This window comes from Anaerotruncus sp., assembly GCF_057433415.1.
Genome location: NZ_DBMDHH010000022.1, coordinates 1 through 46,035 on the forward strand (window position 1 = coordinate 1; position 46,035 = coordinate 46,035).

Annotated in this window: 53 protein-coding genes, 1 tRNA gene and 1 pseudogene; 46 read left to right on the forward strand and 9 right to left on the reverse strand. The window is 63.5% G+C overall.

What is annotated here, in order from left to right:
• Positions 1-124: 124 nt before the first annotated feature.
• Positions 125-430 (reverse strand): helix-turn-helix domain-containing protein, encoded by a 306-nt coding sequence (locus tag ACZO3G_RS07740; RefSeq protein ID WP_256152545.1) that lies wholly within the window; start codon positions 428-430, stop codon positions 125-127.
• A gap of 119 nt (positions 431-549) precedes the next feature.
• Here ACZO3G_RS07740 and ACZO3G_RS07745 point away from each other — a divergent pair, with 119 nt between their 5' ends.
• Entirely contained in the window at positions 550-708 is a 159-nt protein-coding gene (locus tag ACZO3G_RS07745; RefSeq protein WP_158595580.1) for a hypothetical protein, read from the forward strand.
• Between the two features lie 42 nt (positions 709-750).
• Here the strand turns inward: ACZO3G_RS07745 and ACZO3G_RS07750 are convergent, their stop codons facing one another.
• Entirely contained in the window at positions 751-1,506 is a 756-nt protein-coding gene (locus tag ACZO3G_RS07750) for an exodeoxyribonuclease III (RefSeq protein WP_276873486.1), read from the reverse strand.
• A 196-nt stretch (positions 1,507-1,702) separates the two neighbouring features.
• On the opposite strand from ACZO3G_RS07750, the pseudogene ACZO3G_RS07755 reads away from it, so the two are divergent.
• The 13 genes and pseudogenes from ACZO3G_RS07755 to ACZO3G_RS07815 form a co-directional block, all read left to right on the forward strand.
• Positions 1,703-1,951 (forward strand): annotated as a pseudogene (locus ACZO3G_RS07755) (GNAT family N-acetyltransferase); the annotation flags it as partial.
• Positions 1,952-2,035: 84 nt separating this feature from the next.
• Positions 2,036-2,581, forward strand: coding sequence for a GNAT family N-acetyltransferase (locus tag ACZO3G_RS07760; RefSeq protein WP_353939252.1), 546 nt, complete (start codon positions 2,036-2,038; stop codon positions 2,579-2,581).
• A gap of 182 nt (positions 2,582-2,763) precedes the next feature.
• Entirely contained in the window at positions 2,764-3,639 is an 876-nt protein-coding gene (locus ACZO3G_RS07765; RefSeq protein ID WP_101553012.1) for a patatin-like phospholipase family protein, read from the forward strand.
• Complete coding sequence (locus ACZO3G_RS07770) at positions 3,623-3,889, forward strand: TfoX/Sxy family protein (RefSeq protein WP_276873495.1); 267 nt, start codon at positions 3,623-3,625, stop codon at positions 3,887-3,889. Before ACZO3G_RS07765 ends, ACZO3G_RS07770 begins: the two co-directional genes overlap by 17 nt.
• Positions 3,886-4,848, forward strand: a complete 963-nt coding sequence (locus ACZO3G_RS07775) for a ketopantoate reductase family protein (RefSeq protein ID WP_276873498.1) — start codon at positions 3,886-3,888, stop codon at positions 4,846-4,848. Before ACZO3G_RS07770 ends, ACZO3G_RS07775 begins: the two co-directional genes overlap by 4 nt.
• Before the next feature lie 141 nt (positions 4,849-4,989).
• The gene (locus ACZO3G_RS07780; RefSeq protein ID WP_353939251.1) at positions 4,990-5,547 is read left to right on the forward strand and encodes a hydrolase; all 558 of its coding nucleotides are present in this window, start codon (positions 4,990-4,992) and stop codon (positions 5,545-5,547) included.
• Between the two features lie 308 nt (positions 5,548-5,855).
• Entirely contained in the window at positions 5,856-7,031 is a 1,176-nt protein-coding gene (locus ACZO3G_RS07785) for a phosphopentomutase (RefSeq protein ID WP_121586349.1), read from the forward strand.
• Between the two features lie 84 nt (positions 7,032-7,115).
• A complete protein-coding gene (locus ACZO3G_RS07790; RefSeq protein ID WP_256152538.1) occupies positions 7,116-8,438 on the forward strand; it encodes a pyrimidine-nucleoside phosphorylase in 1,323 nt (440 codons plus the stop codon).
• Positions 8,439-8,576: 138 nt separating this feature from the next.
• Positions 8,577-9,722, forward strand: coding sequence for a DUF6070 family protein (locus ACZO3G_RS07795; protein WP_276873506.1), 1,146 nt, complete (start codon positions 8,577-8,579; stop codon positions 9,720-9,722).
• Positions 9,723-10,013: 291 nt separating this feature from the next.
• Positions 10,014-10,958, forward strand: a complete 945-nt coding sequence (locus ACZO3G_RS07800; protein WP_101553026.1) for an L-lactate dehydrogenase — start codon at positions 10,014-10,016, stop codon at positions 10,956-10,958.
• 216 nt (positions 10,959-11,174) lie between these two features.
• On the forward strand, positions 11,175-11,600 hold the full coding sequence (locus tag ACZO3G_RS07805; protein WP_256152343.1) for an Hsp20/alpha crystallin family protein: 426 nt from the start codon (positions 11,175-11,177) through the stop codon (positions 11,598-11,600).
• A 194-nt stretch (positions 11,601-11,794) separates the two neighbouring features.
• Positions 11,795-12,637: an NYN domain-containing protein gene (locus ACZO3G_RS07810; protein ID WP_256152342.1), complete on the forward strand. Its 843-nt coding sequence runs from the start codon at positions 11,795-11,797 to the stop codon at positions 12,635-12,637.
• 252 nt (positions 12,638-12,889) lie between these two features.
• A complete protein-coding gene (locus tag ACZO3G_RS07815) occupies positions 12,890-14,056 on the forward strand; it encodes a CCA tRNA nucleotidyltransferase (protein ID WP_276872599.1) in 1,167 nt (388 codons plus the stop codon).
• Positions 14,057-14,260: 204 nt separating this feature from the next.
• Here the strand turns inward: ACZO3G_RS07815 and ACZO3G_RS07820 are convergent, their stop codons facing one another.
• Positions 14,261-15,565 (reverse strand): redoxin domain-containing protein, encoded by a 1,305-nt coding sequence (locus tag ACZO3G_RS07820; RefSeq protein WP_276872598.1) that lies wholly within the window; start codon positions 15,563-15,565, stop codon positions 14,261-14,263.
• Positions 15,566-15,873: 308 nt separating this feature from the next.
• Between ACZO3G_RS07820 and ACZO3G_RS07825 the strand changes: the two genes are divergently transcribed.
• On the forward strand, positions 15,874-16,866 hold the full coding sequence (locus ACZO3G_RS07825) for a CPBP family intramembrane glutamic endopeptidase (RefSeq protein WP_172439299.1): 993 nt from the start codon (positions 15,874-15,876) through the stop codon (positions 16,864-16,866).
• A 5-nt stretch (positions 16,867-16,871) separates the two neighbouring features.
• Positions 16,872-17,327, forward strand: a complete 456-nt coding sequence (tadA, locus tag ACZO3G_RS07830; RefSeq protein ID WP_276872597.1) for a tRNA adenosine(34) deaminase TadA — start codon at positions 16,872-16,874, stop codon at positions 17,325-17,327.
• A gap of 244 nt (positions 17,328-17,571) precedes the next feature.
• Here tadA and ACZO3G_RS07835 read toward each other — a convergent pair whose 3' ends face one another.
• The 4 genes from ACZO3G_RS07835 to ACZO3G_RS07850 all read right to left on the reverse strand — a co-directional run bounded on the left by ACZO3G_RS07835 (position 17,572) and on the right by ACZO3G_RS07850 (position 21,359).
• Positions 17,572-18,615 carry a nitrilase-related carbon-nitrogen hydrolase gene (locus ACZO3G_RS07835; RefSeq protein WP_276872596.1) on the reverse strand — a complete coding sequence of 348 codons (1,044 nt, stop codon included), beginning with the start codon at positions 18,613-18,615 and terminating at the stop codon, positions 17,572-17,574.
• Positions 18,616-18,619: 4 nt separating this feature from the next.
• On the reverse strand, positions 18,620-19,324 hold the full coding sequence (locus ACZO3G_RS07840; RefSeq protein WP_276872595.1) for a carbon-nitrogen hydrolase family protein: 705 nt from the start codon (positions 19,322-19,324) through the stop codon (positions 18,620-18,622).
• A 171-nt stretch (positions 19,325-19,495) separates the two neighbouring features.
• A complete protein-coding gene (locus tag ACZO3G_RS07845) occupies positions 19,496-20,170 on the reverse strand; it encodes a YesL family protein (protein ID WP_276872594.1) in 675 nt (224 codons plus the stop codon).
• A 76-nt stretch (positions 20,171-20,246) separates the two neighbouring features.
• On the reverse strand, positions 20,247-21,359 hold the full coding sequence (locus tag ACZO3G_RS07850; RefSeq protein WP_101553043.1) for an ABC transporter ATP-binding protein: 1,113 nt from the start codon (positions 21,357-21,359) through the stop codon (positions 20,247-20,249).
• A 136-nt stretch (positions 21,360-21,495) separates the two neighbouring features.
• Between ACZO3G_RS07850 and ACZO3G_RS07855 the strand changes: the two genes are divergently transcribed.
• The 10 genes from ACZO3G_RS07855 to ACZO3G_RS07900 all read left to right on the forward strand — a co-directional run bounded on the left by ACZO3G_RS07855 (position 21,496) and on the right by ACZO3G_RS07900 (position 30,519).
• Positions 21,496-22,365: a helix-turn-helix transcriptional regulator gene (locus tag ACZO3G_RS07855; RefSeq protein ID WP_276872593.1), complete on the forward strand. Its 870-nt coding sequence runs from the start codon at positions 21,496-21,498 to the stop codon at positions 22,363-22,365.
• A 369-nt stretch (positions 22,366-22,734) separates the two neighbouring features.
• Positions 22,735-23,751 carry a LacI family DNA-binding transcriptional regulator gene (locus ACZO3G_RS07860; protein WP_276872592.1) on the forward strand — a complete coding sequence of 339 codons (1,017 nt, stop codon included), beginning with the start codon at positions 22,735-22,737 and terminating at the stop codon, positions 23,749-23,751.
• Positions 23,752-23,798: 47 nt separating this feature from the next.
• Positions 23,799-24,800: a ribokinase gene (gene rbsK / locus ACZO3G_RS07865; protein ID WP_276872591.1), complete on the forward strand. Its 1,002-nt coding sequence runs from the start codon at positions 23,799-23,801 to the stop codon at positions 24,798-24,800.
• A 62-nt stretch (positions 24,801-24,862) separates the two neighbouring features.
• On the forward strand, positions 24,863-25,450 hold the full coding sequence (locus ACZO3G_RS07870; RefSeq protein WP_276872600.1) for an SIS domain-containing protein: 588 nt from the start codon (positions 24,863-24,865) through the stop codon (positions 25,448-25,450).
• 19 nt (positions 25,451-25,469) lie between these two features.
• Positions 25,470-25,877: an RbsD/FucU domain-containing protein gene (locus tag ACZO3G_RS07875; protein WP_121586334.1), complete on the forward strand. Its 408-nt coding sequence runs from the start codon at positions 25,470-25,472 to the stop codon at positions 25,875-25,877.
• A 136-nt stretch (positions 25,878-26,013) separates the two neighbouring features.
• On the forward strand, positions 26,014-26,775 hold the full coding sequence (locus ACZO3G_RS07880) for an AzlC family ABC transporter permease (protein WP_276872590.1): 762 nt from the start codon (positions 26,014-26,016) through the stop codon (positions 26,773-26,775).
• Positions 26,766-27,101, forward strand: a complete 336-nt coding sequence (locus ACZO3G_RS07885; protein ID WP_276872589.1) for a branched-chain amino acid transporter permease — start codon at positions 26,766-26,768, stop codon at positions 27,099-27,101. Before ACZO3G_RS07880 ends, ACZO3G_RS07885 begins: the two co-directional genes overlap by 10 nt.
• Before the next feature lie 506 nt (positions 27,102-27,607).
• Positions 27,608-29,101: a threonine synthase gene (gene thrC / locus ACZO3G_RS07890; protein WP_276873661.1), complete on the forward strand. Its 1,494-nt coding sequence runs from the start codon at positions 27,608-27,610 to the stop codon at positions 29,099-29,101.
• Positions 29,102-29,131: 30 nt separating this feature from the next.
• Positions 29,132-30,352: a cofactor-independent phosphoglycerate mutase gene (locus ACZO3G_RS07895; RefSeq protein WP_101553051.1), complete on the forward strand. Its 1,221-nt coding sequence runs from the start codon at positions 29,132-29,134 to the stop codon at positions 30,350-30,352.
• An 80-nt stretch (positions 30,353-30,432) separates the two neighbouring features.
• A tRNA-Leu gene (locus tag ACZO3G_RS07900) sits at positions 30,433-30,519 on the forward strand.
• Between the two features lie 76 nt (positions 30,520-30,595).
• Here the strand turns inward: ACZO3G_RS07900 and ACZO3G_RS07905 are convergent.
• Positions 30,596-31,531 carry a site-specific integrase gene (locus ACZO3G_RS07905; protein WP_276873664.1) on the reverse strand — a complete coding sequence of 312 codons (936 nt, stop codon included), beginning with the start codon at positions 31,529-31,531 and terminating at the stop codon, positions 30,596-30,598.
• Between the two features lie 278 nt (positions 31,532-31,809).
• On the opposite strand from ACZO3G_RS07905, the gene ACZO3G_RS07910 reads away from it, so the two are divergent.
• From ACZO3G_RS07910 to ACZO3G_RS07945, 8 genes are read left to right on the forward strand one after another with little or no spacing between them, the layout of a single operon-like run.
• Positions 31,810-32,058, forward strand: coding sequence for a phage major capsid protein (locus tag ACZO3G_RS07910; RefSeq protein WP_276873666.1), 249 nt, complete (start codon positions 31,810-31,812; stop codon positions 32,056-32,058).
• A gap of 44 nt (positions 32,059-32,102) precedes the next feature.
• Positions 32,103-32,366, forward strand: a complete 264-nt coding sequence (locus ACZO3G_RS07915) for a phage head-tail connector protein (protein ID WP_276873669.1) — start codon at positions 32,103-32,105, stop codon at positions 32,364-32,366.
• Positions 32,363-33,094 (forward strand): head-tail adaptor protein, encoded by a 732-nt coding sequence (locus ACZO3G_RS07920; RefSeq protein WP_276873678.1) that lies wholly within the window; start codon positions 32,363-32,365, stop codon positions 33,092-33,094. Before ACZO3G_RS07915 ends, ACZO3G_RS07920 begins: the two co-directional genes overlap by 4 nt.
• The gene (locus tag ACZO3G_RS07925) at positions 33,082-33,558 is read left to right on the forward strand and encodes a hypothetical protein (protein WP_276873680.1); all 477 of its coding nucleotides are present in this window, start codon (positions 33,082-33,084) and stop codon (positions 33,556-33,558) included. Before ACZO3G_RS07920 ends, ACZO3G_RS07925 begins: the two co-directional genes overlap by 13 nt.
• Complete coding sequence (locus ACZO3G_RS07930) at positions 33,555-34,010, forward strand: DUF6838 family protein (RefSeq protein ID WP_276873682.1); 456 nt, start codon at positions 33,555-33,557, stop codon at positions 34,008-34,010. Before ACZO3G_RS07925 ends, ACZO3G_RS07930 begins: the two co-directional genes overlap by 4 nt.
• 4 nt (positions 34,011-34,014) lie before the next feature.
• Positions 34,015-35,079 (forward strand): phage tail sheath subtilisin-like domain-containing protein, encoded by a 1,065-nt coding sequence (locus ACZO3G_RS07935; protein ID WP_276873685.1) that lies wholly within the window; start codon positions 34,015-34,017, stop codon positions 35,077-35,079.
• 20 nt (positions 35,080-35,099) lie between these two features.
• On the forward strand, positions 35,100-35,534 hold the full coding sequence (locus ACZO3G_RS07940) for a phage tail tube protein (RefSeq protein WP_418452339.1): 435 nt from the start codon (positions 35,100-35,102) through the stop codon (positions 35,532-35,534).
• Positions 35,531-35,902 (forward strand): phage tail assembly chaperone, encoded by a 372-nt coding sequence (locus ACZO3G_RS07945; protein ID WP_276873689.1) that lies wholly within the window; start codon positions 35,531-35,533, stop codon positions 35,900-35,902. Before ACZO3G_RS07940 ends, ACZO3G_RS07945 begins: the two co-directional genes overlap by 4 nt.
• A 148-nt stretch (positions 35,903-36,050) precedes the next feature.
• Here ACZO3G_RS07945 and ACZO3G_RS07950 read toward each other — a convergent pair whose 3' ends face one another.
• On the reverse strand, positions 36,051-36,326 hold the full coding sequence (locus ACZO3G_RS07950) for a hypothetical protein (protein ID WP_276873692.1): 276 nt from the start codon (positions 36,324-36,326) through the stop codon (positions 36,051-36,053).
• Positions 36,327-36,494: 168 nt separating this feature from the next.
• Between ACZO3G_RS07950 and ACZO3G_RS07955 the strand changes: the two genes are divergently transcribed.
• Genes ACZO3G_RS07955 through ACZO3G_RS08010 form a run of 12 tightly spaced genes read left to right on the forward strand, consistent with a single transcriptional unit; the run spans position 36,495 to position 45,859 of the window.
• Positions 36,495-38,462: a tape measure protein gene (locus ACZO3G_RS07955; protein ID WP_276873600.1), complete on the forward strand. Its 1,968-nt coding sequence runs from the start codon at positions 36,495-36,497 to the stop codon at positions 38,460-38,462.
• An 11-nt stretch (positions 38,463-38,473) separates the two neighbouring features.
• The gene (locus tag ACZO3G_RS07960; RefSeq protein WP_276873603.1) at positions 38,474-39,106 is read left to right on the forward strand and encodes a LysM peptidoglycan-binding domain-containing protein; all 633 of its coding nucleotides are present in this window, start codon (positions 38,474-38,476) and stop codon (positions 39,104-39,106) included.
• A gap of 12 nt (positions 39,107-39,118) precedes the next feature.
• Positions 39,119-40,153 (forward strand): XkdQ/YqbQ family protein, encoded by a 1,035-nt coding sequence (locus tag ACZO3G_RS07965; RefSeq protein ID WP_276873606.1) that lies wholly within the window; start codon positions 39,119-39,121, stop codon positions 40,151-40,153.
• Positions 40,153-40,518 (forward strand): DUF2577 domain-containing protein, encoded by a 366-nt coding sequence (locus ACZO3G_RS07970; protein WP_276873611.1) that lies wholly within the window; start codon positions 40,153-40,155, stop codon positions 40,516-40,518. The genes ACZO3G_RS07965 and ACZO3G_RS07970 overlap by 1 nt, the downstream gene beginning before the upstream one ends.
• Entirely contained in the window at positions 40,515-40,934 is a 420-nt protein-coding gene (locus tag ACZO3G_RS07975; protein ID WP_276873613.1) for a DUF2634 domain-containing protein, read from the forward strand. Before ACZO3G_RS07970 ends, ACZO3G_RS07975 begins: the two co-directional genes overlap by 4 nt.
• Positions 40,927-41,976 (forward strand): baseplate J/gp47 family protein, encoded by a 1,050-nt coding sequence (locus tag ACZO3G_RS07980; RefSeq protein WP_276873616.1) that lies wholly within the window; start codon positions 40,927-40,929, stop codon positions 41,974-41,976. The genes ACZO3G_RS07975 and ACZO3G_RS07980 overlap by 8 nt, the downstream gene beginning before the upstream one ends.
• Positions 41,973-42,533, forward strand: coding sequence for a putative phage tail protein (locus ACZO3G_RS07985; protein ID WP_276873618.1), 561 nt, complete (start codon positions 41,973-41,975; stop codon positions 42,531-42,533). Before ACZO3G_RS07980 ends, ACZO3G_RS07985 begins: the two co-directional genes overlap by 4 nt.
• Positions 42,523-43,215 carry a hypothetical protein gene (locus ACZO3G_RS07990; RefSeq protein ID WP_276873621.1) on the forward strand — a complete coding sequence of 231 codons (693 nt, stop codon included), beginning with the start codon at positions 42,523-42,525 and terminating at the stop codon, positions 43,213-43,215. The genes ACZO3G_RS07985 and ACZO3G_RS07990 overlap by 11 nt, the downstream gene beginning before the upstream one ends.
• Positions 43,215-44,099 (forward strand): glycine-rich domain-containing protein, encoded by an 885-nt coding sequence (locus ACZO3G_RS07995; protein WP_276873624.1) that lies wholly within the window; start codon positions 43,215-43,217, stop codon positions 44,097-44,099. The genes ACZO3G_RS07990 and ACZO3G_RS07995 overlap by 1 nt, the downstream gene beginning before the upstream one ends.
• Positions 44,096-45,148: a glycine-rich domain-containing protein gene (locus tag ACZO3G_RS08000; protein WP_276873627.1), complete on the forward strand. Its 1,053-nt coding sequence runs from the start codon at positions 44,096-44,098 to the stop codon at positions 45,146-45,148. Before ACZO3G_RS07995 ends, ACZO3G_RS08000 begins: the two co-directional genes overlap by 4 nt.
• The gene (locus ACZO3G_RS08005; protein ID WP_276873630.1) at positions 45,145-45,393 is read left to right on the forward strand and encodes a hypothetical protein; all 249 of its coding nucleotides are present in this window, start codon (positions 45,145-45,147) and stop codon (positions 45,391-45,393) included. The genes ACZO3G_RS08000 and ACZO3G_RS08005 overlap by 4 nt, the downstream gene beginning before the upstream one ends.
• A complete protein-coding gene (locus tag ACZO3G_RS08010) occupies positions 45,386-45,859 on the forward strand; it encodes a hypothetical protein (RefSeq protein WP_276873633.1) in 474 nt (157 codons plus the stop codon). The genes ACZO3G_RS08005 and ACZO3G_RS08010 overlap by 8 nt, the downstream gene beginning before the upstream one ends.
• Positions 45,860-46,035: the final 176 nt, after the last annotated feature.

The window sequence follows — 46,035 nt, forward strand, 5'->3', positions numbered from 1 at the left end:
GAGTCGATCAAGGACGTCGGCGAGGAGGCCACCGCCCTCTTCAACGACATCTGGACGGAATTCAAGCAGAGCTGAGCCCCATAAAAAAGCGGCCGCCCGGAGGGGCGGCCGCTTTTTCTTTCATTCAGCAGAGGACCTTGATTAAGGCAAGCAGGACTTTTCGCTTTTCCGGGGCGAGGGCGTCCCAGCAGGACAGCAGCTCACGCTGCTCCCCGGTGAGGTCGGACGGCAGGCTGTCCTCCGCGAGGAACTGGGAGACCGTCATCCCAAAGGCCCGGCAGATCGCTTCGAGCGTCGGGATGGTGGGGACGTTTCCCTTCCGGTAGAGCGAATTGATGGTGGACTGGCTGAGATGCGCCTGCTCCGCGAGATGGTTTTCGCTCCAGCCGCGTTCCTCCTGCAGCCGGCGGATCTTCCCGAGGATGTCCATCCAACCCCTCCTTCTGTGCTTATGCGTTAATATTATTACGATTAGGCGTTGAAATCTTTAATAATTAGACGTATAATATTAACGATCAGTCGTTAATGTGCACAGAGGGAGCGAACTTTATGCCTGACTATAAGGAGTTGTATTTTTCCCTCGTTCGGAAAACGGCTGCCGCCGCCGACGCGCTGGAAATCCTGAGCCTGCTGGTCGGCGAACAGGCGGAGCACCTGAAAAAGGAACTGGAACGAATCGAAGAGCTCTTTCCGCCCGACGAAATGTAAAGCGGCCGCCAGATGGCGGCCGCTTTGTCGTTCCCTCGAAGATTATTGGAAGAGGTCGAGCTCCACGGGGCAGTGGTCGCTGCCGAATATTTCCGCGCGGATCCTGCTGTCGCGGATTTCTCCGCGCAGGCGTTCGGAGACGAGGAAATAGTCGATGCGCCAGCCCGCGTTGTTGGCGCGCGCGTGGTACATGTAGGACCACCAGGAATAGGCGCCCACCGCGTCGGGGTAGAGGGCGCGGAAGCTGTCGACAAAGCCGCTGGCGAGCAGCTCGGTGAGCTTTTGGCGTTCCTCGTCGGTAAAGCCCGCGTTGCCCCGGTTGGGCTTGGGATTCTTCAGGTCGATCTCCTCGTGCGCCACGTTGAGATCGCCGCAGATGACGACCGGTTTTTTCGCGTCGAGCGCCGTCACATAGGCGCGGAAGGCATCCTCCCACTCCATGCGGTAGTCGAGCCGGGTCAGCTCCCGCTGGGCGTTGGGGGTGTAGACGGTGACGAGGTAGAAGTCCTCGAATTCGAGGGTGATGGCGCGGCCCTCGCTGTCCTGCTCGGGGAGCCCGATGCCGTAGACCGCCGAGAGGGGCGGGATCCGGGTGAACACCGCCGTGCCGGAATAGCCCTTGCGCACCGCGCTGTTCCAGTACTGCTCGTAGCCGGGCAGATCGAGGTCGGCCTGGCCGGGCTGCATCTTCGTCTCCTGCAGGCAGAAGACGTCCGCGTTTTCCGCGTTGAAAAAGTCGAGGAAGCCCTTGCCCAGGCAGGCGCGCAGGCCGTTGACGTTCCAGGAGATCAGTTTCATATGGCAAAGTCCTTTCGGGGAATTTCTTTCCCCCAGCATAACAGAATCCGCGGTAAAACGCAATTTACTTTGGCTGGAAAATCTGTTATGATAGTCTACCGAAAGAGGTGTCGCAATGGAGATTTTTGAAGTGCGCGGGGAACGGGAACGCTACCGGGACCTGCTGCTGTTCGCGGACCCCTCGTGGGAGATGGTCATGCGCTATCTGCCGCACGGGTTCATGCTCGCGGCGCGGGAGGGGGACGCCGTCCTCGGCGAGATCGTGACGGTGCCGGCCGCGGGCGGCTGGGAGATCAAAAACCTCGCCGTCGCCGAGCCCTTCCACCGCCGGGGGATCGGCGGCGCGCTGGTGCGCGCGGCGATCGCGCGGCTGCCGGACGGCGCCGCGGTGTGGGTCGGCACGGGCGACTTCCCCTCCTCGGTCGGGTTTTACGAGTCCTGCGGATTTAAACGCAGCCATGTCGTCAAGAATTTCTTTACCGACCACTACCCCGAGCCGATTTATGAAGGGGACTGTCAACTCGTCGACATGCTTTACCTCACGCAGGTGAAGGGGGAACGCGCCGCAGAAGGCTATGAGACGGGGATTGCGGGCTGCCGCATCCGCTTCGCCGGCATCGGCGACCTGCCGCTCATCCTCGACTTTATCAAAAAGCTCGCGGAATACGAGGGGATGCTCGGCGAGGTGGTCGCCACGGAGGACCTGCTGCGCGAATGGATTTTTGAAAAGCAAAAGGCGGAGGTGCTGATCGCGGAAAAGGACGGGGCTCCCGCCGGGTTCGCACTCTTCTTCCACAACTTCTCCACCTTCCTCGGGCGCGCGGGGCTCTACCTGGAGGACCTCTTCGTACTGCCCGCGCTGCGCGGCGCCGGCATCGGGAAGGCCCTGCTCGCGCGGCTGGCGGCGCTCGCCGTCGAACGCGGCTGCGGCAGGGTCGAATGGTGGTGCCTCGACTGGAACAAGCCCTCGATCGGGTTTTACCGTTCGCTCGGCGCGCAGGCGATGGACGACTGGACCGTCTACCGCCTGACGGGGGACGCGATGAAGGCGCTCGCGGAGACGGCGGACGGCTGACGCGGGGCGCGTGCATAACACAGGGAGGCGGAAAACCGTGCGGCAAAGCCGCACGCGCGCGAAAGCGCCGCTTTCGCGCGGGCGCCCCATCGGGGCGCCGTTTTCCGCCCGGGGCGGTCCCGGCGCGGCGGACGGCGGCGCGGGGCGGAGAATCAGTTCCACATGCGGGGAGGCAGAGTGTGATGAAGATCGGACTGGTCCTGGAGGGCGGCGGCATGCGCGGGCTCTATACGAACGGCGTGCTCGACTGCCTGATGGACAACCATTTTGAGGCGGACTACGTGATCGGCGTGTCCGCGGGCGCGTGCAGCGGGGTCAGCTACGTGTCGGGACAGCGCGGGCGCAGCTACCGGGTCAATACCGGCTACGTGGACGACAAGCGGTATGTGGGCTTTGAGAGCCTTGTTAAAACCAAATCGATGTTCGGAATGGATTTCATCTTCGACGAGATCCCGAATCATCTCGACCCCTTCGACTACGAGGCGTTTCTCGCTTCGCCGATGGAATTTGTCACCGGTGTGACCGACGCGGATACCGGCAGGCCGGTCTACTTCACCAAGGAGGCCGTCCGGCCGGGGGACAGCACCCTGCTGCGCGCCTCCTCGTCGATTCCGGTGTTTTCGCCCGTTGTGGAATTCATGGGGGGACGCTACCTCGACGGCGGCACCTCCGACCCGATCCCGGTGCAGAAGGCGCTGGACGACGGCTGCGACCGGGTGGTCGTGGTGCTGACCCGCGACCGCTCCTACGAGAAATCGCCCGAGGGCATCCGCCCCGTCTACCGGCATATCTTCCACGACTCGCCGGGCATGGTGCGCACCCTCGACACCCGCCACGAGGTCTATAACCGGGAGCTCGACAAGGTGCGGCGGCTCGAGCGGGAGGGCAGGGCGATCGTGATCGCGCCCGACCGGCCCGTGACGATCGGGCGGTTTGAGAAGGATATGAAAAAGCTGGAGGACCTCTACAAGACGGGGATGCTCGACGCACAGCTCGCGATGCCCCGCCTGCAAAAGTGGGTTCAGGAAAGGAGCGCGGAAGATGGCAAAGCTGAGTGATCTGCAAAATATCGGGAAGGTGCTGGAGGCGCGGCTTGTCGAAGCGGGGGTGGACACGCCCGAAACGCTGCGGGAGCTGGGCAGCCGCGAGGCGCTCGTCCGCCTGCGCGAAGCTGACCCGGGCGCGTGCGTCCAGGAGCTCTACGCGCTCGAGGGCGCGATCCGCGGCGTCAAGGACACCGCCCTGCCCGAAGAGGTGAAGGCGGAGCTGAGGGCCTTTCACAAATCGCTCGGGAGGGCGGGGAAATGAAGTATCTGGTGATCGGCGCGGGCGGTACGGGCGGCTGCATCGGCGGGTACCTGGCCGACGCGGGCCGCGACGTGACGCTGATCGCGCGCGGCAAGCACCTGGAGGCGATCCGAAGGGACGGGCTGGTCCTGCATGGCGCCCGGCGCGGGGAGCTGCGGGTGCGGGTCCCCGCCTGCACCGCCGGGGAATTTACCGGACGCGCGGACGTGATCTTTGTCTGCGTCAAGGGCTACTCGGTGGAGGAGATCCTGCCGCTTGTCGAACGCGCGTCGGATGAGCGGACCGTCGTGATCCCCATCCTGAACGTCCTGGGCACCGGGGAGCGGATAGCCGCCCGGCTGCCCGGCCGCACGGTGACGGACGGCTGCATCTACATTGTGGGCTACATCTCTTCGCCCGGGGAGATCACCCAGTCGGGGGAGGTCTTCCGGATCGTCTACGGCGAGCGGGAGGGGAACGCCCGCGCGGTGCGCCTCCAGGAGATCGCCGAGGAGCTGCGCGGCGCGGACATCGACGCGGTGGTGTCGGACGACATCCGCCGCGACGCCTTCCGTAAATTCATGCTCGTCTCCCCGATGGCGGCTGCGGGCGCTTATTTCGACCTGCCGATGGGCGGCCTGCAGGCGCCGGGGGAACCGCGTGAATTCTTCAAGTCGCTCGTGCGGGAGCTCGCGGCCATCGCGGACGCCAAGGGCTACCGCTATCCCGTGGATATGCTCGCCGACGGCCTGCGCCGCATCGACGGCATGAGCCCCGACACGACCGCCTCCATGCAGAAGGATCTCAAAAAGGGCGGCGCGAGCGAGCTCGACGGGCTCGTCTTCGAGCCGGTGCGCATGGCCCGCGCGCTCGGGCTTTCCGCCCCGGGCTACGAGCGGGCGGCGGACCGCCTGGGGGAACTTTCGAGCCGGGGGGAACTTTCGAGAAAGTTCCCCCCGGACCCCCTTCAAAGCTTTTGATTCAGGCCGGCCGCACCCGCGCCGTCATGGGCGCGTCCCGCGAGGAGGGCGGGGAGGATTTCGCCGCGTGAGAAAGCGGCTTGCCGTTTTTTTCCGTGCGGAGTATAATGGGGAAAAAACGGAAAGGAAGTCTGTGTTATGATCCCGACGATGGAAGAGGCGCAGGCCCTGCTCGAAAAGTACAACAAAGAGGCGTTCCACCTGCGTCACGCGGCGATCGTCAGCGGCGTGATGGGGTATTTCGCCAAGGAGTACGACCCCGACCGCGTGGAGTACTGGAAGGTGGTCGGCCTGCTGCACGACCTCGACTTTGAAGCGTACCCGGAGCAGCACTGCGTCAAATCGCAGGAGCTGATGCGCGAAGAGGGCCTCGACGAGGGGATCATCCGCTCCACGGCGAGCCACGGCTACGGGCTCTGCTGCGACATCAAGCCGGAGCACGTCATGGAGAAGATCCTCTTCGCCACCGACGAGCTCACCGGACTGATCGGCGCGGCGGCGATCATGCGCCCCTCCAAAAGCGTCGTCGACCTCGAGACCAAATCGGTGAAAAAGAAGTTTAAGGACAAGAAATTCGCGGCGGGCTGCTCACGCGAGGTCATCTCGCAGGGCGCGGAGATGCTCGGCTGGGAGCTCGACGAGCTCATCGAGCGGACGATCCTCGCCATGCGCGGCCTGATGGACACGATGGATATCTGAACCGCCCGGGCGATGGGAGACAGCCTCGGGCCCGCGGAAACCGCCCTTGAAGATGGCCGGAGACGGGAGACCGTTTTCGGCCATCTTTCCTTGTGCGGCGGGCCGCGGTGTGGTAAAATGGGGACAGGAATCAGGCGGCCCGGCGCGGCCCTCCATCCCCGGTATCCGCCGGCGGGAGGGCGCGGAGGGCGGAAAACCCAAATCCGCGCAGGCGGGATTTGTCCCGCGCTCCGCGCGGGCGGCGCGCGGGGCGCGCCGGTTTTCCGCCCGGCAAGCGCGGCGGCCGCCTTGGAAAGGTGGGAAAAACAATGGCAAAACGGGTGTTTTTGATCGTGCTGGACAGCGTGGGCATCGGCGAGGAACCGGACGCGGCCGCCTACGGCGACGAGGGCAGCAACACGCTGCGCGCCTGCTGGCAGTCGGGAAAGCTCTCGGTGCCCAATCTGCAAAGACTGGGGCTCTATAACATCGAGGGGGTCGGCTGCGGCGAGGCGGTGGAGCGGCCGCTCGGGGCCTTCGCGCGCATGCGCGAGTCGTCCGCCGGAAAGGACACGACGATCGGCCACTGGGAGATCGCGGGCATCATCTCCCCCAAGCCGATGCCGACCTACCCCGACGGCTTCCCCCCCGAGATCATCCGCGAATACGAACGGCTGACGGGGCGGGGGGTGCTCTGCAACAGGCCCTATTCGGGCACGCAGGTCATCCACGACTTCGGCCGCGAGCATGAGGAGACGGGCGCGCTCATCGTCTACACGAGCGCGGACAGCGTCTTCCAGGTCGCGGCGCATGAGCGCGTCGTGCCGGTCAAGCAGCTCTATGAGTACTGCGAGGCGGCCCGCAAGCTGCTCCAGGGCGAGCACGGGGTGGGCCGCGTCATCGCGCGCCCCTTCGAGGGCAGCTGGCCCGATTACAGGCGCACCTCCAACCGGCACGACTTTTCGCTGACCCCGCCGCGCGACACCATCCTCGACAAGCTGCGGGCGGCCGGCCTCGATACGATCGGCGTCGGCAAGATCTACGACATCTTCGCGGGCAAGGGGATTTCCCAGACCAGCCGCATCCAAAATAACGAGGACGGCATGGAGCAGACGATCGCCTGGGCGAAGAAGGAGTTCCACGGGCTCTGCTTTGTGAACCTCGTCGATTTTGACATGGTCTACGGGCACCGCAACGACGTGCCGGGGTATACGGCGGCGCTCAACCGCTTCGACGAGCAGCTGGGCGAGCTGCTGCCCCTGCTGCGGGAGGACGACGTGCTGATGATCACGGCCGACCACGGCTGCGACCCTTCCACCCCCTCGACCGACCATTCGCGCGAATATGTGCCGCTGCTCCTCTATGGGAAGGAGATCGCGGCGGGACGGGACCTCGGCACCCGCCCGACCTTCGCGGACACGGGCGAGACGGCGGCGGCGCTGCTGGGCGTCGACGCGGGCTGCGACGGCGAATCGCTCTGCCCGCTGGTCCTCGCGCGGGGCTGACCGCGCGGAAGCGAAAACGGGATACCACCGGGGGCCGCCGTGCGGTTTGGGCCCCGATAACCTGAACGAACAAGGAGGAGCAACATGCGCATCTACGACGTGATCATGAAAAAACGCAACGGCGGGACCCTCTCGGACGAGGAGATCGCCTTTTTCATCGACGGCTACACGGCCGGCCGCATCCCCGATTACCAGGCCTCCGCCCTGCTGATGGCGATCTGGTTCAAAGGCATGGACGAACACGAGACCGCCGTGCTCACCGACTGCATGGCGCGGTCGGGCGACATGGTGGACCTCTCCGCGATCCCCGGGATCAAGGTGGACAAGCACAGCACCGGCGGCGTCGGCGACAAGACGACGCTGATCGTCGCGCCCGTCGTGGCGGCGTGCGGCGCCCCGGTCGCCAAGATGAGCGGGCGCGGGCTGGGACACACGGGCGGCACGATCGACAAGCTCGAATCGATCCCGGGCTTCTGCACCTCGGTGGAGCGGGAGCGGTTTTTCCAGATCGTGCGGGACGCCGGGCTCTCGGTCATCGGCCAGACGGGCAACATCGCGCCCGCGGACAAGAAGATCTACGCGCTTCGCGACGTGACGGCCACGGTGGACAGCCTGCCGCTCATCGCCTCGTCGATCATGAGCAAAAAGCTCGCGGCGGGCTCCGACGCGATCGTGCTTGACGTCAAGACGGGCAGCGGCGCGTTCATGAAGTCGCTCGACGATTCGATCGGGCTCGCGCAGGCGATGGTGTCGATCGGCGAGCACAACGGCCGCCGCACCATCGCGCTCATCACCGATATGGACCTCCCCCTCGGCCACGCGATCGGAAACTCGCTGGAGGTCATCGAGGCGGTGGACACGCTGCGCGGGCGGGGTCCGGCGGACCTCACCGAGGTCTGCCTCCAGCTCGCCTCCAACATGCTCGTGCTGGCGGGCAAGGGGGAGCTCGCCGCCTGCCGCGCGATGGCGGAGGAGGCGCTCCGAAGCGGCGCGGCCTTCGGGAAGCTGCGGGCGATGGTCGCCGCGCAGGGCGGCGATGTGTCGGTGCTCGACGACACCGATAAATTCGCCAAGGCGCCGGTCGTGCACGAGGTGCTCTCCCCGGCGGACGGCTACATCTCCCACATGCAGACCGAGCTGTGCGGCATCGCGTCGGTGGCGCTCGGCGCGGGCCGCGCCAGCAAGGAGGACGCGATCGACCTGTCGGCGGGCATCCTGCTCCTCAAGAAGACGGGCGACGCGGTGAAAAAGGGCGAGCCCATCGCGCGGCTGCTGACCTCCCGGCAGGAGCTGGTCCCCGAAGGGGAGCGCCTGCTTCTGGAGGCGGTCACCTTCTCCGACGCGCGGCCCGCGCCCGAAAAGCTGGTGCTCGCGCGCGTCACCAAGGACGCGGTGGAAAAATTCTGACCGACGCGGCATAACGGCGCCCGCCTCCCCGGCTGACCGGCTGGGGAGGCGGGTTTTTCATGCGCACGGGAATTTTGGAGGGACGCCGGTCCCTTTTCAACCTCCCCGGTGGTTATAGAGGGAAAGGAGAGGATTGAAATGAAGAAGGCTCTTGTTTTATGCGTCGCGCTCGCCCTTCTGGCGGGGTGCGCGCGGGAACCGGCCGCGGCTCCGCAGCCGCAGAGCGCGGCGGAGAGCTCCGCCGTTTCCGCCGAACCGGCCGAACCGGCCGCCCCCGACCTGTCGGACTACCCGGCCCTGACCGAACGGTATGTGGATCGTCTGCTCGCCTCCGGGGCGGCGGGACGCACCTGGTCGACGCCCTTCAACATCGGCGCGGACGCGCTGGTGGACTACTACGCCCTGCACTGCATGGAGGACCTCGGCGAGCAGGCGCCCGCTGAATTCCCGGCCGGAGAGGTCGAGGAATACATCGGACGGTACTTCGACGTCGACCCCGCCTCGTGTATGCGCATCCACGTCCGCTACGACGAGGCGGCCAACGCCTACCGCTTCGAGGGGCTGGGCGCGACCTGCACCGCGCAGGTGAATAAGGCCTCCCTCGAGGACGGCCTTTTGACGCTCGATTACGACGTCTACAGTCCCCGGGAGGACGGCACCGTCATCTGGAGCGGCACGGTCAAAATTCGGCTCTCCCCCGACGGCGGCTGGAAGTACGAGGAGAACGAGATGCGCTACCCGCTCTATCCCGTCGGCGGCGACGGGCAGACGCGGGAGCAGCTCGCGGAAACCTACGTCTACCCGATGATCCCCAGCGGCAGGCTCCTGCAATACGACTGGAGCTCGCCCGGGGAGATGGAGGCCGACCACCTCTTCTTCTACCTCTGCTTCAATAATCTTTTGGGGATGGAGAAGGACTTCGAGGGCTGCTTCGCGCCGGGCGCGACCGCTCCCGCCGCCGAGGTGGAGGCGGCGATCCGGGAGTATTTCGACGTGCCTGTAGAATACCTGCGCACCTCCCAGTTCTACCGCGCCGACGGGGACTGCTACGAGATGATCGGCGGCTTCGGCGGGGGCGGATGGCAGTCCGTCCTGGACTATGCGGAGCAGGACGGCGTGATCGAGCTTGCGGTCGGGTCCTACGGACCCGACGACCAGCCCGACCACCCGATGCATGTCGGGCGCCTCACGGTGGAAAAGAAGCCGGGCGGCGGCTTCCTCTACCGCTCCTATGAGATCGTGCACAGCTGGCCGCCCGAACCCATCGCGTTTTTCGCGGAGTAAACCGCCCCGCGCGGCGAAAAAGAACCCGCCGTCCCGGCCCTCCGGCCGGGACGGCGGGTTTGCGCGTCGGAGACGCGCACAGGGGTCCAAACGGCGTTCGTCGTTTGGACCCCTGCTTTTTCGCCGCGGAGGCCGGGGCACGCGGCCGCTTTTTGACGCGCGGGGCCGGGGCGCGGTATATTCGGGCGGGCGGCGTTTACAATAGCAATTGGCGGCGCTTGCCAGATCTCCCAGAAGGCGCTATAATATACTAAAATAGTATATATTAACCATCCCAAAGGAGGAACCCTCATGAATCTACAGAAATGCGCGGTCATCGGCTGCGGTGCGGTGGGCGCGACCACCGCCTACACCCTGCTGGGCAGCGGACTGTTTTCCGAGCTGGTGCTGCTCGACATCGACCAGAAAAAGGCGGAGGGAGAGGCGATGGACATCGCCCACGGCGTCCCCTTCGTGCGTCCCGTCAACGTCTACGCGGGAGATTACCCCGACCTGGCCGACGCCGGGCTGGTGATCATCACGGCGGGCGCGGCGCAGTCCCCCGGCGAGACGCGCATCGACCTGGTGCGCAAGAACGTGAAGATTTTCCGGTCGATCGTCCCCCAGATCGTCCGCTGCAACCGGGACGCCATCCTGCTGGTGGTGGCCAACCCGGTTGACATCCTCACCTATGTGACGCTCAAGCTGTCCGGCTTCCCCGCCTCCCGGGTGATCGGCTCGGGCACCGTGCTGGACACCGCGCGGTTCAAATACCTGCTCGGGGAGCACCTCGAGGTCGACCCGCGCAACATCCACGCCTTCATCATCGGCGAGCACGGGGACACCGAGCTGCCGGTGTGGAGCTCGGCCAACGTGTCGGGCATCGACCTCGCGGATTTCTGCAAGGTGTGCGGCAAGTGCGCCGACATGGCGGGGCTGCACGGCATCTACGAGGAGGTCAAGAACAGCGCCTACCGGATCATCGAGCGCAAGGGCGCGACCAACTACGCGATCGCCAAAGCGGTGCGGCGGATCGCGGAGGCGATCGTGCGGGACGAGAACTCGGTGCTGCCCGTTTCGGGGCTGGCGGACGGGCATTACGGGCTGCATGACCTCTGCCTCGGCCTGCCGGCGATCGTCGGCAGAGAGGGGATCAAGCAGATCCTCGACTTCCCGCTCGACGAGGCGGAGCACCGGGCGCTGGAGGCGTCCGCGGCGGCGCTTTCCGACGTGCTGGCGGAGATTGAGCCGAATTAGCACTCTTATATTATGAGTGCTAAAAATTCACAGTTTATTCATAAATGATGCATTGCTTTGTAACAATCCCGGGTTATACTAAGGCCAATGAAACAAGAACGAGCGCCGGGCACGGGCGCCGGGAAAGAAGATGATCGCCATGTGCCGCAACATCCGCAGAACTCGTGAGTTGGGTTAAACAACGCGAAAACACAACATCTAAAGGGGGATTTTATCATGTTTGACCTGATGCCTTTTGAACGCAGAACCAGAAACCTCTCCAACTTCTTTGACGCCTTCGACAAGACGTTTTTCAGCGATTTCCCGGCGAGCTTCTCCGAGATCCGCACCGATATCATCGACCAGGGTGACAAGTTCCTCCTCCAGGCGGAGCTGCCCGGCTTCGACAAGGAGGACATCAAGATCGACCTCAACGGCGACACCCTTTCGATCTCCGCCGAGCACAAGGCCGAGAGCGAGGAGAAGAAGGAGGACGGCTACGTCCGCCGCGAACGCCGCTACGGCTCCTTCGCGCGCAGCTTCGACGTCTCCGGCATCGACGTCGAAAAAATCAGCGCCGCGTATAAAAACGGCGTGCTCGAACTCGAGCTGCCCAAGAAGGTGCCCGCCCGGCCGCAGGCCCGCCAGATCGAGCTCAAATAAGCCCCCGGGCTTTTGGAATCCCCCGTCCGCGTCCGCGGGCGGGGGATTTCGCATCCCCGTGCAAATATTTTCCCGGATACGACTTTTTCGCCGCGAATTTATGCTATAATAAACGCAGGCCGTCGGCCAAAAGCCAATATCCGGCCGCGCAAGACGGCCCGCAAAGACCGAACTAGATCGATTGAGGTGAAGGAATGGCAAGCGACAGCAAATTCGCGGTGCTTATCGATGCCGATAACATATCGGGAAAATACATCAAGATCATCCTAGACGAGATCTCCAACGACGGCATCGCCACCTATAAGCGCATCTACGGCGACTGGACAAGCCCCGCGCTCGTCTCGTGGAAAAATGTTCTGCTCGACAACTCGATCCTGCCCATCCAGCAGTACAGCTACACCACCGGTAAGAACTCGACCGACTCGGCCATGATCATCGACGCGATGGACATCCTCTATTCGGGCCAGGTGGACGGCTTCTGCATCGTCTCATCGGACAGCGACTTCACCCGTCTGGCCGCCCGCCTGCGGGAGAGCGGCATGACCGTCGTGGGCATGGGGGAGCGCAAGACCCCCAAATCGTTCATCTCCGCCTGCAACCGGTTCAAATACCTCGACATCCTCGCGACCGCCGAGCAGAAGGAACCGGAAAAACCCGCCCAGCCGGAAAAGTCCAAGCAGCAGCCCAAGCAGGAGAAGGCCCGGCCCGCCCCCAAGCAGGAGCCGAAGCCCGAGCCCAAGCCGGAACCGGAGCCCGCGCCCGAGCCCTGCCCCGAGCCGGAGGAAAAGCAGATGACCGGCCTGCGCACCATCAAAAAGGCGATCCGCACGATCGTGGCGGAAAACTCGGACGAGGACGGCTGGCTCTTCATCGGCACGATCGGCAACCTGCTCGTCAAACGGTACCCCGATTTTGACGTGCGCAACTTCGGCTTCTCCAAGCTCACCCCCTTCATCGAGTCGCTCGACCTCTTCGACATCAAGAGCGTGCGCACCCGCGACAGCAGCGTCAAGCTCATCTATGTGAAGCTCAAATGAATCGGGAACAGGCCGCCGCATCGCGCGGCGGCCTGTTTTGATCTTCCTTTTTCTCTTGTAAAAGGGAAGCGAAAAATATGCCTGAAGGATTGGGCGTTCCGTGCTTTGCGAAGCGCGGCGCGGGGCTCTGCCCTGCGGCCCCGCCGCCTTGTCTCCGGCCCAAGAGCCGCCCTGCGGGCGGTTGGCCTCCGACACGCTTCGCTGCGGCTCAGTGTAAAAAGGCGGGCGAAATTTTTGATTGGGGGTAAAAGGATGGAATTGGCGTTGTCGCGCGGCGCGGCGTATGTGCTGTGCGCCCTGCGCGCGGCGGGCTATGAGGCGTACGTCGTGGGCGGCTGCGTGCGCGACAGCCTGCTCGGCCGCAGGCCGGGCGATTGGGATGTGACCACCTCCGCGCTGCCGGAGGAGACGAAAGCGGTGTTTTCCGGGGCGCCCGTCATCGGGACGGGCGTCCGCCACGGCACCGTGGCCGTGCTCGTCGGCGGAGAGCCCGTCGAGATCACCACCTACCGGGTGGACGGCCCCTATTCCGACGGCCGCCGCCCCGACTCGGTCGCCTTTACCCGCAGCCTCCGGGAGGACCTCGCCCGCCGCGATTTCACGGTGAACGCGATGGCGTGGTCGCCGGAAACCGGCCTCGTCGACCCGTTCGGCGGGGCGGACGATCTGCGCGGAAAATCGATCCGCTGCGTCGGGGACCCCGCGCGGCGGTTTCAGGAGGACGCGCTGCGCATCCTGCGCGCCCTGCGTTTCTCCTCGTCGCTCGGCTTTTCCATCGAGCCCGAAACCGCCGCCGCCCTGCGCGCGGACCGCGCGCGGCTTGGGAAGGTGTCGGCGGAGCGGATCGCGGCGGAGCTTGTCAAGCTCGTGTGCGGAGCCGGCGCCCCCCGCGTCCTGCGGGAGTTCCCCGAGGTGGTCGCGCGGGTCCTGCCCGGGTGGGACTGCGACCCGGACGCGCTCGGGCGTGCGCCGGCCGATCCCGCCGTGCGGCTGGCGATGCTCTTTTCCACGGAGGCGGACGCGGAAGCGGCCCTGCGCCGCCTCAAATTCGACCGCGGAACGATCCGCGCCGCAAAGGCCCTTCTCGCCTTCCGGACAGCGCCGCTCGCGGAAGACCGCCCGGCGGTGCGGCGGATGCTGCGGAAGCTCGGGCCGGCGGCCTTCCGCCGCCTGCTCGCGATGCGCGCGGCGTACGGGGAACCGCTCGCCGGCGTGGAGCGCGCGCTCGGCGAAGTGCTGGAGGAGGGCGACTGCTGGTCGCTCGACGCGCTCGCGGTGAAGGGCGGGGACCTGCTCGCGGCGGGCGTGCCCGCCGGGCCGGAGCTCGGCCGGACGCTCGCGGCGCTGCTCGACGCGGTGATCGACGGGCGCTGCCCAAATGAGCGCGCCGCGCTCTTGAATTTTGTTTCCCCTCAATAAAAGTTTTCGTCCGCCTTTTTCAAAAGGCGGCGGGTGAGAAAAAGCCCGGCATCCTCTGGATGCCGGGCTTTTTCGAGGGCGGAGCCCTTAACCCGGGCCCGCAGGCCCTGCTTCAGGCGCTTTTTCCGCTTCCCTTTTTCAAGAAAAAAGGGAAGATCATAAGGGGCGGTTCCCATCGGGAACCGCCCCTTATCTCTTTTTCGATTATTCCGCGCGCTTGCCGTCGAGGGTCTGCTGGATGACGCTCTGCATCATCTCCTTGGTCATCGCGCCGGGCGCGTAGCCGAAGACGGTGCCGTCCGCCGAGATCATGAAGGTCGTCGGGAAGGCGCTGATGCCGTACTGCGCGAAGACGTCGCCCGTCGTGTCCATCACGGTCGGGAAGGTGTAGCCCTTGTCGGAGAGGAAGGCCGCGATCTCCTCGGGCGATTTGTCCTGCCCGTAGGGGTTTTCGTCCGTCTTGGGGTTGGCGACGCCCAAAAAGATCACGTCCCCGGTATTTTCACCGTACTCCTTGTAGAGCTCCTCTATGTGGGGCATCTCCTTCTGGCAGGGCGGGCACCAGGTCGCCCAGAAGTTGAGGAAGACCACCTTGCCCTTATAGTCGGAGAGGGTATGGGTGTTGCCGTCCTGGTCGACGAGGGTGAAGCCGGGCGCGACCGGCGCGGGCGGGGCGTCCTCCCGTGAGGACGCCTCGGAGGAAGGCGCCCCGCTCGGCGCGGCGGACTCGGAGGAGACGGGCGCCGCGGGCTCGCTCTGGGAGGTTCCGGAATCGGGGATGCGCAGGGCGCTCAGGTAACTGGTGATGCCGTTCATCCAGCCGGTGAAGGTCATGATTCCGATGATGATGAGCAGCACGCCGCCCGCCTTGATCGTGTATTTCATGAGCTTCTGATTGCGGCGCAAAAAGCCGAGCGCCTGGGTGGTGAAGAGGCCGAGCGCGAGGAAGGGGAGTACGAAGCCGAGCGCGTAGACGAGCACGAGCAGGTTGCCCGCGAGGGCGCTTTTCGCGCCCGAGGCGAGGATGAGCACCGACGAGAGGGCGGGCCCGACGCAGGGGGTCCACGCAAAGGAGAAGGTAAAGCCCATGACGAAGGCGGCGACGGGGGTCATCTTTTTGCCGGCGACGTTGAGGTGGAACTTGTGCTCCCGCTGGAGGAATTTCAGCTCGAAGAAGCCGACCTGCACGAGGCCGAGCAGGAGGATGACGATGCCGCCGATGCGGGAGAAGAGGGTGCGGTGGCCGCTGAAGAAGGTACCGACAGCGGTGAAGCCGATGCCCAGCAGGAAGAAGGCAAAGGAGATTCCCAGCACGAAGAAGAGGGTGTGCAGCATCACCCGGCTCCGCCTGTAGATGGGATTTCCGTTTTCGTCCCGTTCGCCGCTGCCCGCGAGATAGCTGACGTAGATGGGGATGAGCGGGATGACGCAGGGGGAAAAGAAGGAGAGCAGCCCCTCCAGGAAGACGAGGAGAAAGCTGATGTGTTCGGTGGTGGCAAAGCCCTGCATGCGGATTCCTCACAATCTGTAATTTAAATTATTGCAGTTAGGATAGTGATATTATATCCGCTCGCGGGAAATTTGTCAACCGCCCGGGCAGGATAAAAGATGACGGAATTGTAAATTCTCGGGAGGGTTCGCATTTCGCGCGGTTTATGTTATAATAAGCGCGGGCGATCGGCCGAATGCCGGCAGCGTCCGCCCGTGGCAAACGGCGCGCGGCGCGCAGGCCCCACAGCCCCGCCGCCGTGCGATATGACGCGGAGAGAAACCCGGGCCGCCCGCGCGGCCTTTTTGATAGACAAGGGGACAAGCCCATGTGCCAATACCAGCAGCAGGCGCCGGAATTCCGGCCCGGCCCGGCGGAGGCGGCCTCGCGCCTGCGGATGCAGAGCGCGCTGCTTTCGCTCACCATCATCGTCAACATCCTCTGCCTCTACCTCGTCCAGTCGGACACGGTCATCGGCTGGATCGTCGGCGCGCTCGACCGCGCCGGCGCGGGGCAGCGCGGCTTCGCCATCGCCAACGAGCTCTTCTCGCTGGCGGTCTACCTGACCGTCTTCCTGCTGCCCTACCTCGCCTACGCGAAGGTGCTCGGCTTCCGGCTGCGGCAGGTCCCGCACGATCCGCCCCATCCGCCCATCCTCGCCGCCTCGGCGGCGGTCGTGCTGGGGCTTTCGGTCATCGGGGTGCTCCTTTCGCTGGCCGCGTCGATTTTTTTCTCCTTCTTCGGGCTGCTGCCCGCCGACCTGCCGATGGAGATCCCCGGCGACCCGGCCGCCGCCGCGCTCTACATCTTCAACGCCACCGCCCTGCCCGCCCTCATCGAGGAATTCACCTACCGCGGCGTGGTGCTCGGCTCCCTGCGCCCCTTTGGGGACCGGTTCGCGATTGTCGTGTCGGCGCTGCTCTTCGGGCTGCTCCACCGCAATATGGTCCAGTTCCCCAACGCCTTCCTGCTGGGCGCGGCGCTCGGCTACTTCATGGTCAAGACCAACTCGATCTGGACGAGCATGGCCATCCACTTCCTCAACAATTTCCTGGTCGTCCTGCTTTCGATCGTCACCGTCAACATGAGCGACCTTGGGACGCTGGCCCTGCAGGGGCTGGAATTCCTCGTCTACTTGGGCGCCGGCGGGCTCGGCTTCTGGTATCTCTTTCAGAAGCTCGCGCTGGACGGTTCCCTGCGCCCCTGCGGCTGCCCGCTGCGGGAGCGGACCCGCTACCGCAGGTTTTTCGTGAACTTCCCGATGCTCCTGCTGCTGGCGCTCTACCTGCGGATTTTCTACCTGAGCTTTACAAGGATGTGACCGACATGCGGACCGATGAATCCTACATGTCCCTCGCGCTCGAGCTGGCGCGGGAGGCCGCGAGGCTGGGCGAGGTGCCGGTGGGCGCGGTTGCGGTGTGGGACGGCGAGGTCGTCGGCACCGGCTTCAACCGCCGCGAGACGGGCAAAAACGCGCTGGCGCACGCCGAGCTCGAGGCGATCGACGCGGCCTGCCGAAAGCTCGGCGGCTGGCGGCTGCACCGGTGCGACCTCTATGTCACCCTCGAGCCCTGCCCGATGTGCGCGGGCGCGATCGTCAACGCCCGCATCCGCCGGGTGGTGTTCGGCGCGCGCGACCCCAAGGCGGGCTGCTTCGGCTCGGTGAGCGACTTTGCCGCGCTCCCCTTCAACCACCGCCCCGAGGTGGTCGGGGGCGTGCTCGCGGAGGCGTGCGCGGCGGAGCTCTCCGCCTTCTTCCAAAGATTGCGTAGCTGTCGATAAAAATATCAAAACGGACACAATATCTTGTGTCCGTTCACAATTTGTTCACCAATTGGAGGGGCGGGTGTGTTATAATAACCCCTAGAAACTCAGCGTTTCTAAGTTAATCCCCCCTCCTTGATTTTATCTCCAGATCACTTCACCTGTCAGCGGGCCGCGAGGCTCGTCTTTTTTTTGCTCCGCGCCCTCCGGCGGCGCGGCGTGAAAACCGCCTCCCGCGGCGCGGAAGGCGGTTTTTTCTGTTTCAGCCGAGCAGCGGCAGCTTGCCGCAGTAGCGGTAGCTGTGCAGGTAGTCCTCCGCGAGAAAGGGAGCGTTCGGCTCCCCCTCTATGACCGCGAGGTGCAGCTTTTCCAGGTTGGTGCGCGCCGCGAGCGCGCACGCCTGCGGGCCGTCCGCGAGGGCGACCACGCCGTTTTTGCCCGGCGTGGCATCGAGCGGGGCGAAGATGCCGCACCGCGCCGCGCCGCCGGAGGCGTAGCAGGCGTAGAGCGCGTAGACGCCGTTTTCATTGGCGCGGCAGCGCAGCAGGTCGGGCAGGATGCCGCCGCCCACGCCGGGGACGGCGATGAGCCGCGCGCCCTGCTCCCGCAGGATTTTGAAGCACTCGAAGTAATAGGCGTCCGTCCCGAGCACGACGCCGATCGGGCCGACGGCGGTCTCGACCGGCTCGATGAGTTCGGAGGGCTCGACGCCGAGCGCCCGGTCGGGCCCGATCGCGCAGATCTTTTCCTGCGCGCCCGCGGGCTGCCCGTCGGGGCCGAAGACGACGCACCGGTTGATCAGCCGCCCCTCCTCCCAGAAGAGGGCGCTGCCCGCCACGAGGTAGACGTGCTGAAGGCGGGCAACCGTGCTGAAGGTATACATGTAGAGCTCGTAGAGGTAGCCGTGAAGCGCCGCGGCAACCGGCTCCAGCCGTCCGTCCACGGGCTGCGGGAAGGGGCCGTCTAGGGCGGGCAGGGTCCCGCCGAACATCCAGCGGAGCATCCGCTTCCAGCCGGGGACGGTCGTGAGGGGGGCGAGCCCCACGTACTCGGGAAAGACGACGACCTGCGCGCCCGCGTCGACCGCGGATTTGGCCAGCCGGTAGATCTCCCCCGCGTAGTCCTTCCAGTCCCGGTAGGCGCGGGGCGCGAGCTGCACGGCCGCCCCGCGCACCGCCTCCGGGGCGGCGAATTCGGCGTTGCGCCGGTCGGTCTCCCCCTTGCCCTCGAGGAAGGCGGCGATCTTTTTCGGCGTGGCCGCGAAGGACAGCCGGAAGGTCAGCAGCCCCAGAATCGCTTTCCACATGCGGCTACCTCCCCAGTTCGGCGGCGTAGTTCTCCACGAGCGCCGGGTTGATCTGTTCCATCAGCTCGAACCGGGCGCGGATCTCGTCGAGCCGCTCCATGTTGAGCGCGAACCGCACGGGCAGCGCGTCGGTGCGCCGCACCAGGTATCCGTCCCCCGCGCGGGTGACGGGCGCGGGGCAGCAGACCACCGCGCCGCCCGCCGCGAAGTTCGCGACATAGACGTTGTTGCTCTGCGCGGCGTTCCAGACGGTGCAGAGGACGCGCTCGGGGGTCTCCTCCGCCGGGTCGAGGCACTGCACCGAGAGGACGGCGTCCGCCCCCTTGAGCGCGGCGGTCCGGAGGACCTGCGGGTGGTAGATGTCCGCGTCGACGCAGAGGAAGAGGTTTCCCAGCTCGGTGTGCACGACCTCGGCCCGCTCCCCCGGGCGCAGCGCGCCCCGCAGCGGGAGGGAGAGGTTCAGGGCGGGCTGGCGGCAGAGCGCCTGCCCGTCGGGCCCGAGCAGGCAGAGGCAGAGGTTCCCCTCGTGCACGAAAAGGCCGCTCACGAGGTGGACGCGGTGCTCCCTGGCATAGCGCACGCACCGCGACAGGTGGCGGCGCAGGTCCGCGCCGTCAAAATGGATGCCGCCGTCCGCCAGCAGCACCAGCTTCGCGTCCTCCGAGGGGGGCTGGAAGGGGGGGCGTATTTCAATCGGGAAAAGCTCCATGCGGATTCCTTTCTTTCGCCGCGGGGCGGCGCCGTTGGTTTCTTGCGTTTATCATACCATCCGCGCCCGCGGATTGCAAACGCGGGAGGCGCTGGAAAAGAAAGGGGCCGCCCATTCGGGCGGCCCCTTTCTTCCGCCGCTTTGAGGCGGACGGTGGGCATATGACGAAGGCTACCGGAGGACATGCTTCCGGATCCCCCCGTAGGCGCAGAAGCAGGCGACCAGGCAGGTGAGGGAGCAGCCGATGAGCAGCAGGTAGATGAGGGACATCGGCAGGGTGGCCGCCAGGAGGAAGCCGAGCGCGCCGATGACGGCCAGCGCGAGCAGGTTGCGCGGCAGGCAGAGCAGGGCGAGCAGCAGGGTGTTTTTCAGCGCCTGCCGGGGTGGCAGGTCGACGAGCGCGAGCATGGGGAAGAGGTAGAGCGCCGCGCAGAGCAGCAGCAGGAGCAGCACCCCGCCGGCGAACAGGGGAATACCATAGACGGGCGAGGCGAGGGCGGCCGCGCCGTAAAAGCGCAGCGCCCCGTCGCAGAGCAAAATCAGCGCGAGCAGCGGCAGGCCGAGCAGGGTCGACCATTTGAACTCCCGCCGGAAGGCGGAAAAAAAATCGTGCCAGAGGAAGTGGTTTTGGTCGCGGAGCATCGTGAGGGTGACCCGGCACATCGCGGTGGTCGCCGCCGGGATGGTGACGACGGGGACGCAGAAGAGCAGGTAGAGCAGGTTCAGCTTGACGAGCTCGAAAAACTCGCGGGACAGCACGTCGAAAAAGAGTGCCAGCCCCCTTTTGGGGGGTGCGTCCTTGGGGATGCCGGGGCCGGGCTTGGCGTAGTTTCCGAAGAGTCCCACGGGAACACCTCGCTTTCTGAAGATGGAAAAAGGCTCCGGCGGCGGGTAAAACCGCCGCCGGGAGCCGCAGTGCATGTCAGTTGAAGATGACCTGCTGGGTCTCCTTGTCGAAGAGGTGGATCTTGGTGCAGTCGATCGCGATCTTGATGCGGTCGCCGTCCTTGGCTCCGCTGCGGGGCGGGACCTTGGCGACCAGCTTGGTTTCGCCGCTGGTGAGGTAGAGGAAGATCTCCGAGCCCATCAGCTCGGCCAAATCGACGTCCGCGTCGATGACGCTCGCCGTATCGAGCCCGAAATAGGCCTCCTCGTCGTGCAGGTTCTCGGGGCGGATGCCGAGGGTCGCCGTCCTGCCCACATAGGCGTCGAGGGTGCCGGCGTCGGCCTTGCCCGCCGGGATCTTGATCTCATGATCGCCGAACATCGCGGCGTAGCCGCCGCCCTTTTTCTGGATCGTGACATCGAGGAAGTTCATCTGCGGGGAGCCGATGAAGCCCGCGACAAAGATGTTGCACGGCTTGTCGTAGAGGTTCTGCGGGGTGTCCACCTGCTGGATGAAGCCGTCCTTCATGACGACGATCCGGTCGCCCATCGTCATCGCCTCGGTCTGGTCGTGGGTGACGTAGACGAAGGTGGTGCCCAGGCGCTTGTGCAGCTTGGTGATCTCCGAGCGCATCGCGGTGCGCAGCTTGGCGTCGAGGTTGGAGAGCGGCTCGTCGAGCAGGAAGACCGCCGGGTCGCGGACCATCGCGCGCCCGAGCGCGACGCGCTGCCGCTGTCCGCCCGAAAGCGCCTTGGGCTTGCGGTTGAGCAGGTGCTCGATGTCGAGCACCTTGGCCGCCTCATGCACCTTGCGGTCGATCTCCTCCTTGGGGGTCTTGCGCAGCTGAAGGCCGAACGCCATATTCTTATAGACGGTCATGTGCGGGTAGAGCGCGTAGTTCTGGAAGACCATCGCGATGTCGCGGTCCTTGGGGGCCACGTCGTTGACCAGCTTGTCGCCGATGTAGAGCTCGCCCTTGCTGATCTCCTCGAGCCCCGCGATCATGCGCAGGGTGGTGGATTTGCCGCAACCGGACGGGCCGACGAGGATGATGAACTCCTTGTCGTCGATCTCGAGGTTGAAATCGCTCACGGCGGTCACGTTGCCGGGATAGACCTTGAAGATGTGGCGGAGGGAAATGCTTGCCATAATATAGCCCCCTATAGTAAAATGTTGATTTTGTATCATGGATATGTTATTCTTTGGATATCCCCTATAATCCTTATTATATCGGGGATTCTATCAAATACAATGGTAGTTTATTGATATTGATGGTGATTTATTGATGTCTGCGATCGATGAGATCAGGCCGGGACGCTGTCCCCTCGGGCTGCGCGCCCCCGCGGGCTTTCCCGGCGTGCTTCCGGCAGAGTGCGGGCGGCTGGAGGCGGGCGCGCCGCTCTCCTTCACGGGGCACGCGGTCCTGCTGCTCCACCTCTGCGGGGGGCGCGCGTCCGCCCTGCTCGGGGAGGAGTCCCTCCGCCTTGAGCCGGGGTGCTTCCTCGTCACGCGGGACGCCTCCGCCCTGCGCCTGCTGCCCGAGGGGAAGGCCGACTGCGCCTACCTGCTCCTCAAAAACGCGCGGGAGCTGGCCGCGCTGCTGGCGCGCGACGGCGCGCTCCTGCGCCCCCACGCCGGATGCCGCGCGGCGGGCCTGCTGTGGAACTTCTGCCGCCGCGCGCAGACGGGCGGCTTCCAGAACCCCTTTGCCGCGAGCGAGGCGGCCTACCGCATCCTCATGGAGCTCTGCGCGGCGGCGCCCCGCGCGGACGCCTGCAGCGAGCTGGTGCAGGGCGCCATCGACCTCATCCGGTCCGAGCCCGCCTTCCTCGCGGGCGTCGACGAGCTTGCCGAAAAGCTCGGGGTGAGCAAGTCCCACCTCATCCGCACCTTTACGGCGGAGGTCGGGGAGTCCCCCGGCAAGTTCCTCCAGCGGGAGCGGATCGACGCCGCCAAGCTCCTCCTGCTCAACCGCGAATACCCGGTGGAGACGGTGGCCAACATGACCGGCTACGCGGGCGCCAACTATTTCTGCAAGGTCTTCCGCCGCCTCACCGGCGAATCCCCCGGCGAATACCGCGCCCGCGCCTCCGCCCCCCTCCCCGGCCGGGACCTCCCCCGGCTCGACGCCTTTGAGGGCGTGCATTACGTTTAGCCCCCGGAGGAGCTTTTGGCTCAGACCGGCCTCCCAGCCCCACCGGAGCCGCCGCCCGTGTGGGAATGCGTCCGCCGTTTGCCCTTTGGCGCTTTTGGGGAGGCTTTGGCTCGGGCCGGTCGCGCCGCCCCACCACAGCCACCGCGTTGCCCAACGAAAAAGGCCCGGCGTTCCATCCGGAACGCCGGGCCTTTCACCATGCGCAGGCCTCCCGATTCGGGCGTTTCCGCCAAGAGGCCCCCGGGATTCTTGTGCAGGCTGTCCGTTGACAGGGAACCGCGGAAGCGTGTAAGATAAATACGGATGCCAAACGTTTGCGCGAAAACGTTTGGCACGGAAAAAGCCTGCGCGGGAAGGGGGAGGAAAGGCGTGAGCATCCGCGAAATCGCCCGCATGACGGGGCTTTCGATCACCACCGTGTCCCACGCGATCAACGGGACCCGTCCCGTGTCGGAAAAGAGCCGCCGGCTCGTCGAGGAGGCCATCCGCCGGACCGGCTACAGGCCCAACCTCGCCGCCCGGGCGCTCAAGACCCAGAAATCCAACATCATCGCGCTGATCATCCCCTCCACCGAGCCGGGCAACTCGACCAACTGCTTCTTTTTCGACGTGCTCGGCGGCGTCAAGGACACCCTCCAGCGGCGCGGCTACGACCTGATCGTCTCCACCTATTCCGAGCGCAGGTCGGATATCCGGCTGGACAGCGTCTCGGTGCTCAAAAAGAGCTGGATCGACGGGCTCCTGCTCGTCCCCAACAGCCGCCACAGCCGTTACGACGAGCTGCTCGCGGGCGTCGACCTGCCCACCGTCCTGCTCGACCGCCGGCTCGACGGCTGCGACCTGCCGCTCGTCTGCTGCGACAACGAATCCGCCGCCGAGCAGGCCGTCGGCCTGCTGGCCGATTCGGGCCGCGCGCGCATCGGCTACCTCGGCGGCGCGCTCGACCTCTCGACCGCCTACGACCGCTATGCCGGTTACCGGAGGGCGCTTGAAACGCGCGGGCTCCCCCTCGACCCCGGGCTTGTCCGCCTGGGGCTCGACTATTCGATCGAGGCGGGGCGGGAAGCGGCCCGCGAGCTCGTCGGACAGGGGGCGGACGCCGTCTTTGCCGCCAACAGCGTGCTGACGATGGGGCTGGTCAAATACCTGGGCGGGGCGGGGATCGCCATTCCCGGCCGGGTGGCGGTCGTCGGCTTCGACGATTACGACTGGACCGAGATCGCGAACCCGCCGATCACGGCGGTGCGCCAGAGCGCCTTTGCGATGGGCGCGAAGGGAGCGGAGATGCTGATCGGGCTGATCGAGGGGCGCGAGCCGCCCGAACGGACGGTCCTCCTGCCCGCCGGGCTGACTCTGCGCGAATCCCACGGCCCCGCGCGGCCGTGACGAAAGGGATTATCTGATCGGACCAACTTGATAAAGGAGATGCAGCTATGTACAAAAAACCGAAGATCCTCGTGGTCGGCAGCTTTATGATGGACCTCATCGTCTCCACCGGCAGGTTCCCGAACTCCGGGGAAACGGTGATCGGCAAGAGCTTCAACACCGCCTCCGGCGGCAAGGGCGCCAACCAGGCGGTCCAGGCCGCGCGGCTGGGCGCCGACGTGACGATGGTGGGCAAGGTGGGCGACGACGGCTTCGGCCGGGAGATGACCGCCTCGGTGGCCGCCTCCGGCATCCACACCCAGCACATCCTGGCCGACCCGGACCACGCCTCGGGCGTGGGCAGCATCACGCTCGAGGTCGAGGAGGGCCAGAAGAGCCGCAACCGCATCATTGTGGTGCCGGGCGCGAACATGGCGATCACGCCGGAGGAGGTCGACTTCCTGAAGGAGGAGATCGCCGCCTACGACATGGTCATGCTTCAGCTCGAAATCCCGATGGAGATCAACGAGCTCGTGGCGAAATACGCCTATGAGCAGGGCGTTCCGGTCATGCTCAACTCGGCGCCCTCCGCGCCGCTTTCGGCGGAGCTGCTCTCCCACCTGAGCTACATCTCCCCCAACGAGCACGAGGCCGCCGACCTGACGGGCATTGAAATCCGCAAGCAGGGCAAGGAGGTCAACCGCGCCGACGTGGACGCGGCGGTCCAGGCGCTGCTCGCCAAGGGGGTACAGAACGTCATCATCACACTGGGCAGCTCCGGCGCGATCGTCGCGAACGCGCGGGAGAGCCACTACTGTCCTTGCATCGACGTGGTGGAGGTCAAGGACCCGACCGCCGCGGGCGACTCCTTCGTGGGCGCGTATACGACGGCGGTCTGCGCGGGACTCGCCCCGGCGCAGGCGCTCGAATTTGCCAGCTACGCCGCCACGATCACCGTCTCCAAAATAGGCGCGCAGCCCTCGCTGCCGACCCTCGACGAGGTAATCGCGCTGATGAAGGAGCAGAAGTTCGACAGCTTCGACCTGTCGGTGCTCGACGTGCTCAAATAATCCGGAAACAGAATTCACGATAAAGGAGCGACAACAGCTTGAAACAGGAATCCATCCAGGCGATGCGGGAGTTCACCGCCAGGGCGCGCGAGGCGTTCGACCAATTTGTCGACGGCGTGGAGGACGCCGAGTATGTGAAGGCGGCGGAGCTCATCCTCGCCTCCCGGCAGAAGGGCGGCCGCCTGCACATCACCGGCATCGGCAAGCCCGGCCACGTGAGCGGCTACGGCGCGTCGCTGCTCTCCTCCACCGGCACCCCCACCTACTTTCTGCACGGCACCGAGGCGGTGCACGGCTCCTGCGGGCAGCTCGTGCCGGGCGACGTGGTCGTCTGCATCTCCAACAGCGGCGAGACCGCCGAAATGAAGACGACCGTCACCGCGATCAAAAATAACGGCTGCGAGGTAATCGGCGTCTCGGGCAATCCCGATTCGTGGCTCGCCAAGCAGAGCGCCGCCCACCTCTTCGCGGGCGTCTGCTGCGAGGGCGGCCCCCTCAACCGCGCGCCGCGCGCCTCGATCCTCGCGGAGAACTTCGTGCTCCAGCGGCTGAGCGTGCTTTTGCAGGCGAACCGCGGGCTCGACCCGAAGCAGTATGTCATGTGGCATCCGGGCGGGACGCTCGGCCAGCTCCGCGACAACGAAAAATAACCGACAGGAGGCAAGCGCCATGCTGAAAGGCGGCTGTATCAACCCGGAAATCATGAAGGCGATCTCCCTCTGCGGCCACGGCGACCAGATTTTGATCGCGGACGGCAACTACCCGCTCGACGCCAAAACGGGCGGCGCGCAGAAGGTCTATCTGGGACTGACGGCGGGCGTTCCCGAGGTCACGCAGGTGCTCGAGACGCTGCTCCAGAACATCAATGTGGAAAAGGCGGAGGTCATGCTGCCCGAGGACGGCAGCACCCCGGAAATTTTCGCCGACTTCACCCGCCTGCTCGGCGGGATGGCGCTCGACGGGCTCGACCGCTGGGCCTTCTACGGCGCCTGCTGCGAGCCGAAGGTCCGGCTGGCGATCTCCACCGGCGAAAAACGCGTCTTTGCAAACATCCTGCTCACCGTGGGGGTCGCGTGAGCGCCCGGTGTAAAAAAGAAAAAAACCGCGCGGGCAGCCTTGCCCGCGCGGTTTTTTTACACGCCTGCGGTTGAATTTTGCGCTGTATTGTGCTACCATTGGAAAGATCAAAATCTGATGTTTCGAGGTTGTTTCCATGGCAAAGGATACCAGTAAAACCCTGCGCGCCGCGCTCACCGCGACGGCGCCTGTCTTTTTCGGCTACATCTTTGTCGGCATGGCGTTCGGCCTGCTGCTTCAGAAGGCGGGGTACAACGCGCTTTGGGCGTTCGGGTGCAGCCTGACCGTCTATGCCGGGTCGATGCAGTTCGTGCTCGTCGAACTGCTCACCAGCTGGGTGGGGCTGGCGCAGACGGCGGTCGTCACACTCGCCGTTCAGGCGCGCCACGCCTTCTACGGGCTTTCCCTCATCGACAAGTTCAAGGGCCTCGGGAAAAAGAAGCCCTACCTCATCTTCGCGCTCACCGACGAGACCTACTCGCTGCTCTGCTCGGTCAAGACGCCCGAGGGATGCGACCGGGGGAAGTTCTACCTGCTGATCTCCGCCCTCAACCAGAGCTACTGGATCGTGGGCGGGGTGCTCGGCGCGACGATTGGCGAGCTGGTGCCCTTCAACTCGACGGGCATCGACTTCGCGATGACCGCCCTCTTCATCGTCATTTTTGTCGAGCAGTGGCTCACCGCCAAAAGCCACATCCCCGCCCTCGTGGGGATCGCCTGCGCGGCGGTCTGCCTGTTGCTGTTCGGCACCGACGGCTTTCTGCCGCCCGCGCTGCTGCTCACCGTCGCGGTGCTCGTCGCCGGGCGCCGCACGATCGAACGGAAGATCGGTCCCCCGGCGGAGGAATCCGCCGGGGATGTTTTAGATGGAGAGGAGGCGCCGGGATCATGCCGCTGAGTCCGCTTCAGGCAGTCGCCGTCATCGCGACGGTCGTCGCCGTCACCGTCTGCTGCCGCGCGCTGCCCTTCCTCGTCTTCCGCGACGACCGCCCCGTCTCGGGGCTGGTCGTCTACCTCGGGCGCATCCTGCCCTTCGCGATTATTTCGATTCTCGTCATCTACTGCCTGCGGAATACCAGCTTTACCGCCGTGCCCTTCGGCGCGCCCGAGATCATTGCCGTGGCGCTCGCCGCCGCCATCCACGTCTGGAAGCGCAACAACCTGCTCTCCATCGGCATTTCGACCGTCGTCTATATGTTCCTGCTGCAGGTCGTGTTCGTGTGAGTTTCCGCGCAGCCTCCACGCGAAGTTGTCGGGCAGGTGCGGGCGCCCCCCGGAAGGCGCGGCGCTCCCGCGGGCGGGGCGGAAAACCGTGCGGCCTGGCCGCACGCGCGCTTCGCGCGTGGCGCGCCTCCGGCGCGCCGTTTTCCGCCCGCCCGGCCCCGCTTTCTTTTCTCTTGCAAAAGAAAGCGGCAAAGAAAATGCGCCGGAAGGACAGGGCGTTCCGCCCGCTGCGGCGGGCGGCTCAGGGCTCCGCCCTGAGAACCCGCCGCCTTTTGAAAAAAGGCGGGCGAAAACGTTTCTTTATGGCGGGCGAAACGGTTTTCACGGGACGCGGGTAGGGCGAAGCGACACGCCCCGCCTGAACCCAAAGTTTTGAGAGGGGTCCGGGGGGAACTTTTTCAAAAGTTCCCCCCGAAGGCTTTTCAAAGCCCGCTGAATATGATATGATAGTTGAGTTGAATACAGTTGTGTGTCATTGGCGCACAGTTTAAAGGAGTTTGGTTTCCATGGATTACATCAGCACCCGCGACAGTGGGCACCGCGTCAGCGCGGCGCAGGCGATCGTGTCGGGGCTCTCGCCCGACGGCGGCCTGTTTTTGCCCGAAAGCCTGCCGCAGTTCTCCCTTTCGGAGATCGAGGCGATGGCCAAGACCGGCTACGCCGGCCGCGCCGTGGCCGTGCTCTCCCGCTTCCTGACCGATTTTTCCGAGGACGAGCTGCGGGAATACGTCTCGCGCGCCTACGCGCCGGAGAAGTTCCCGCCCAAGGCGGTCGCGCCGGTCGTTCCGCTCGACGAAAACGCCCACATCCTCGAGCTTTTCCACGGCCCGACCTGCGCGTTCAAGGATTTTGCGCTGCAATTGCTGCCCTTCCTGCTGACCGCCTCGCTGCGCAAGACCGGCTGCGACAAGACGGTCGTCATCCTCGTGGCCACCTCGGGCGACACGGGCAAGGCCGCGCTCGAGGGGTTCGCCGACGTGCCGGGCGCCAAGATCTGCGTCTTCTATCCCGACGGCGGCACCAGCAACATCCAGCGCCTCCAGATGACCACTCAGGCGGGAGAGAACGTCATGGTCTTCGCCGCCGAGGGCAATTTTGACGACGCCCAGAACGGCGTCAAGCGGATCTTCACCGACCGCGCCTACGCCGAGGAGCTCGCGGACAGGGGGTACATCCTCTCGTCGGCCAACTCGATCAACTGGGGGCGGCTCGTCCCGCAGATCGCCTACTATTTCTCCGCCTATTGCGAGCTGCTGAACGCGGGCAGGGTCAAGCCCGGCGACCCGGTCAACATCGTGGTGCCCACCGGCAATTTCGGCAACATCCTGGCGGCCTATTTCGCCAAGCACTGCGGCCTGCCGGTCGGGAAGCTCGTCTGCGCCTCCAACCGGAACAACGTCCTCACCGACTTCATCACGACGGGAACCTACGACCGCAACCGCGGCTTCTATGTCACGACCTCCCCCTCGATGGATATCCTCATCTCCTCCAACCTCGAGCGGCTGCTCTACCTGCTCTGCGGCCGGGACGACAAGGTCCTGCGCGGCTATATGGAGGCGCTTGCGAAGACGGGGAAATACACGGTGGGGGCGGACGTCCTCGCGAAGCTGCAAAGCGAGTTCGCGGCGGGCTGCGCCGACGACGCGGCGACCGCCGCGGCCATCCGCGGCGTCTACCGGGAGACGGGGTACCTCTGCGACACCCACACCGCGGTGGCGGTGAATGTCTACCGGGATTACGCCGCCAAAACCGGCGACCGGACGCCGACGGTCATCGCGTCCACCGCAAGCCCCTTCAAATTCGCGAACAGCGTGCTGCCCGCGGCCTTCGGCAGGGCGGCGGACGGCGGGGACTTCGCCCTGCTCGCAAAGCTGGCGGAGCTTTCGGGGCAGCCCGCGCCGCAGGCGCTCGCGGGCCTTCAGGATAAGACGGAGCGGTTTACCGCGACGGTCGAGCCCGCGAAGATGAAGGAAGCCGTAAGCGGCTGGTTGGGCATTTGAGCGCCCCATTTTGACAGAACGGGTGATCGTATGAAATATGTGGTAATGCTTGGCGACGGCATGGCGGACCGCCCCGTCCCCGAGCTCGGCGGCAGGACCCCGCTCGAAGCGGCGGTCAAGCCGCATATGGATTTCCTTGCGCAGCACGGCACCGTGGGCATGGCGCGCACCGTCCCCGAGGGAATGCCTCCCGGCTCGGACACCGCCAACCTTTCGGTGATGGGCTACGACCCCAGGATCTACTACAGCGGCCGCTCGCCGCTCGAGGCGGTGAGCATGGGCATCCCGCTCGCGGCGGACGACGTGACCTTCCGCTGCAACCTCGTGAACCTCTCGGAGGAGGGGGCGCTCGAGGATGCGACGATGGTCGATTACTCCTCCGATGAGATCACGACGGCCGAGTCGACCGAGCTGATAGCCTTCCTGAACCGGGAGTTCCACACCGAAACGCGCGACCTCTATCCGGGCATCAGCTACCGCCACTGCCTCGTGCTGCGCCACGCCGAGACGGGCACCGACTGCACGCCGCCGCACGACATCTCCTTAAAGCCCGTGCGGGACTGCCTTCCGAAGGGTCGCTACGGCGAACAGCTGCTCGACATGATGAAGCGGTCCTATGCCCTGCTGCGCGACCATCCGGTCAACCTGGCGCGCGTTTCCCGCGGCCTGCGCCCGGCCAACTGCTGCTGGTTCTGGGGCGAGGGGACCCGCCCCGCGCTCTCCTCCTTTGAGGAACGGTTCGGCGTGAAAGGCGGCGTCATCTCCGCCGTCGACCTCATCAAGGGGATCGGCATCTGCGCGGGGCTCAAGAGCGTCGACGTGCCCGGCGCGACCGGCAATGTGGACACCAACTTCCAGGGCAAGGCGGAGGCGGCGATCGGCCTCTTACAAAACGGCTGCGACTTCGTCTACATCCATGTGGAGGCGCCCGACGAGTGCGGCCACCGCCACGAGGTGGAGAACAAGGTGAAATCGATCGAACTGATCGACCGGGAGATCCTCGGACGGCTGCTGCCCGCGCTGCAGGCGAGCGGGGAGGACTATGCCGTCCTGCTGATGCCTGACCACCCGACGCCGCTTTCCATCCGCACCCACAGCGGCGATCCCGTGCCCTTCGTCCTCTACCGCAGCGACCGCGAATCGCCGCTGCACGCAGGCGCGTACACCGAGGCGTTCGCCGAAAAGACAGGGCTTTTCATCCCCGAGGGACACCGCCTGATGGAGAAGCTCCTCCTCGACGAGCGCATCTGAAATTTTCCGGAAAAGCGGTTGACAAGCCGGGAGCCCAATGATATAATAATCAAGCACGATTGCTGAAATCGTGCTGATATGCGGGTATGGCGGAATTGGCAGACGCGTTAGATTCAGGTTCTAATGGTCGCAAGGCTGTGCAGGTTCAAGTCCTGTTACCCGCACCATGATCTAGACCCCGCAAACCGGCTCTACAAGCTGGTTTGCGGGGTCTTCATTTTTCTGCGATATTCGTTTTGGTGTTTATTTGGTGTTTATTTTACTGCCTTTCTTCAGGCTCAAGGCATCGGCGACTGCGTCGGTTGCTTTCGCCTGCGCCACTGCAAAGGTATGTGCATAGATGTTCAAAGTGGTGGTGGTCTGGGCATGGCCGAGAACTGCTGATATAGTTTTGACGTCTGCCCCGCTATTGATCAACAGGCTTGCATTTAAGTGGCGGAAGGAGTGGACGTTAACCTTGCGCATCCCGGTCCTGCCGCAGAAGCGTTCTAACCAATTTGACGCGCTGCTGGGGTGGATGACCGCTCCATTCCATGAGGTAAACAGCCGGTCGCTGTCCACCCATTGGGAGCCGAGCCGCAAACGCTCCGCCGTCTGCTCTGCCCGGTACTGTCTCAACAACTGCATAACGCTGTCCGACAGTTTCAGGCTCCTTTGGGAGCCTTTTGTTTTAGGCGTATCGGTAAATACCCCGCGATCCGGCGTGTAGTTACTGGTGCGGCTGACGGTAATCACGCCGCTGTCAAAGTCCACGTCCTTCCACTCGAACCCGAACAGCTCCCCGCGCCGAAAGCCTCCGTAGATGGCGAGGGTAAAGAATACCCGCCACTGCATCGGTTCCTGTTCCAGCAGCTCCAAAAACCGCTGGGCTTCCTCAATGGAGTAGACTTTCCGCTCCTCCTTTACCATAGCGGGCAGGGTGACACCGCGACAGGGATTGTCGCGAACGATGCCCTGGCTGACCGCATAGTCAAAAATCGTGGATACAAATGACAGGTAGTTTTTGATGGTCTTGGGGGCCAGCGTGCGGCCTGTACGCTCGTTGATACCATCCTCCTGAAGGTTGAGAATGAAGAGCTGCACTTTCCTCGTTGTGATCATGCTCAAGCGCAAATGGCCGAGCGCTGCATAAGTACGCGCCTCAAATTGGTGATACAAATCAGTGGTTCGCTTCTTCAATCTGACCTCGGCGTACCCCACGGATGATAACATATGTCGGACTTAGCCTTGCACCGTTCTTTAAACAACACCGCTTGCCGCTGCAATTCCTTCTCGATCTGCCGCGCGGTCAATCCAGGCGGCGGCATCCAAGCGGAAGTCGCGTTGCCGCTGGCCTATGAGAACGGGGCCGTCTGGTTTATGACAAAGGCGACCTTTATGAAGTTCGTCGGCATGGTGGACAGCAACAAACAGCCGATCGCCCGCGTCAACCACGGGATTGGCGAAGGCCGGAACGGATGCTGCTGGGCCGTCAGGTCATCCTTAACGACTACATGTCCAGCTACACGGATTCGCCGACCGCTGACACGGTGGTAGCGTTTATCTTCAACTCCAAGGATTACGTTCTCAACACCAACTACAGCATCGGCGTCAAGAAATACGAGGACAACGATACCGACGACATGGTAACCAAGGCGATCATGATTGTTGACGGAAAAGTGGTCGACAAAAATTCCCTGGTCACCATCACCAAGAAAAACGCCTGATGATTTTAGCCCGGCCCCTTCGGGGGCCGGGACGGAGGTTTGCAATGATACTGGACGAAGTGAAGGCCGCGCTAAGAATCAAGGGGGATTTATTTGACACGGTTGAAATCGAACCATTGATCGAAGCATGTAAAACTGATTTGAGGCTCGCTGGCGCAAATAAGATATTAGATAGCGATCCGCTTACCGTCCGGGCCATTGTATTCTATTGCAAAGCAAACTTTGGGTATGCGGAGGATTCGGAAAAGTGGCGGGCCGCCTATGAGCATCTTAAGTGCGCGCTGGCCCTGGCGGGGGACTATCGATGAGGATGGACCATGAACTGGTAATACAGGCTTTTTCCGTGCGGGAATCGGGTGAAATCAAAATCGGGTCATGGGAAAACACCGCAGTGCTCTTCGCGGGCAAGGAGGAAAAAAACGGACTGTCTGTTTACGCCTCCCACGCGGCGGCAAAACGTACTTCCACGAAGTTTTATGTGCGGGCAGAGACGGAGATCACCCAGCACAACCGGGTTGTGTTCTGCGGCGTGCCGTACACGCTGACGGGCATATCCGAAAAGGGAAGGGATCTTCTTGAGCTGTCTGCGGTACAGGTGAGAGACGACACGTGTTCGGTTTACCGACGGGACGCACAGGTTGATGCGTATAAGCGCCCTATCTGCGGAGTACCCCCAAAGGTCATGGAATTCCCGGCCGTTCTGGTGGAAAAGTACCTGGGATTTACGCAGAACGCCCCGATGGCACAGACGCAGACGACATTCGTTCTGGTGACGCCGAAAGAGGTTTCACTCAAAATCGCGGGCCTGGTGGAGGTGAATGACGCGCGGTATGCCGTGCGGATTTGCCATACGCTGGACGAATACAAATCGAGTATGAGATTACACGGATGGAAGAACCTTAAAAATTTTTACGGGCGGTCGAAAAGTTGCATTTTTTTGCACAATCCACCTCTCTGGAAGGTACCGGTGAAAGAGGTTTTCTCGAGAGCCCTTGAAAAAGATTTGGGAAAGGCAGGGATGCGATGCAGGAGGTAGACACCCGTGAAATGGTGGACTTCGGACGAACGCTTTCCAATCTGCTGGGGGAACTCCCGGAAATGCGCCGGGAGCTGCATGAGGAACTGGCGGAGCTTGCCAAAAAGGAAGTGGACGCCGCGATTTCGTCGTCCGGGCTCAACGATTCCAGCGGGGATATACGCCGTTGGCAGGCGGCGCATGTCGGTTCGGGCGGCGGGTATGCGGCTGTTCGGGCCGCCTCGGAAAAGGAGGGCGGCGGGACCGGACCGAACAGCGCCGGGGCGATCACCAACGATCTTGAAGGCGGGCATAAGATTCGCCCTCCTTCCGGGAAGCCGGGATACCGCCCGCGCATCCGGATGGCCTATGTAAACGGATATCACTTTTACCAGACGGCGCGCAGCTCCCTTGAAGCAAAGGCGATCCGGCTGGCGGAACAGTTCGTGGAAAAGTTCGCAAAAAAACTGGAGGGTGAGGAATGACGACGCAGCTTGCAGTCATGGACGCGATTCAGGTTCTGGCGGCCAAAGCCCTGCCCGAACTCAAGAGGATCTATACCGACCTTGTCCCCACCGACTTCCTGCGGCCCTGCCTGCTGGTGCAGCCTGTCACGACCATGCGGGAGGATGCGGCGCAAAACCTTGAACGGGTCACGGACTACTACACGCTGACGGTGTTTGACGAGACGGACGACTATTCCAACTCGGACACCCGGCGGCTGCTCGAATGGCAGCAGAGGGTCCTGGACCTGTTCCGCCCGGGATATCTGGAGGCGGGCGGACGGGCGCTTTCCGTAAAGGCGTCCACCGGAGGGCGGGACTGGGACAAGGCGTATGTGGATTTGCAGTTCTCCTACCATGATCTGCGGGACGAGACGCCCGACACGACCCCAAAAATGGGGTCGGTGGAAACCAACATGAATTTGAAAGGATGATTTTATGGGACTTCCTTCGATTGACATCACCTTTAAAACCCTCGGCATGACCGCCATCCAGCGGTCGCAGAAGGGGATCGTCGCGGTGATCCTGGAGGACGCGGCGGGGGCCGGGGCGCACATTATGACCAACGTGACCGACATCCCGTCGGCGCTCGGCGCGGAAAACCGGGCGTATCTGGAGCGGGCGTTCACCGGCTATGTGAACCCGCCCCGCAAGGTGATCGCCTATGTGGTCGACGGCACCGAAAAGACGCTGGACGACGCGCTCGCCTACTTTGCGACGCAGCAGTTCGACTATCTGGTGGGCGCGCCGGATACCGAATCCGCCGACGCGCAGAAGATCGCGAGCTGGGTCAAATCCGAACGCGCCAATAAGCATACCGTCAAGGCGGTGCTGCCGGGCACGGCGGCAGACAGCGAGGCGGTCGTGAACTTCACGACCGGCGGCATCCGGCTCGGGGAGGCTTCGGTGACGACGGCGGCCTTCTGTTCCCGCATCGCGGGCCTCATCGCCGGGACGCCGATGACGATCTCCTGCACCTACGCGCCGCTCGCGGAGGTATCCGACGTGACGCGGCTCACCAAGGAACAGCTCGATACGGCGATCGACAGCGGCGAGTTCGTCCTCTTCCATGACGGCGAGAAGGTCAAGGTCGGCAGGGGCGTGAACAGCCTTAAGACCACCTCGCAGGAGAAGGGAGAAGCCTTCAAGAAGATCAAGATCGTCGAAGCGATGGACATGATCCAGAACGATATCCGCATGACCGCCGAGGACGGCTACATCGGCAAGTATGCGAACAGCTATGACAACAAGTGCCTGCTCATCATGGCAGTGAAGGGGTATCTGGAAGAGCTGGAGCGGTCCGGCATCCTCGAGACGGGCACCTCGGTTGTGGAGCTCGACCTCGCGGCGCAGGAAAACTACCTGAAGTCCAAGGGAATTGACACGTCGGATATGAGCGAACAGCAGATCAAGGAGGCCAACACCGACGCGAAGGTGTTCCTGCGGGCGCGGGTAAGCATCCTCGACGCGATCGAGGACATCGTACTGCCGATCACGATTTAAGGGAGGAACAGAATATGGCGATGGAATCCGCAAAACGGGTGATGTCCGGCACCCATGGGGAAATCTGGCTGGACGGGGAACAGGTGGCGGAGTGCTACAAGTTCCAGGCGAAGGTGACGCTCAACAAGGAGGACGTGCCGCAGTGCGGCGTCATGTGGACGGACAGCAAGGTCAAGAACATGACAGGCAAGGGCTCGGTGGGGCTCTATAAGGTGTCCTCGCGCATGGCGAGGCTGATTGGCGAGCAGGCGCGGGCCGGAAAGGACCCGCGGTTCACGATCATCTCCAAGCTGGACGACCCGGACGCCTACGGCGCGGAGCGCGTGGCGGTCAAGAACGTCTCGTTCGACGACCTGACGCTCGCGGACTGGGAGGCGGGCGTCTTTGGCAAGGTGGAGTGCCCGTTTACCTTCGGCGACTACGAATACCTCGACAAAGTGGAGGACCGGGCATGAGCGGCACGCTGGATATCCTACTGCGGGCGGAGGTGCCCGAGCCGCAGACGAAGCAGTTTAAGCATAAGCGTCTGTCGAAGCTCTGCGGGGAAGATGTGGTGTTCACCCTGCGGGAGCTGGGCTTTAGCCGGGTGGCGGACATCAAGAAGCTGCACGAGGGGGAGGAGATGGAGGTCCACATCCTGCTGGCCGGGATTGTGGAGCCCGATCTCAAGGACAAGGGGCTGCTCTCCAAGTACGGCGCGGCCACGCCCGCCGAGCTCGTGAAGAGGCTGCTGCTGCCGGGAGAGATCACCGACATGAGCCGCGAGGTGGAAAAGCTCTCGGGTTACCGGACGAGCACCATCGAGGAGCTTAAAAAAAAATAGACGCCGACCCGGAACTGGGCGTGATGTTCTGGCTGCTCAATGAACATCACGTCCTTCCGGGGGCGTACTATCGGATGCCCGAGGGGGAAAAGGTCGTCGTGAGGGCGATCTTTGAACGGATTATGGAGGCGCGCAGGGAGTGACGCTATTATAAGACTTTTACATCTTCGCCAGACACAAGGGCCTCCAGGCCTCCGCTTATTCTATTCCATTTGAGAGTAATGGAAACGTCTTTAGCTGCCTGAAATCGAACGCTTTTTTTCCTCAAAGAAGTGGAGAATTCTAAAGTGTTTTCGCCGTCTGCGGCTTCAATTATCTCCGAGTCTCCGCAGTTAATCCAAGCACGCTCTTCCCCATTTAGTCTGACTGTAATAACTGGCTTAATCAAAAATGATTGCGCGACAGATTTAACATGGATTTTCATATTGACACCTCCTTAATTATTTTAGCATATGTTTGCGAAAATTCCTAGATGGGCGGCGATTTTATGGCACGCGATATTAGTATAGCGATCTCGGCAAAGGACAATTTTACACAGGCAGTCACGACGATGCGTAATGCAAACCAAGCGTTTAATAAGGATTTAGAGGGATTGTCAGGCAAATTAAACTCCCTCAATAAAACAAAGGTGACGCTCCAGATTGACGCGGATAAGGCAAAGCGTGAACTCAAGGAGGCCCAGAAGGCGTTTGCCGACATGAACGACGAGGCGGCGGACGACACCAAGCTTCGCAAGGCGATGGAAAACTACGACAACGTGCGCAGGAACCTCAAGCTCGTAGCGGACGAGGCGCGCAACACGGAGAAGGCCATCGCAAGCTTTTCGAGCGCGCAGAGCAGGGCGGAAAATCGGGTCGGAGGCAGCTTTGGCTCCGACCCGGTCAATCGGCTGGCGGGCGCGGGACTCGGAAAAATGATGGGTGACGCGGCGTCCAGCGCGGTAAATGTAGGGATCTCCTCGATGTTTGGAAACGAAATGGGCAGCGCGATCTCCACGACGCTTTCGGGAGCGCTAACCGGGGCGGCGATTGGATCGGTACTCCCGGGCCTTGGCACGGCGGTCGGTGCCGCATTTGGAACGTTAGCCGGCGGAATCAATGCCGCGACGCAGTTGTTCGAGAAGGGGGACGACGCCTTTCGGGCGCAGGTGCAGTCCTCCGTCGAGGAGGCGCGGGCGGACCGACAGAACCGCATTGCCTCCGGGACGGTCACGGCGGCGACGCGGGAAAAAGACCTGGTGTCCTTCAAGACGCTGCTGGAGGACGACACGATGGCGGCGGACGAATTCCAGAGGAGCCTGATCAAGATCGGTAGGACGCCGCCCTTCAGCTACGACATGGCCCGCGCGCTCACGACGGATATGCTGGGGCTGGGGAACAGTGCCCAAGAGGCGCTGGACCGCGTGAACGGGCTCGCGGACGCCGCTGCGTCGCTGAACTGGTCGGAATCCGAAGTCAGCACGATTGCTGCCTCCCTGGAAACGATGGAGATATCGGGATCGGTAACGTCGATGAACCTGAAAACCCTGGCCAAAAAAGGCCTCAACGCCTACGCAGCCGTGGCGAAGGAGTTCGGGATCGAGGAGAGCCAGGTGGCCGACAAGGTCAAGGACTTCGACGCGGGGCGGGTTGTCGACGCGATCATGAAGTATATGGAGGGGTTTGGCGGAACGTCGTCCGGATTGGCAGATACCTACTACGGCAAAAAGGGAATCCTAGAATCCTACCAGGAGGACATGGACGCGGCCTACGGCGAGGGGTTTATTTCCAAACGGACGGAGGGCTACGACGCAGAGATCTCCTCACTTTCGGGGGAAAGCGGAGAACGCGCAAAGGAGGCGAACAGCCTCATAGGAGAATATTACGCGTCCCTGGAAAACCAGAAGGAGCAGTACGCCCGCGACGCTCGCGATCTTGTGATGGGGGTCACGGATTCCAGTGATATCTTCACAGAGGCAGCGGCGGAGCGGTTTGAAGAGATGAGAAGTCAATTCGCGGACGCCGCGGCGGAAGAGGACGCGGCAAAAATGGGAGAGATCCTCACGAGGGCGCAGATCCTCGCGCAAAACGAGTATACGGCGGGACCGGGCGCGCAGGCGGAAATAGACAGCCAAAGGTCGCTGATCGAAGCCGTGCAGGCCGACACCGCGCTCAACGACGATTACTACAACACCGGTCGGAAGCTGGGAGAAACGTTGTCCCGCGGGATAGTCGACGCGATGATGCGAAACAACCCCTATGACCCGTCGCAATACCTGGATGGCCTCGATGCCCTTGAGCGGTACGACGACGTCGCGCAGGACCCGGGGAACGAGGCGCGGGCAACCCCGCAGGCGCTCGGTAACGCATACGGCCTGCCCTACGTACCCCGGGACGACTATCTCGCGCGGCTGCACGAGGGGGAGCGGGTGCTTACGGCGGCGGAGGCGCGGGCCTACCGGGAGGGCGGCGCAGGCGTCACGCTGACGGGAAACAACATCACGGTGCGGGAAGAAGCGGATATCTACAAGATCGCGCAGGCGCTCTTTGCGGAGCTGCGCCGGGCGCAGATGATATCTTAGGAGGTCCGGGTATGTCAAGACGCAAATTCATCTTCAAGGGCGGCGGGAAGGAACTGGTCCTGCCCGTGACGCCGGACAGCTATCAGGTTGAAAAGGGCATCAACGTCGAGGTCGTCAACATCCACCAACTGGGGGACGCGATCCTCGCCGGGTATGGGACGCTGGCAACCATCAAGGTTTCCTGCATTTTCCCGGCGAGCCGCTATCCGTTCTCGGACGGTTCCGACCCGAACAGGTATGTCGGGCAGCTTGAAAAATGGGTGAAGAAACGACAGAAGCTCCGCTTTGTGGTAGGTGGGACGGGGGTCAACATCCCGGCGATCATCCAGAGCGTCAGCTATGGGGAGCGGGACGGCACAAACGACGTCTACGCGGACATTATCCTGCGGGAGTACCGGCAGCTAAAGGCGGTCAAGGTGGCGGACACCGGCGCGAACAGCGGCAGGCCGGAACCGGAATCGACGGGCAGGCAGCTCCCGCCCTATACGGTCAAGGCCGGGGACTGCCTGTGCGCAATCGCCCGGAAGTTCCTCGGGGACGGGTCCTACCAGATGGCGCAGAAGCTGGCCGCCTACAACTTCGGGAGCCGGGACCCCAACGTCCTCTATGTGGGAGAGGTCGTCAACTTCCCGCCGACGCTGTAAGGAGGTGGCCGGGTGAATATCCTAATCACGGGAGCAAAGGGGACCTTCGACGTAACCGACCTCGTGCCGTCGGTGCGGTGGTCGGGGGACTACCGGCAGGCGGCGCGGTCGCTGGACTTTTCCGTCGTAGCCTCCCCGGTAGACAAAAGTATTCCCACAGTGGACTGCCCGCTGGGAGCGAACGTCCAGCTTGTGGAGAGCGGAAGGGTGCTTTTTGACGGCTTTATCGTGAGCCGGGGGAAGAACACGGAGAAGAGCGAGATCACCCTCTCCTGCTTCGACCGGGGGTTCTACCTCAACCGCAACAAGGGTTATTACAAGTTCGTAAATACGCCGCCCGAGCAGATCGCCGCACGGGTCGCGGCGGACTTCGGCATCCAGGCGGGGACGCTGGCGGCGGGCGCGCCCGTCACCCGCATCTTCGCGGGGGTACAGCTTTACAAGATCATCGCGACCGCTTACACGCTGGCGTCCCGGACGACGGGCAAGCAGTACCACATCGGGTTCCGGGGCGAGCGGCTCTTTGTCACCGAGAAAGGGCCGGACGAGCGGACGCTCGTCATCGCCGGGGAAAGCAACCTCATCGCGGCCAATACAAGCGAGAGCATAGAAAACATGGTCAACGCCGTGGCGATCTACGACGCGGCGGGGAACCTCGTGCGGACGCAGGAGGACGCGGAAGCGATCGCCCAGTACGGACGGATGCAGGAGGTCATGAAACAGACAGCAAAGGATGATAAGGCGTCCGAGGCACAGAAGCTGCTGGACGACGGCGGGGTAAAACAGACGATCACCGTCGACTGCCTCGGGAACACGGCGAACACGGCGGGCGGTTCGGTGGTGGTGCGGGAGCCGTACACCGGGCTGTACGGCCTCTTCTACATCGACAGCGACGTACACGAGTGGAAGCGGGGGCAGTACTACAACAAGCTGACCCTCAACTACAAGCGGATGATGGATGAGCAGGAGGCGGGGAGCCTGCCGAACGCGAGCGGAGAATCGACCGGGCAATCCTACAGCTACACGAATAAACCGGAGGGAACATGATGGAAGAGAATCCATACGCGGGAATTCTGGAGGTTGTGCGGACCGACGCCGACGCGCGGAGCGCTTCCCCGTGGGTGATCGGGACGGTGGCGGCCACCGCGCCGCTCACGGTCATGCTGGGCGGCATCCCGCTTTCGGGAGCGGACCTGCTGGTCAACCCGCAGCTCCTGCCGCACGAAGAGACGGCGGCACTTTCGGAGCTAAAGGGAAGCTTGGAGGGTTCCCCGGCGGTAAGCGTGACGAATGGAAGTCTGGAGGCGAAGGCGCTGCTCGGCGGCGTGCTGGTCCCCGGCGACCGGGTGGCGATGCTGGCGAGCGCGGACGGGCAGCAATATGTTGTGATTTGTAAGGTGGTGAGTGCGTGACAGACCTTTTCCCAATCATCCAACCGGAGGTGGTGCAGGAAGAAACCGAGCTGCCGCTCTATCGGGAAGTGAAGTGGGACTTTGAAAAGGGCGAACCGGTCTTTCGCGGTGGGGAGCCCGTCGTGGCGGAAGGGGCCGAGGCGATCAAAACATGGGTGTGGAAGGCCCTCGTCACCGAACGGGCGCGGTATGAAATCTACTCGTGGAACTTTGGCTCCGAGGTGGAAAGCCTCATTGGGCAGCCCTACACCGACGAGCTCAAGCGGGCGGAGGCGGTGCGGTATGTCCGCGAGGCGCTGGAGATCAATCCCTACATTACGGAGGTCACGGCGGCCTCGGTGGATTTCGACAACGGGGTGCTGACGATTGATGTGACAGTGGATACCGTCTATGGGGAGGTACAGGCGCATGTATGAGGAAATGACGCCCGAAAAGATCAAGGGCGATATCTTAAAAGAGATCACGACGCTGGACACGCGGGAGGGCAGCTTTTCGGACGACATGGCGGGGCCAATGGCGGTGCAGCTCTACAAGGTGTACCAGTCGCTGAACGCGGTGCAGCCCATCGTATGGGTGAACGAGGGGAGCGGCGGATATCTCGACATGGCGGCGGAGGATTTGGGCATCGAGCCGCGCAAGGCGGGCACGAAGGCGGCGGTGACGCTCGAACTCACCGGAACGGCGGGGTTTTCGGTCAAGGCCGGGACGCGCTTTCTCACAGCGGACAACCTCGTCTTTGCAACGGTGGAAGACGCGGTCATTCCGGAGACCGGGATGGCGGCTGTTCCGGCGGAGGCGGAGAAGGCCGGCGCGGCCTATAACGTCGGGCCGGGGGAGATCGCGTTCCAGTACGAGAACGACAACAGAATCCAGAAGGTGGGCAATCCCGAGGCGGCGCAGGGCGGGACCGATCCGGAGAGCGACGCAAGCTTATACGCCCGCATCGTCTATGCCCGGCAGAAGCCGTCGACCTCGGGGAACAAATACGACTATGAGCGGTGGGCACGTGAGGTCCCCGGCGTGGGCGAGGCGAAATGCACGCCGATCTGGGACGGCCCGGGGACGGTGCGGGTGCTCGTCGTGGATGAGGATCGGCAGCCGGTGGACACAGCGATCGTGGAGGCGTGCGCGGCGCACATCGAGGAGGTACGGCCGATCGGAGCGGCGGTGACGGTGGTTTCGGCGTCGGCGCTGTCCATCAACGCGGCGGCAAAGGTGACGGTGGACGGCTCCACGACCCTTGCGGCGGTACAGGAGGCGTTCGCAGCGGCGCTGGGGGAATACCTGCGGTCGCTGGCCTTTGAAAAATACGAGGTGCTGTATAACCGCGTGGGCGCGCTGCTCATCAGCATTGACGGGGTGGTGGACTATACGGACCTCACCCTCAACGGCAAGGCCGCGAGCGTAGCGGTCGGACCGGAGGAAATCCCCGCGCTTGGGGAGGTGACGCTCACATGAATCTGCTGGAAATGCTTCCGCGCGCGGCCTATCACGACGAAGCGCATGTCGGGGATTTTCAGGGCGCGGTGGGACGACAGATGGACGCCGCTGAAGCGGCGCGGGACGACCTGATGAAGCAGGCGCGTCCCGCCACGGCGACATGGGGCATGACAATCTATGAGCGGGAGTACGGGATTGAACCGGATGTATCCAAGCCGCACGACCAGAGGCTGTCCCGCTGGCGCGCAAAGCGCCGTGGGCAGGGAACGACGACAAAGGAGCTGATCAAGCTCATGGCCTCGAGCTTCACGGGCGGAGAGGTCGACGTGCGGGAGCCAAAAGGTCAGTACCTGGTTGAGATTGAGTTTATTGGGACGTGGGGCGTGCCGCCGAATGTGGACGATTTGGAGGAAAGTATCCGGGAGGTGCTTCCGGCGCATCTGGATTTGACGCTGCTCTACAAGTACCTGACCTTCGGGATGCTGACGGCGCAGGACATGACGTTTGGAGAGCTGACGGCGCTCGGGTTGGAATGGCCGGAATTTGCGGGAGGTGCATGGACGGATGGCAGATAAGGTGACGAGGTTTACCGACAACGAGGTTGTGACGACGGCTGTCTTCAACCAGCGGGTGGATGAGACGAACGCGGCGTTTGCCGTTGTAGACGAGGCGATAGACGGGTTGTCGGGGACAGGCGGGGAAATCCCCGCAATCAGGGAAAAGGACGTTCAGCAGGATGCCCGGCTGGGAACACTGGAGACGGCGGCCGCTGCCGCCGAGCGGGATATCGCCGCGAACGACGCGCGGGACGATGTGCAGGACACGCAAATCGCGGAACTGGGAGCGACGCTTGGACAGCATGGGACGGACATTACGGGACTCAAGACCGACGTTGAAAGCCATAGCCAGCAGATCGCCGCACACGTTGCAGATACCACGGTGCACATCACGGGAGCGGAACGCACGGCATGGAACGGCAAAGCCACAACTTCCACCCTCCCGGCCACGCTGACGGCGGCGGGCTGGGTTGGAGAGACGGCCCCCTTTACACAGGAGGTTGCGGTGGCCGGTATCACAGGCATCATGAACCCCCTGACCGACATCATCCTGTCGGAAGAGACGGACACGGCGATCGCAGAACTGGAGGCGTGGGGAATGGTGTCCAGCATTACGACGGGAGACGGAAAGATCACAGCGCGCTGCCTGGAGGACAAACCGGAGGTCGATCTCAATTTGCAGATGAAGGCGGTGCAGTAATGGGTGAATGTCTGCTTGTCAAGAAGGGCGGAACAAAGGAAAAGCTGCCGACCTACACCTACACCGGCGAACACCAGATGATCGTAGACGATGAGAACAAGGGTGACTGGAGGATTAAGTTCTTCACTTCGGGCGTGTTCACGATGCTTTCCCCCGCGAAGCTCGACATCGACGTGTTCCTTGTGGGTGGAGGGGGTGCCGGAGGTGGCAGCGAGCGAAATTCTTGGGGTGCCAGCGGAGGGGGCGGCGGCGGATATACCACGACTGTGCTGGCCTCAATTGGTAAATCGATAGAATACTCCATCGCAGTTGGCGCCGGAGGCGTTGGGAGAGAAGGATATAAAGGCCCTTCCGGCTCGGAAACAACCGCATTTGGCGATACGGCGGCAGGGGGATTGGGCGGCGTTTCTTGTAGGGGAAACGTTTATACCGGCGCTCCCGGAGGAAACGGAGGTTCAGGCGGAGGAAGTGGACACGGTTATGATGACGGCGGCACCACCGGCACGGGAAACGGCGGTTCCGACGGTTCTGATGGTAATTATGGAAAGGACAGTTCAACGGCCAGCAAAGGGAACGGGCAGGGAACGACGACCAGAGAATTCGGAGAACCGTCAGGAGAACTATATTCTGGCGGCGGTGGAGGAGGAGCTTGCAGAGCAACGCAAACGGCGGGAAAAGGCGGATCTGGCGGAGGCGGGACGGGCGCGCAAAGCGGAAACCCTGATATCGGTGGCCTTCCTGACAACATGACAGGCCGAGATGCCACGTTTTATGGCGGAGGCGGAGGAGGCAGCGGCGCAGGCGCTATCCGCATAGGCGCAACGGGCGGCAGCGGCTACCAAGGCATCTGCATCATCCGGAATCACAGGGAGGCGACGGCATGAACTGTATCATTACGCGAAGCGGCGGCGGGTCGTCATCCCGGATGCCGCAGTTCACTTACACCGGACAGTATGAGTTTATTACAGAAGACGAGGCGGCAAAGAGCTGGAAGCTGAAGTTTCTGTCCTCCGGAGTGTTTACCTTACTGTCCCCCAGAGAGCTGGACATCGATCTGTTCCTCGTCGGGGGCGGCGGAGCGGGAAGCGGCGTTTGCCGGGGAGGCGCGGGCGGCGGAGGCGGAGGCGGGTATACCGCAACCCATAAGAACATCCCAATCAAAAAGAACACGCCCTATCCCATCACGGTGGGCGGCGGCGGTATGGCAAACACAACAATGGGGACCGCAGGAGGAGCTTCTTCGGGGTTTGATTACTCAATCGGCGGAGGACAGCCCGCCACCAATGGATACGATGAAAAGGGTTCGTCCTATTGGCGTTACTATGCCGGTGCTGGCGGAGCGGGAGGTTCAGGCGGAGGCGGTGGCGGCAGCGGCGAATATCAGAACACGTCCGGCACCTACGGCGGCGCGGGCGGCGCGGGAGCTTCTGACGGTGGTTCGGCGGCCAAAGGCGGAGACGGCAGCTCCAGAGGAACTTCAAGTGACGCACGGTACTACGGAGGCGCTGGCGGAGCAGGGCAAGGGACAACGACACGCGAGTTCGGGGAACCCGGTGGTGAACTCTATGGAGCCGGCGGCGGTGGTGGTGGCGGCGGAACCTACGTAGGCGACGCGGCCAACGGCGGCGCTGGAGGCGCGGGCGGAAGTACCGACAGCGGCGGCGCTGGCGGCATCGTGGGCAGCGACATCGCGAACACTTTAGGCAAAACCGTTTCAACCGGGATCGGCGGTCAGGGTGGAAATGTCGGAACCAGAACGTGGATTGCCCGCACCGGCGGAGGCGGAGGCGGAGGAGGCGGCTATGGCGGAGGAGGCGGCGGTTGTGGAGACGGCTATGTCGGGAGCGGAGGCAGCGGCACTGGAAACGGCTACGGCGGTAACGGCTACCAAGGGATCGTCATCATCCGAAACGCAAGGGAGGCGGCAGTATGAATTATGCAATGCTCAAGGACGGGATTGTTCAAAACGTGATCGTCCTATCCCCTCATAACGCATCCGACTTCCCCGCCGCAGTACCGGCGGGAGACAAGCCGGTTGCCGTGGGGGACGAATACCGGGACGGAAGGTTTTGGAGAGACGGCGCGGTGGTCCTGTCCGAGACCGAACAGCTTCAAGCCTATTACACAGAGGTTATGGCGGCTCTGCCGCCCGGAACGGAGGATGTAGAAAATGCCTGATTACAAACGAGAGGCGAGACAGGTCGTGGGCTATATCAGCCGCTTGCAGACGGCGGGGGCGCACCTGTCCGCGGCAAAGGCAGACGCGGCAAAGGAGCCGCCCGCAGACGCAGGGATGTTCGCCCCCTCCCTGCCCGCCTGGGAACCTGACAGGGACTATCCAAAGGATACGATGCTGTCCTACGAGGGAGCGGCCCTCTGCACCCGGCAGGCGGTGCGCTCGCTGGCGGTCTACCCGCCCTTCAGCGCCGGAACCGAAGCCCTTTACGGCGCGCGCCCCTGCCCCGACCGTGCGGGAGTTTATCCGTATGTCTACAACATGTACGTGTGCATGGACATGCTTGTGCGGGAAGAAAGCGCGGTATACCGCTGCTACAATGCTCCTGAGCTGGACGAGGGCGGTATGTACATTACATACCCGCCTTCCCAATTGGCGGCGCACTTCGAGGTTTACTCTGTCGGATAGCGGGGGAATGAAAATGATCGTTGATGGCACGAATATGCGTATGATCCGTGGGGACAGCGAAAGCATCACCATTCGGTGTAAGAACCCGGACGGTTCCCTGCATCCTTTTGAGAGAGGCGACACCGTGTATTTTACAGTCAAGTGGAGCCCGAACGCGGATGAAAAACTCATGCAGA

Coding starts and splice junctions, on each gene's coding strand:
- ACZO3G_RS07740 (WP_256152545.1), bottom strand. CDS start 430: ATGGACATCCTCGGGAAGATCCGCCGGCTGCAGGAGGAACGCGGCTGG.
- ACZO3G_RS07745 (WP_158595580.1), top strand. CDS start 550: ATGCCTGACTATAAGGAGTTGTATTTTTCCCTCGTTCGGAAAACGGCT.
- ACZO3G_RS07750 (WP_276873486.1), bottom strand. CDS start 1,506: ATGAAACTGATCTCCTGGAACGTCAACGGCCTGCGCGCCTGCCTGGGC.
- ACZO3G_RS07760 (WP_353939252.1), top strand. CDS start 2,036: ATGCTTTACCTCACGCAGGTGAAGGGGGAACGCGCCGCAGAAGGCTAT.
- ACZO3G_RS07765 (WP_101553012.1), top strand. CDS start 2,764: ATGAAGATCGGACTGGTCCTGGAGGGCGGCGGCATGCGCGGGCTCTAT.
- ACZO3G_RS07770 (WP_276873495.1), top strand. CDS start 3,623: ATGGCAAAGCTGAGTGATCTGCAAAATATCGGGAAGGTGCTGGAGGCG.
- ACZO3G_RS07775 (WP_276873498.1), top strand. CDS start 3,886: ATGAAGTATCTGGTGATCGGCGCGGGCGGTACGGGCGGCTGCATCGGC.
- ACZO3G_RS07785 (WP_121586349.1), top strand. CDS start 5,856: ATGGCAAAACGGGTGTTTTTGATCGTGCTGGACAGCGTGGGCATCGGC.
- ACZO3G_RS07790 (WP_256152538.1), top strand. CDS start 7,116: ATGCGCATCTACGACGTGATCATGAAAAAACGCAACGGCGGGACCCTC.
- ACZO3G_RS07795 (WP_276873506.1), top strand. CDS start 8,577: ATGAAGAAGGCTCTTGTTTTATGCGTCGCGCTCGCCCTTCTGGCGGGG.
- ACZO3G_RS07800 (WP_101553026.1), top strand. CDS start 10,014: ATGAATCTACAGAAATGCGCGGTCATCGGCTGCGGTGCGGTGGGCGCG.
- ACZO3G_RS07805 (WP_256152343.1), top strand. CDS start 11,175: ATGTTTGACCTGATGCCTTTTGAACGCAGAACCAGAAACCTCTCCAAC.
- ACZO3G_RS07810 (WP_256152342.1), top strand. CDS start 11,795: ATGGCAAGCGACAGCAAATTCGCGGTGCTTATCGATGCCGATAACATA.
- ACZO3G_RS07815 (WP_276872599.1), top strand. CDS start 12,890: ATGGAATTGGCGTTGTCGCGCGGCGCGGCGTATGTGCTGTGCGCCCTG.
- ACZO3G_RS07820 (WP_276872598.1), bottom strand. CDS start 15,565: ATGCAGGGCTTTGCCACCACCGAACACATCAGCTTTCTCCTCGTCTTC.
- ACZO3G_RS07825 (WP_172439299.1), top strand. CDS start 15,874: ATGTGCCAATACCAGCAGCAGGCGCCGGAATTCCGGCCCGGCCCGGCG.
- tadA (WP_276872597.1), top strand. CDS start 16,872: ATGCGGACCGATGAATCCTACATGTCCCTCGCGCTCGAGCTGGCGCGG.
- ACZO3G_RS07835 (WP_276872596.1), bottom strand. CDS start 18,615: ATGTGGAAAGCGATTCTGGGGCTGCTGACCTTCCGGCTGTCCTTCGCG.
- ACZO3G_RS07840 (WP_276872595.1), bottom strand. CDS start 19,324: ATGGAGCTTTTCCCGATTGAAATACGCCCCCCCTTCCAGCCCCCCTCG.
- ACZO3G_RS07850 (WP_101553043.1), bottom strand. CDS start 21,359: ATGGCAAGCATTTCCCTCCGCCACATCTTCAAGGTCTATCCCGGCAAC.
- ACZO3G_RS07855 (WP_276872593.1), top strand. CDS start 21,496: ATGTCTGCGATCGATGAGATCAGGCCGGGACGCTGTCCCCTCGGGCTG.
- rbsK (WP_276872591.1), top strand. CDS start 23,799: ATGTACAAAAAACCGAAGATCCTCGTGGTCGGCAGCTTTATGATGGAC.
- ACZO3G_RS07870 (WP_276872600.1), top strand. CDS start 24,863: ATGCGGGAGTTCACCGCCAGGGCGCGCGAGGCGTTCGACCAATTTGTC.
- ACZO3G_RS07875 (WP_121586334.1), top strand. CDS start 25,470: ATGCTGAAAGGCGGCTGTATCAACCCGGAAATCATGAAGGCGATCTCC.
- ACZO3G_RS07880 (WP_276872590.1), top strand. CDS start 26,014: ATGGCAAAGGATACCAGTAAAACCCTGCGCGCCGCGCTCACCGCGACG.
- ACZO3G_RS07885 (WP_276872589.1), top strand. CDS start 26,766: ATGCCGCTGAGTCCGCTTCAGGCAGTCGCCGTCATCGCGACGGTCGTC.
- thrC (WP_276873661.1), top strand. CDS start 27,608: ATGGATTACATCAGCACCCGCGACAGTGGGCACCGCGTCAGCGCGGCG.
- ACZO3G_RS07895 (WP_101553051.1), top strand. CDS start 29,132: ATGAAATATGTGGTAATGCTTGGCGACGGCATGGCGGACCGCCCCGTC.
- ACZO3G_RS07910 (WP_276873666.1), top strand. CDS start 31,810: ATGCTGCTGGGCCGTCAGGTCATCCTTAACGACTACATGTCCAGCTAC.
- ACZO3G_RS07915 (WP_276873669.1), top strand. CDS start 32,103: ATGATACTGGACGAAGTGAAGGCCGCGCTAAGAATCAAGGGGGATTTA.
- ACZO3G_RS07920 (WP_276873678.1), top strand. CDS start 32,363: ATGAGGATGGACCATGAACTGGTAATACAGGCTTTTTCCGTGCGGGAA.
- ACZO3G_RS07925 (WP_276873680.1), top strand. CDS start 33,082: ATGCAGGAGGTAGACACCCGTGAAATGGTGGACTTCGGACGAACGCTT.
- ACZO3G_RS07930 (WP_276873682.1), top strand. CDS start 33,555: ATGACGACGCAGCTTGCAGTCATGGACGCGATTCAGGTTCTGGCGGCC.
- ACZO3G_RS07935 (WP_276873685.1), top strand. CDS start 34,015: ATGGGACTTCCTTCGATTGACATCACCTTTAAAACCCTCGGCATGACC.
- ACZO3G_RS07940 (WP_418452339.1), top strand. CDS start 35,100: ATGGAATCCGCAAAACGGGTGATGTCCGGCACCCATGGGGAAATCTGG.
- ACZO3G_RS07945 (WP_276873689.1), top strand. CDS start 35,531: ATGAGCGGCACGCTGGATATCCTACTGCGGGCGGAGGTGCCCGAGCCG.
- ACZO3G_RS07950 (WP_276873692.1), bottom strand. CDS start 36,326: ATGAAAATCCATGTTAAATCTGTCGCGCAATCATTTTTGATTAAGCCA.
- ACZO3G_RS07960 (WP_276873603.1), top strand. CDS start 38,474: ATGTCAAGACGCAAATTCATCTTCAAGGGCGGCGGGAAGGAACTGGTC.
- ACZO3G_RS07970 (WP_276873611.1), top strand. CDS start 40,153: ATGGAAGAGAATCCATACGCGGGAATTCTGGAGGTTGTGCGGACCGAC.
- ACZO3G_RS07980 (WP_276873616.1), top strand. CDS start 40,927: ATGTATGAGGAAATGACGCCCGAAAAGATCAAGGGCGATATCTTAAAA.
- ACZO3G_RS07985 (WP_276873618.1), top strand. CDS start 41,973: ATGAATCTGCTGGAAATGCTTCCGCGCGCGGCCTATCACGACGAAGCG.
- ACZO3G_RS07990 (WP_276873621.1), top strand. CDS start 42,523: ATGGCAGATAAGGTGACGAGGTTTACCGACAACGAGGTTGTGACGACG.
- ACZO3G_RS07995 (WP_276873624.1), top strand. CDS start 43,215: ATGGGTGAATGTCTGCTTGTCAAGAAGGGCGGAACAAAGGAAAAGCTG.
- ACZO3G_RS08000 (WP_276873627.1), top strand. CDS start 44,096: ATGAACTGTATCATTACGCGAAGCGGCGGCGGGTCGTCATCCCGGATG.
- ACZO3G_RS08005 (WP_276873630.1), top strand. CDS start 45,145: ATGAATTATGCAATGCTCAAGGACGGGATTGTTCAAAACGTGATCGTC.
- ACZO3G_RS08010 (WP_276873633.1), top strand. CDS start 45,386: ATGCCTGATTACAAACGAGAGGCGAGACAGGTCGTGGGCTATATCAGC.